Below are 54,733 nucleotides of genomic sequence, written 5' to 3' on the forward strand. Positions count from 1 at the left end.
TACCAGTACGAAAAGCCGTGGGAGAAGGACCATCCCCGCACCAAGCAGCTTCGTCCGTTGATCGACCTCTGGTCCGCCTACCTCACCGGCGAGAATATTCCAGACATAGCAACCCTTGCGAATCCGGCTCAGTCATGACGCGCGTGCTCGTCTCCGGTGGCACCGGTTTCGTCGGCCGCTTCATCGTCGAGCATCTGATGGCCGCCGGGTATGACGTTGTTGCCGGCGGCCGCACTCCGCCCGCTCCCGCCTTCTTCTCGAAGCCTGTCGCTTTCGTTCCGCTCGCTCTCGACCCGGATATCGATCAGAGCGTCGCCTTCCGTGACGTCGACCACTTCGTCCATGCCGCCTTCCAGCATGTCGCCGGGCGTTATCGGGGCGGCGAAGGCGATGACCCGGAAGGGTTCCGCCGCAGCAATCTCGACGGCTCCGTCCGCCTGTTTCGAACCGCCCGCGACCACGGCGTGAAGCGCTGCGTCTTCCTGTCGAGCCGCGCCGTCTATGGCGACCAACTGCCGGGCGTAGAACTGTTTGAAGATACGGCCTGCCATCCCGAAAGCCTCTATGGCAGCCTCAAGCTGGAAGCCGAAAATGCACTGGCCGCACTAGGCACGAACGCATTCAAGGCGGTGAGCCTGCGTGTGACCGGCGTCTACGGACCGTCCGGCACAGGTGCCGCTCACAAATGGCAGCCGCTTTTCGATGACTATCTCGCGGGCCGAGAGATTGCGCCACGCGCCGGCACGGAAGTTCATGGCGATGATGTGGCCGCCGCCGTTCGCCTCACCCTCGAAGCACCGCTCGACGGCCTGACGAGCGGCGTGTTCAACGTCTCCGATGTGCTCGTCGACAACTGTACCATTCTGGCAATGGTTCAGGATATTACCGGCTCCAAGCACGCCCTTCCGCGCCCGGCCACGCTGACCACCTTCAACGCCATGAATAGCGAGAAGATCCGAGCAGTTGACTGGCGGCCGGGCGGGCTGGAGCGATTGCGGGCAACGGTCAGAACGCTGCTTGCCTGACGCCGCAAGCGCATAGGACCAGCGTCCTGCTTGTCTAATTTTAGGACTCGTTTAAAGAGCTTTAATGTACAAATAATTACCTCAGGTTGTCTTCGAATATCTGCGTTAAGGTGGCTGCGCGGGCCGGTTCCGGTCTCGCTCCACAGCTCAACCTCCCGTCGATCGACGGCGCTTCGAAGGAAACAAAACGATGCCTATCGAGACGTTGAATCCTGAAGTCTGGAAGCTTGTCGGCACTTTGAACGGTGAATGGAGAACGAACGGCGGTAAGGATTTTGGATGGGGTACGGTCAAAACCTCATCGCAAACCCTGACCGCGAACGCCTTGCTATCGGTCTACAAGCTGATACACGGCGATCAGAATCTGACGCGCGACTATTATCTCGTTGCCGGCGATGTCTACCACGGCATTCAGGGCTCGCCGTCCAAGCCGTCGTCCAATTGGGTCTCGGTCGGCTTTTATGCCAACCACATGAATCTGCGCATTGAAACGACCTCGGCACAGGCACGTCTCTTGACGTTCGGGCCGAACAGCACGGTCGAGCAGGCAACCATCAGCTTCTCGATCGGCGGCGAACTGAGCGCCGAGTATAGTTCGGAAGGCCCGAAGGCGGGCGCTTCGCTCAGCGCCAACGTCGGCGTCAGCTTCACCGCTTCCGAGGTCTCGTTCGCGGCCCGCCCGGAATCGCGATCAATCGAATGGCACACCAGCTTGCCGCATGTCGGCTGGGTGTCGTCGGGAATGCCGGCAAATCCCGGCCGCCCATCCTATGCCGGCTATATCTGGAACCCAGCCGTGATCATCGAGGTGCCGCAGGGCGCAGTGCCCAATCTCAAAGGTCGCTTCGAAGTGGATTTCGAATACAATTGGACACGCGGCATCCGCAAGCGGTCGTTCACCCCCGGCATCGACCTCGTTTATCAGTCCCACATCAAGACCGGCGCCGACGACGCGCAACAGGAACAACAGCTTCCGACGATACTGGAGACGCTACGCTCTCTCGCGGCGACAACCGGCCGGGACGGCAAGACCGATACCTTCCTGATGGCGCTTGAACGCTCACGCGTCATCGATGCCTTCGGGGACAGCAATCTCGACCAGATCGTCATCGCACCGACCAATATCGCTATTCAGGACTATTTCGACAAACACCCACAAACCGCGCTGGAGGCTGTCTCACCCGCGAACCAAAGCTGGCTTGACGCCTGGATTGCAGAGCGGGTCATCAGCACCCCGCCCAACTCGATCGAGGTTGCCAAGCTCAGCACATCAATCAAAGGGATCGCGGGGATGGCAGGAGATTGGTTCGAGTGCGCGGATGGTTTGCTTTTGGTAACCGACACCTATGAAGTCGTACCCGGCTTGCGTAGCGCTCTACAAAATCTCTTCGGCAAGGCCGCCTGACGCGGTTTGCTCAACACCCATAAACAGAAAGGCCCGGCGTCGCGCTCGACGCCGGGCCTTTCCTTCTGATCACGGGTCAAACCAGACCCCTGATCCCCCAACTCAAGCCACCGACAGCAGGCCCATCATGGGCTCGATCCGCGCTTTCATCGAATTTGCCGGTTTTATCCGCCGTAAGCACGAAGAGAAGGCTGTGCGAGACAACGATCGCGGCGGCAAGCAGCAGGCCATAGGCCATCAGGATCACCGTCATCGGAACGACGAAATTGAGCTGTGGCAATGCGCCGAGCATCAACGGCACGCGCCAGGAGGTTGCCGATATTACACCGGAGACGAGGAAGGTGCTGCGCTGCTTGGTCGACATGCCTTCCGTCAGCGAGCGGCCGATCTGCATCTTCACCTTCGGCAAGATCACCGAGCCCGTTGCTTGAATCGACGCTGTCATTAGCCGATATCGATGGCAACGATTTCCGGAGGCGATCCGATCCGGATCGGCAAATTCGAAAGACCCAATCCACCGGAGACGATCATGTGACGACCGTCCTCGACGACGTGGCCGTAGGCATAGCGGTTGCCGTATCGCGACGGGACAAGCGGCGCATAGCCGAGAATCCTGACCTGCCCGCCATGGGTATGGCCGGCGAGTGTCAACGATACACGCCGGGGCACATCGACAAAGATGTCCGGCTCGTGGGCCATCAGGATGATCGGATCGTCACCATCCATGCCGGCCATCGTGCCGGGCAGGTCATCGAGCCCGGGGATCATGCCTGAGCCGTCGGGAGCCAGGTAGGTTGGCTCGAGTTGATCGGCCAGACCGGCGAGCCAGAAGGATCGTCCGTCCTTTTCGAGCCGCAGCGCACGATTGTCGTAGACCGGGATGCCAACGCCGGCAAGCGCCCTGTGGGCTATTGTCGGACCATGCCCGGCCAGACGGGCGACCGGATCGTTGAGCCAGTCGTGATTGCCTATGATCGCGTGGACCCCGAGAGGCGCTTTCAGCCGCGCCAATGCCTCGGCCCAACGGGCGGGTTCGACGAAACCGGTCAGGCGCAGGCTGCTCATATAGTCGCCGAGAAGGAGGATGATGTCGCCACCAAGCGCACTGGCCTGATCGCAGATGCCGGCAATCCGGTGCACAGGCATCCAGGGTTCGCAGGCGTGGATATCGGCCAGGACGACGACCCTGAGCTTGAGGCCTGGCGGCCAGTTGGCAGGCCGCAAAGCGTAGGACGTCACCAGCGGCCGCTGCAACGGCTCGACCCCCACCGCATAGGCGCTGGTGCCAAACCCAGCCATCACCAGCCCGCCGAGAAGCTTGAAGAACCCGCGCCGCGCCAGCATTCACTCTTCCCTTCAATGGATGGACGCCAAGCCGCCTGCCACCTTCATCGAGGCGATGCAGGTAATGGAAAGCGCTCGTCCAACGTCGACGGCCGGCTCTTTCCCTACTGCATGTTTCCTTAAATCGTATCCGGTTCAAGGAAACATGCAGCAATTCAAAGTGCTACAGCGACCTCTGCGCGTCTCATGAGACGCGTGGCGCTGTCGCGGATCATAGCGAGCCCGCCGCCACGCCGAAATACGCCATTTGGCCGCGCGCCTAAGCCATGCGGCCGGAATCCCCTCAGCCGAGGTCGATGACGACGATCTCCGGCGGCACGCCGAAGCGGACCGGCGCAATCGAGCAGCCGAGCCCGCCGGAAACGATCAGGCTGCGATCCCCCTCGACCATATGACCATAGGCATAACGATCGCCGAAGCGCGAGGGTACGACCGGAGCGTGGCCGAGAAACCGGACCTGCCCGCCATGGGTATGGCCGGAGAGCGTCAAGGCGACACGCGAAGGCACTTTCGGAAAGATGTCCGGCTCATGGGCAAGCAGGATCACCGGCGCGTCGTCTTCTACTTGTGCCAGCGTGCCATCGAGATCGTCGAGGCCCTGCATATGCTTGCGCATCCATTTCTTGCCCGGCACCAACGCGAGTTGGTCTTCGAGGCCGGCGAGCCAGAAGCCGAGGCCATCCTTTTCCAGGCGGATGGCGCGATTGCTGTAGACGTTGATGCCGACGTCGGCGAGCGCCTTGTGACCGAAGGTGAGGCCGCCGCTGTTCTTCTGCGCGGTCCCGTCCTCCCACCAGTCGTGATTGCCCATGATCGCATGCACGCCGAGCGGCGCCTCAAGCGTCGCGAGCGCCTTCGACCATTCGCTGGAATGCACATAACGCGTGACAAGGTTCATGCCGGCGGCATAGTCGCCGAGAAGGACGGTGATATCGCCACCAAGCGCATTGGCCTGCCGGCAGATCGAGGCGATGCGGCTGGCGGACATCCATGGCTCACAGGCGTGGATGTCGGCAAGTGCCACCACCCGCAGCTTCAAGCCCGGCGACCAGCCCGGCGGCGTCAGCGCATAACGCGTCACGCTCAGCCGGGCGAGCGGCTCGATGGCAAAGGCATAGCTGCCAAGCGCCGCCATGCTGGCAATCCCGCCGCCGAGAAACTTCAGAAGCCCACGGCGCGTGATCATTTACTCGTCCTCGAGCGTCAATCGAAACTGGGTCGCCTCGACCTCTTTTGGCGGATTGAGGCCGATATGTTTCCAGGCATTGGCGGTCAATATGCGGCCGCGCGGCGTGCGCTGGATGAAACCCTGCTGGATCAGATAGGGTTCGATGATGTCTTCGATCGCATCGCGCGGTTCGGAAAGCCCCGCGGCAATGGTCTCGATGCCGACAGGCCCGCCAGCGAAATTCTGGGCGATCATGAAGAGATAGCGCCGGTCGAGCTGGTCGAGCCCCATATTGTCGACGAGAAGCCGCGTCAGTGCCTCGTCGGCGATCGTCTTGGTCACCGCCTCGGCCCGCGCCACTTCAGCGAAGTCGCGCACGCGCCTAAGCAGCCGACCGGCAATGCGCGGCGTGCCGCGCGCGCGGCGGGCGATCTCGCGCGCGCCGTCGTCGGTCATGCCGAGCCCCATCAGCCGGGAGCCACGGCGCACGATCGATTCCAGTTCCTCGACCGTGTAGAAATTGAGCCGCACCGGAATGCCGAAGCGGTCGCGCAGCGGCGTCGTCAGCAGGCCGAGACGGGTGGTTGCAGCGACCAGCGTGAACTTCGACAGATCGATCTTCACCGATCGCGCCGCCGGCCCCTCGCCGATGATCAGATCGAGCTGGAAATCTTCCATCGCCGGATAAAGGATTTCCTCGACGGCCGGGTTGAGCCGGTGGATTTCGTCGATGAACAGAACGTCGCGCTCTTCGAGATTGGTCAGAAGCGCTGCCAGATCGCCCGCCTTGGCGATAACAGGCCCGGAGGTCGAGCGGAAGTTGACGCCCAGTTCCTTGGCCATGATCTGCGCCAGCGTCGTCTTGCCCAGACCGGGCGGCCCGACGAACAGCACGTGATCGAGCGCTTCGCCGCGGTTCTTCGCCGCCTCGATGAAGATCTTCAGGTTGGCGCGGGCTTCCGCCTGGCCGGTGAATTCGTCCAGCGACTGCGGACGCATGGTCGCATCGAGATCTTCGCCGCGCTTTTCCGGCGTTATCAGACGTGCGGCTTCAGTCATCCATCCGTTCCAATCGATCGGGCATGCTTGCGCGTGGTGTCAAAGAGAATGCCCGTTTTGCATCGGCCGGCACGACAACGCAAGGATTCATCGCGCCAGTTCCTTGAGACCCAGCCGGATCAGCTTGGCACTGTCGGCATCCTCGCCGCCGTTCTTCAGCGCCGCGGCAACCGCATTTGCAGCCTGGTCGCGGGAATAGCCGAGGTTGGTCAACGCCGACACCGCGTCTGAAACCGGCGCCGAGGCAACACCCTCGCCAAGCTCCTGCTTGAGGCCGATCGTGCCGGACATTTCGCCGGCAAACGCCGGCGCCTTGTTCTTCAATTCGGTGACGATGCGCACCGCCACCTTCGGGCCGACGCCCGGCGCCCGCGATACCGAGGTCTTGTCCTGCAGCGCAATCGCGTTTGCAAGCTCGCCCGGCGTCAGCGTCGACAAGAGGGCGAGCGCAACCTTGGAGCCCACCCCCTGGACGCTCTGCAACAGCCGGAACCACTCACGCTCCAGCGCCGTCAGGAAGCCGAACAGCTTCAACTGGTCCTCGCGCACATAGGTCTCGATAAACAGCACCGCCGCCTCCCCCGCCGAACCCAGCTTCGACAATGTGCGCGCCGAACAATGGGCGACATAGCCGACGCCATGCACGTCGAGAACGACATGATCCTCGCCGATTTCGTCGATAGTACCCTTCAATTTGCCGATCATGTGGCGTCGTCTCTCATGGATGGATTGCGGGATGATCGGACCGACCATCGGAAATTAACGGCAGCAGCGCAACTACCCCATCAGGGCCGCAAGCCGGCTGGTCACCGACAGGCGGTTGTGCGCGTGGCAAATGGCGATCGCGAGCGCGTCGGCAGCATCGTTGCCCTTGAACTCGGCCTTCGGCATCAGAACCTTCAGCATCATGTGGATCTGCTGCTTTTCACCGTGACCGACACCGATGACGGCCTTCTTGACCGCGTTCGGCGCGTATTCGGCAACCCTCAAGCCCGCGCGCGCCGGCACCAGCATGGCGATGCCGCGCGCCTGCCCGAGCTTCAGCGTCGCCGTTGCATCCTTGTTGACGAAGGTCTGCTCCACCGCAGCCTCGTCCGGCTGATAGCTGTGCACGACTTCCGCCAGGCCATCATGCAGCTGGCAGAGCCGCGAAGCGAGATCCATGTCGCCATCCGAGGTCACGGTGCCGGAGGCAACGAACCGCAGCGAATTGCCAAGCGTTTCGATGATACCCCAGCCGGTACGGCGGAGGCCCGGATCGATGCCGATGATGCGAATCGTGGTCTGCATGAATTTCACCCTATGCTGCGTGTCCGGACGCTGCCAGCAAAAAGTGAACAAAACAAAAACATCCACATAAGGCAAACGCGGCTGCCGGAAATCTCGAGCACTACCCTTGGATTGAGGAATTTTGACCTTACATAGCCATTCAATCAATTTCGCTCAATAAAGGGCCTTGCTCATGGCGTCTTTCTCCGTCCTCGATCTCTCCCCGATCACCGAAGGCGGCAGCGTCGCCCAATCGCTCGAAAACTCGCGGCTCTTGGCGCAGGCGGCCGAAGAAAACGGCTACAAGCGGTTCTGGCTGGCCGAACACCACGGCATGAAGGGCATTGCCAGCGCTGCGACCTCGATTGTCATCTCCCATGTCGCAGCGGGAACGAAGACGATCCGCGTCGGCTCCGGCGGTATCATGTTGCCGAACCATTCGCCGCTGGTGATTGCCGAGCAGTTCGGCACACTTGCCGCCCTTTATCCCGGCCGGATCGATCTCGGGCTTGGGCGGGCGCCGGGCACCGACATGCGCACCGCCCAGGCGCTCCGCCGCAATATGGAGGCGAGCGCCAACAACTTCCCCAATGACGTCGTCGAACTGCAGGCACTGCTCGGCCCCATCGCCGAGGATCAGAAGATCATCGCGGTTCCGGGTTCCGACACCAATGTGCCGATCTGGCTGCTCGGATCGAGCCACTACAGCGCCCATCTCGCCGGCATGCTCGGTTTGCCCTTTGCCTTTGCCTCGCATTTCGCGCCCGACATGCTGCTGTCGGCGCTCGAGATCTATCGCGAGCGCTTCACGCCCTCGGAGACGCTGGACAAGCCGCACGTGATGGTCGGCGTCATGGGCGTGGCAGCTGCCACCGACGAGGAGGCGAACTACCTCTTCACGTCGATGCAGCAATCCTTTGTCGCCCTGCGGCGCAACGCCCGCGGCCGGTTCCCGGCACCGGTCGCATCCATGGACGGGCTATGGAGTTCGGACGAGAAGATCTTTGTCGATCATGCGATGTCCTATGCCATCGTCGGCGGGCCGGAGACGATCCGCAGAAAGATCGAAACGTTCCTCGACCAGACCAAGGCCGACGAACTGATCATCTCCATGCCGATCTTCGACATGGATGCCCGGCTCAAGTCGCTTCGGCTTTTCGCCGAAGCGCAGCAGGAGCTTGCCAAGGCGGCCTGACTGATCAGCCGTTCGCGCCCCGAAAGGCCGGCAGGATCTCGTCGATGCGATCGAAGAAACGATCCGGCCCGAGCGATTTCAGAAACGCGGGATCGGCGTAACCCCAGCCGACGGCGCCCGCCGCAATGCGTACTTTGCGGGCTGCCTCGATGTCGCGAGCCTCGTCGCCGATCGCAAGCATCCGCGAAGGATCGATACCAGCAAACTTGACGACCCTCTTGAAATGCTGCGCCTTGCCGAACAGCGTGGCGCCGCATTCGAACAGGTCGATAGCGCCAGCGGTCTCGCCTAGCGCCTTGCGAACGGCCGCTTCGCCATTCGAACTGACGACCGCGATGCCGATGCCAGCCGACTTCAGCGCCGTCAGCATGCCCGAAACGCCGGGGAAAAGCTGGATGGCCCGAGCCTGGGCGGCCATTTCCTGCCGCATGAAAGTGGCGATCTGCGGCAGTTTCCACATCGGTACGCCGAGATGCGCGATGATCTCGCGACTGCCCATGGCGCGCAGCCCCTTGAACTCCTCGACCGTGAGCTGGCGAAACCCGAAGCGCGCGGCAGCAAGGTTGCTCGCCGCCATGAACAGCTCCGCCGTATCGGCGAGTGTACCGTCGAAGTCGAAGATCGCGAACTCATACGCCATCGGTCACATCCCATCGGTGACGCCCAAAGAAAAACCCGTGCCCTTTAGGACACGGGTAGATCAAGACGTCTACAGCGCGGTGCGTCCGATTGGACGCGCAAGGGTCGCTGTAGCACTTTGAATTGCTGCATGTTTTTGTCCCTAAATCGGATGGGACTTAAGGAGACATGCAGTAGGCCTGAAAAAATCGGATCAGGCCGAAAGCTTCGCCATGACCTCATCGGACACTTCGAAGTTCGAATAGACGTTCTGCACGTCGTCGTCGTCTTCAAGAATGTCGATGAGCTTCATCAGCGACTGCGCCTTCTCCTCGTCAACAGGCACGGTGTTCTGGGCTTTCCAGATCGCATTGACGGTCTCGGCTTCGCCGAGCGTGTCTTCCAGAGCCTTGGAGACTTCGCCGATCGCTTCGAAACCGCAGATGATCGTGTGGCCGTCCTCGTCGGTGGTCACGTCGTCGGCACCGGCTTCGATCGCCGCTTCCATCACCTTGTCGGCGTCGCCGACCGAAAGCTTGTAGGTGATCTCGCCGACACGGTCGAAGGAGAAGGAAACCGAACCGGTTTCACCAAGCGCGCCACCCGCCTTGGTGAAGGTCGAGCGGACGTTGGAGGCGGTTCGGTTGCGGTTGTCGGTCAACGCCTCGACGATAACAGCGACGCCGCCCGGGCCATAACCTTCGTAACGGACTTCTTCGTAGTTCTCCGCGTCGCCGCCGGAGGCCTTCTTGATCGCCCGTTCGATGTTGTCCTTTGGCATCGATTGCGCCTTGGCGTTCTGGATCGCCAGACGCAGGCGCGCGTTCATCGACGGATCGGGCATGCCGGTCTTCGCCGCAACCGTGATTTCGCGCGCGAGCTTGGAAAACATTTTCGAGCGCACCGCATCCTGACGGCCCTTGCGGTGCATGATGTTCTTGAACTGTGAATGGCCAGCCATGGCACCCTCTGCATGCATGAATTTGAATGGAATGGGGCGCCTTATAGTTTTATTGCCGCTTTCCGTCCAGCAGGGGGCGTTTCTTTTCAGTTGGCGGAGATGCGCCCGCGACTGAGAACGAAGGCATGGCCGTCGTCGCGGCGGCAGGAAAGGCCCGTTCGTTCCGAGATGCAGGAAAAGGGCCCGCCCTGCCATGTCACCCCATATTCGAGGATCGGCCCGGCCGAACAGCAGCTCGGATCTCCGACCTCGCGATTGATCGTTGCCGCGCCGGCCCGTCCGAGCGTTGCCCTGACGTAACGCGGCGCGATGATATCGCAGGAAAGTTCCGGCCCGCCGTCGGCAGGCTGATAGGTCGGCGTGCCGCCCGCGGGCGTGTAGATGCAGCCGATATTGCCCGATGGCATCACGAACTCTTCCTGCTCGGCAACGGGCGCGACAGTCGCCTGGGGAACAGCTTGCGGGTGCTGGGTGTCGGGAGGCGGCATGCGCGGTGCAGGCGCGCCTCCGGCCAGAGCTGCCGTTGCCAAAACCATTGTTGAAAAGGACAGAAACGCAACGACGCCGGCTGCAAACATTCTCATTGGGCAATCCCGATCAGACTCCCTGGAGGATATAAATCAGCGGTTTGCTTGGCAAGGAACGCAGCGAGACTTTGACGCTCGCTCCAGTCGCGAAGCTCTTGTCGAAATCGTCGCCGAACATGTCGAGGAAGGCGTCGATCGGGGGACCGCGTCGATGCATCGGCAAGATCAGCGCCGCGCGCAGCCGCGAAACGACGCGACTCATGCTTTCGGCCCCCATCGTCAGCCCGCCATCGACCGGTACCATCAGCACGTCGAGCCTGCCGATCTGCCGGTAGTGGCTGTCATCGAGCTCGTGGTGCAGATGGCCGAGATGGCCAATGCACAGACCCGCCACCTCGAAGATGAAGATGGAATTGCCATCATGCTCCATCGTCATGGCGCCGGAGCGGATGTCCGTGGTGACATTGCGGATATAGGCATCGCCGACGACGAGGTCGTGTCGCGCCGGCTCGCCGTCTTCACCCCAACCATGCAGCACCGTGCGGATCGCCGGATCCGGCGTCAAAGTGTAGTGGCTGGAATGCGCCTTGTTCATCGTCACCACGGTCGGCGGCGCCGACGGACGGAACCAGCCATTATAGTCCGTGGCGATCGAAACACCGCCCGGTGTCTCGATCAAAAAGGTCGAGTGGCCGAGATAGGTGATCGTCACTTCGCCAGCGACCATCTGCCCCTTCGTTGCGGCGGCCGGTGTGAAACTGGCGAAAGTGGCCTGCGGCAACGCCTCGGCGATCGCCTGGCATTGGCTCACTTGTGCGGGCGCTGCCTGTGCATGCGCGGCCGACGGCCAGAAGGCATGCAGAAGCCAGATCGCGGCAAAAGTGTAGGCAAGGTAGCGGAGCATCATCCATCACCTTTCACACCGCGCGCGCATGACCTGTGCTCAAGCACGTCAGACTTGGGTACAGGTCATGCGGCCGTTGACAGTATCGGCAGTGAACGCGTCAGTTCGAGAAACGCTGCCGTCACGGGCGAAAGGAGGATTGTTCAAGCGCGCCGTAACGTCCAGCGACAAAGCTGCATCAAGCACTCACGTTTGCGTCATTGTGCTGGCATTGCGAACAGCGGCGCGCGTCCTGTTCACAGCAAAACGCCCCGGCGCTGCCACCGGGGCGTTGGATCACAAGCAACAGCGCTCGTGTTACTCGGCCGGCGTCGCCATCGGCTCGCTCGCCGCAACCGGCTTGCGCCGGCGGAACGAGCGCAGCGTAACGTAGAAGACCGGCGTCAGGAACAGGCCAAGGAAGGTCACGCCGAGCATGCCGGAGAACACCGCCGTTCCGAGCGACTGGCGCATTTCGGCACCGGGTCCCGTGGCGATCATCAGCGGCACGACGCCGAGGATGAAGGCGAAGGCAGTCATCAGGATCGGCCGCAGACGCAACTGGCTGGCCTCGACCGCCGCTTCGATCGGTGTTTTCCCCTCATCCTCGCCCTGGCGGGCGAACTCGACAATCAGGATCGCGTTCTTCGCAGCAAGCCCGATCAGCACGATCAACCCGATCTGGGTCAGCACGTTGTTGTCGAGCCCCCGTAGGAAAACGCCGATGAGTGCCGAGAGCACACCGAGCGGCACGATCAGGATGATCGCCAGCGGCAGGACCCAGCTTTCATACTGCGCTGCCAGCGCCAGGAACACAAAGACGACCGACAGCGCGAAGATGAAGACCGCGGTGTTGCCCGTCTGGCGCTCCTGGAAGGCGAGTTCCGTCCACTCGAACGATGTGCCTTGTGGCAGCATCTGGGCCGCAAGCGCCTCCATCTTGTCGAGGCTCGTGCCGGTCGAGACACCCGGCGCCGGGTTGCCCTGCAACGGTACCGAGACATACATATTGTATCGCTGCACCAAGGCGGGACCCGCAGTGTCGCGAATCTCGACCAGTGTGCCCATGGGCACCAGTGCGCCGGTGGCAGAGCGGACCTTCAGCGCCAGGATGTCGTCGCGCTCCAGACGGTACTGCTGGTCGGCCTGTGCCCGCACCTGATAGACGCGGCCAAAGGCATTGAAGTCGTTGACATAGGATGTGCCGAGATTGATCGACAGTGCCTCGAAGATGTTCGGGATTGGCACGTTCAAGGTCCTCGCCTTGTCGCGATCGATCGCCAGGAAGTATTGCGGGCTCGACGCCGAGAACGTCGTGAAGACGCCGGTCAGCCCCTCGGTCTGGTTGGCAGCACCCATCATCTGGTAGGCCAGCCCCAGCACGCGGCGCATGTCGGCACTCTGCCGGTCGACAATCTGCATTTTGAAGCCGCCGGAGTTGCCGATGCCACGCACCGACGGCGGGGGAACGGCGATGATGAAGGCCTCCTGGATACTTTGCAGGCTGCCATAGAGTTGGCCGATGATCTGGTTGGCGCTCTCGCCGTGCTTGAGCCGCTCCTCGAAGCTCTCGAAGGACGCGAAGATGACACCGGCATTGGACGCATTGGTGAAGGTCGCGCCGTTGAAACCGGCGAAGGCGACGGCGTTTTTCACGCCGGGCACTTCCTGGATGATCTTCGAAGCGCGCTTGACCACCGCATCGGTCCGATCGAGCGACGCGCCGTCGGGAAGCTGGATGACGACGATGGCATAACCCTGGTCCATGGTCGGTACGAAGCCGCTCGGCACGATCTGCGCCATGTACCAGGTGGCGCCAAGCAGGCCGACGAAGACGATGAGCGCCGCAGCGAGCGCCGTTTTTGTCGAAATCAGCTTGCGCACGATCCAGGCGTAGCCTTCAGCCATGCGGTCGAAACCGTTGTTGAAGCCGTTTGCCAGCGACCGACCAAACCGGGTGAGCGGGTTGCCGCTTTCGTGGTGATTGTTCTCGTGCGGTTTCAACAGGATTGCCGCGAGCGCCGGCGACAGCGTCAGCGAATTGAAGGCGGAAATCACCGTCGCCACTGATATCGTGACGGCGAACTGCAGATAGAACTGGCCGGCAATACCGGGGATGAAGGCCGTCGGAATGAAGACGGCGGTCAGCACCAGCGAGATCGCGATGACCGCTGCCCCCACTTCGTCCATGGTCACGTGCGACGCCTCGCGCGGGGTCATGCCGCGCGCCAGGTTTCGTTCGACGTTCTCGACCACGACGATGGCATCGTCGACGACGATGCCGATCGCCAGCACCAGGCCGAACAATGTCAGCATATTGAGCGAGAAGCCGAAGGCGTAGAGGAAAGCGAAGGTGCCGACCAGCGACACCGGGATCGCCACGATCGGGATGATCGCTGTGCGCCAGGATTGCAGGAAGATGAGAACCACGAGCGCCACCAGAATGGCGGCTTCGCCGATCGTCTTGTAGACCTCGTTGATCGATTCGGAGATGAACTCGGTCGGGTTGTAGACGATCCGGTATTCGAGGCCCTCCGGAAAGTCCTTCGAAACGTCCGTCATCACCTTCTGGATCGCGTCGGCCGCGTCGAGCGCGTTGGTACCCGGCCGCGAGAAGATGCCGAGCGCCACGGCCGGGCTGCCGTCCAGATAGCTGTTGTTGACGTATTCGCGGGCGCCGAGTTCGATGCGCGCCACGTCCTGCAGCTGCACCAGCCGTCCGCTCTCCGTCGCCTTGACGATGACGTAGCGGAACTGGCGGGCATCGCTGAAGCGGCCGTCGGTGGTAACAGTATATTGGAACGCGCTGTCGCCCGGTGTCGGCGGCGCGCCGATCGAACCGCCCGAGACCTGCACGTTCTGCTCGCGCAACGCCTGCACGACGTCGCCTGCCGTCATTCCGTAGGCCGAGAGCTTTTCCGGATCGAGCCAGACGCGCAGCGCATATTCACGCTCGCCGAACAGGATGACGTCACCGACGCCGTCGAGACGGACCAGCAGGTCGCGGATGCGGGTGCGGGCATAGTTCGAGACGTAGAGCTGGTCGTAACGTTCGTTCGGCGACAGCAGATGCACGACCATCATCAGGTCGGGTGAACTTTTCGCCGTAGTGATGCCGATGCGCCGGACATCTTCGGGCAGGCGCGGTTCGGCGATGGACACGCGGTTCTGCACCAGAACCTGGGCCTGATCGAGGTCCGTTCCAAGCTTGAAGGTGATGGTCAGCGCCATCGAACCGTCGGCGGTCGAATAGGAGGACATGTAGAGCATGTTCTCGACGCCGTTGATTTCCTGTTCCAGCGGCGTCGCCACCGTGTTGGCGATGGTTTCGGCATCGGCGCCCGGATAGGCCGCGCGAACGACGATGGTCGGCGGTGCGATTTCCGGATACTGCGCCACAGGCAGCTGGAAGTAGGCGATGCTGCCGACGATCAGCAACACGATCGAAAGCACCGATGCGAAGATCGGCCGGTCTACGAAGAAATGGGCAAACCTCATTGAGCGCTCCCCGTCGCTTGAGCTTCAGGAGGCAGTTCAACGATCTCGGGCTTCACCTTCGTGCCCGGACGTGCCCGCATCAGGCCGTTGACCACGATGGTTTCGTCGCCGGTCATACCGCTGCGGATGACACGATAGCCATGAAGCTTCGGACCGAGCCGCACCGGCTTGGTCGCAACGGTGCCGTCTTCGCGCACCTCATAAACGATGCGTTCGTTCTGGTCGGCGCCGATCGCTTCATCGGGAATGAGCACAGCCTTGTAGGTGTTCGAGCCCTCGAGTTCGGCGCGACCGAAGAGACCCGGCTGTAGCACGTAGTTGGGATTGTCGAAGCGCGCACGCACCCGCATCGTGCCGCTTGCCTGGTCCAGCCGGTTCTCGGCGAAATCGAGCTTGCCCTTGAACGGCGCCTCGTTGGAATCAGCGATGGTGACCATGACATCGAGCGCGCCGCCGCCCTCCTGAAGTGCGCTGCCGCGTTCGCGAGCAACACGCGCATAGGAAAGCAGGCGACGCTCATCGACGTCGAAATAGAAGTCGATCGGATCGAGCGAAACGATCGTCGTCAGCACGGTCTGGTCCGCTTGAACGAGGTTGCCGGTCGAGATCAGGCGGCGATCGACGCGGCCGGTCAGCGGTGCGATGATCGTCGTATAGTCGAGATCGAGCTTGGCGCGCTCGGCCGCGGCTTCCGCTCCGCGCACGGCGGCTTGCGCCGAAAGCAATTCCCGGCGGTGGTCATCGAGCGTCGAGACGGAGAGCGTGCCGGTTCCAGTCAGGGATTCCGTGCGCTTGAACTGTGTCTCGGCAAAGGCGAGAGACGAACGCGTCGACTCGAGCGTCGCCTCCGCCTGCGACAGCGCGGTGCGATAGGGGCGTTGGTCAATGACGAAGAGCTTGTCGCCCTTCTTCACCAGGGCACCGTCGGTGAAGTTGACCTCGTCGAGATAGCCCCCGACGCGGGCGCGGACGGAAACTTCATCGACTGCCTCGAAGCGACCGATGAACTCGTCGCTGTCGATCACATCGCGAACGACCGGCTTGGCGGCAGTGACGGTGGGAAGCTGCGCATCCTGCGCGACGACGTTGGCTGCAGAGAAAAGGGAAATCGAAACGCCGAAAATCATCGGCAAATGCCATCTTGAATACATGCACGCTCTCCGAATGCACCGACAGCGCCGCGCGTCATAGATGAAGCGCAAAAGGACGCTGTCACGCTTGAAACTCGCCGCATAATTTGCTCCTCAAATCGACGCCGATCCAAGGAATTATGCAGTAAAATCGAGAACGCCCGGCACGGGACATTGGTCGTCCGAGTACCTGCGGCGACATTTCGAACCCGCAATCCTGTGCTGCGGATGGTACTCAGTATGGAAGACTTGCGAGCGTCAACCGTGTCCGAACGGCGCTGACGTGGCGTTACCCTGCCATCATTTCGCCGGCTTGTCACCTTGAAAAAAATCAATTCCGGGAAGGTGATACGTGTGCAAACCCGCGCCTTGGTCAGGCGCGGGCGAGACGATCAGGCGACCGAAAATCATCAATCTGAGGATGGCTCAGGCCCAGAAATCCGGGATCGTTTCGGTCAATCTCGGACCGAGGCGCAGCGGCGCGATCTTTTCGGCAAGGCCGGTGCGGTCGGAAATCTCAACGCCGAGGCCGCAGATGGTCGCCGGCCCCGATGCCGCCTCGAAACGCCCCTTCGGCATCTTCGAAATAAACCGGTTCAGCGGTTCTTCCTTGTCCATGCCGAGCGAGGAATCATAGTCGCCGCACATGCCGGCGTCACTCATATAGGCGGTGCCGCCGTTGAGGATCTGATGATCGGCCGTCGGTACATGGGTGTGGGTGCCGACGACGAGGCTTGCCCGTCCGTCGACGAAGTGGCCGAAACACTGCTTCTCGCTCGTCGCCTCGGCATGAAAGTCGAAGACGATGGCGTCCGCCTGCTCGCCGAGCGGGCAGGCATCGAGGATCGCTTCGGCCGATTTGAAGGGGTCGTCGAGTTCGGGGTGCATGAAGACGCGACCCATGACATTGGCAACCAGCACGCGTGCGCCGTTGCGGGCAAAGAACAGGTTCGATCCGCGCCCGGGCGTGCCCGCCGGATAGTTGGCCGGCCGTAAAAACTGGTCATGCCGCTCGCAGAAGACGACCGCCTCCTTCTGGTCCCAGACATGGTTGCCTGTGGTGACGACATCGGCACCGGCATTGATCGTCTCGAGAAAGATATCTTCGGTGATGCCGAAGCCGCCGGCGGCGTTCTCGCCGTTGACGATGACGAAGTCCAGCATGAGGTCACCGACCAGCCCCGGAAGACGCTCCCAGACCGCCGTGCGGCCCGTCTTGCCAACCATATCTCCCAGAAACAAAAGCCTCATGCCCGTTCAATCCCACCAGAGCAGTTCCAGGAGGTTTTGCGTCCGGAACTGCGTAAAACAACAAAGAGATAGAGCGTTTCCAGGAATCCGTAGATTGCCTGAAACCCTCTAGAAATGTCGAAATCCGCTCTCCGTGAGGACGGCGTCCAGCGCGACGTCGTGCGGTTCAGCGGGCACTGATGCCACTTCCTGGCAGTCAAATGCAATCCCGATCAGCTTCGGCAGATGCCCTTTGTTGCGCAGTTTGTCGATGGCGCGGTCGTAATATCCGGCGCCGTAGCCGATGCGATGACCGGTCGCATCGAAGGCCGACAGTGGCACGAGCATGATATCGGGGTCGAGTTCCGGCGCATCCGGGCCAGGCCCCGTCGTGCCGAAACCGGTCTCGATGACGGAAGCGCCATTGAGCAATTCGCGGAACACGATCGTCTTCTTGTCGATGATGACGGGCAGGCAGAGCCGCGCGCCGCGATCCCGAAGGCGCGCCATCAGCGGCCGGATGTCCATCTCGGAACGGATCGGCCAAAAGCCGGCAACGATATGGCCGCGATCGAGCGCAATGACGTCGCCAGCGTGATCGGCCATGGTCAGGCTTGCCTCGATGCGGCTCTCCGGCGCCATCGCGTCGCGAAGCGCCAGCTTCTCCTTGCGCAGAGCGGCCTTCAGATCCTTTGGTGACATCATTCCCCTCCGACAGACTGCGCGCAAATATTCGACCGCCCGCACATTCTTTTCCCAAAATGAAACAGAACGTCGTGGACCGATCGATTTCCCGCCTCCGCGCTTGCGATCTAACGCATTGCAGCCTTTAGCTCGAACCACGTCACCGCCGGTTTTGCAACAGTTTGCGACAGTCGAACAGCGCATTCCCGCAACGGCACAGAGTTAGCGTTCCGTTCATCATGGACAACGGTTCCGCTTTCGCATGAGTGGGGCCGCGTGCAAATACAGTCGTGATTTCAAATAATTAGCAGGAACTAATGCCCGCGTTCGATGTATGGACGCGCTCCTGCAGGCAGCAGTGGAAAAGCCGACGTCCATGAAGGACCAGATGAACGAACTCGATCCGTTGGAATTGCGTTGCCTGACGCTGGCCGCCCGCGGCCGCACCCGTCAGGACATGATGCGCGAGACCGACATTCCCCTCGACCGCATCGACAGGGCCTTGCAGGACGCCATGCGCAAGCTGCAGGCGGGCAATCTTGCAGAAGCGATTTTCCGCGCCGCCCGTCTCGATATTATTTCATAACATCCAGAGCGACCGATAGACCGCATCCCTGCCCAAACCCTCCCGCCAGCGGTCGTCGAACCGCAGCTCACGGCGCCCTGCATCGTGCAGCAGATGCGGCTTGTCGCGTGGGATCGCAGGCGGCGGCTCCACGGAAGCGGCTATTAGCATCCAGCGACTTGATGACACGAGCCGGGCACGGATGGTGGTGTGAAGATCGGAGAAGAAGACAAGAGCAAGAACGCTCATCGGGACAGCCTTGATGTCTATAGGACCGGCTAATTGTCCTCGCCTCGTTGACATCTGACAAACGAATTGCAAGCATGACTACCATCAGAAACTCTGATGGTAGAGACAATGTCCGTCCCCCTCGACAGCGATCTGCTCAGAACCTTTCTCGCCGTTGCCGACGCCGGCAATCTGACACGCGCCGCCGACAGCATCGGCCGCACACAGTCCGCCGTCAGCATGCAACTCAAGAAACTCGAGGACATGCTCGGCGACCCGCTGTTCGAGCGTCATTCGCGCGGCGTGGTGCCGACGGCGCAGGGCTTGCGTCTCGTCGACAACGCCCGGCGGATCGTGGCTCTGCTCGACGATACCGCGGCATCGATGCGCCTGCCGGCGCTCGATGGAACGGTCAGGATCGGCATCTCCGAGGAATACATCAACTCCACGCTTCCGAAAGCTTTGGGCGCCTTTGCTGCCGTTCATCCCGGCGTGGAAGTGACGGTGCAGCAGGGTGTGTCGATGTCGAACGTCAACGCCCTTGCTGCCGGCGAAATCGACATCGCCGTGGTTTTCGAGCCTGGCGGACCGACGAAAAACGAAGTCCTCATGATCGACCCCACAGTCTGGGTGACCTCGGACCAGCACGCGGCCCATGAACGCCGGCCCCTGCCGATCGCCACCTATACCTATCTGGCAGGAGGGTGGTGCGATGACCTTGCGATGAAGAGCCTGAGGAAGCGTGGGCTCGAAAGCCGCGTCGCCTATGCGAGCCGGACCAGCAACGGCCTGATCGCCGCCGTGATCTCGGGGCTTGCCATTGCGCCCTTGTCGCGCAGCGCCATACCGGTCGGTTGCCGCGAACTGACCGAAGAAGACGGCTTCAGCGTCATCGATTTTTCCAACGTCGTGCTGCGCACCCGACCCGGCAAGCGCTCGCAGACCGTCGACGCGATGGCCGACGCCATCCGCAGCGCTTTTGCCGCCGGTTAAGACTGATGGAGAAGAGGGAAGAGGTGCGATCCACCCAACCGATGGATATTTTACGATCCCGGGTGCCTACAAAGTAGGTGGGCGCCATATGTCCGAGCCCACAAGCCCGGCCAGGGACAGCTCCCTTGAGATCGAGTAAGGCCCCGGGGATTGTGGATCCTGTCGGGAAGCGCAGACCGCATCCGACATATAGAGCCTATCCCTGCTTCGCGCCAGTGGCAGCCCGACGAAAGAGCTCAGTTTGTCGAAGACGTTGCCCGGCCATTGAGCTTGGCGGCAATGGTGTGGATTTGCGAGGTGACTTCGCTCAGCGCCGAGGCCAGGAGCTCCTCGCTTCTTGCCTGGTCGGTGAGGGTACTGTCGCGCCCCCGCTTGAGGGTGTCGACTTCCGCTTCGAGCGCCTTCAGCCGGCGGTTCACTTCGCTGAGTTCGTCCATGACCATGATGCCGGCCATGACCGTCAGCCTGAGGTCGCCGATCTCGCCGAACTGCGTCTTCAAATGACCGACATACTGATCGAAGTTGGTGGCCAGTTCGATCAGATGATCTTCCTGTCCCTCTTCGCAGGCCATGCGATAGGCCTTGCCGTCGATCGATACTGTCACCTGCGCCATGTCGCTTAAACCTCAGCGGTCGAGCACCGCTCGAATGGTTTCCATCGCCGTCACGAGGCGTCGGGAAACCTCGCGGTTGACCTCTTCAAGTCGGTTTGCCCGGAATTGGGATTGGTCGAGTTCCTGTGCCAGTCGCGACCGGTCCGAATTGACCCGCCGGACCTCGCCCTCGAACTCGCCGAGATCGCGTTCCCTGTCAAAACGGCTGTCGATCGCGTTTTCCAGGGACTGAACCGCGTTCTTCAGTTCGTCGATCGCCGCTTTGACCGTCTTTGCCGGCATGTTTTTCGATACCTCGCATGTGAGGCCGAATCGCCAGCATCCCGTCCGCCGCTTCGGCTCACTCCTTTTTAAACCTATTACGCAAATCTCAACAATGCCAACTGTAGCAAAGCATTACGGAAGCTGTGGATGGTTTGTATAGCCGGCTCATCCGGCCGCAGCGCAAAAACTCTGCTGCGACGCGATATCACCCCTTGAAAACCATGCTGCCAATGGCCGCAAAAGGCCTGTATTTGTTGACTCGCGCGGCGCAGATGCTATTTGTCTGCCGCTTCTTGCACGGTCTTTGGAGGATAGAGACCGTCCCCTGACCACCGAACTCAAAACGGAACAGTCATGATCTCTCGCGAAAAACACGACCGGATGGCGAATGCGATCCGTTTCCTCTCCATGGACGCCGTCGAGAAGGCAAATTCAGGTCACCCCGGCCTGCCCATGGGTGCGGCTGACATAGCGACAGTCCTCTTCACGCGCTTCCTCAGCTTCGATCCCAAAAACCCCTCCTGGCCGAACCGCGACCGCTTCGTGCTGTCGGCCGGTCACGGCTCGATGCTGCTTTATTCGCTGCTCTATTTGACGGGCTACGAAGACATCTCCATCGAAGAGATCAAGAATTTCCGCCAACTCGGCGCCCGCACCGCCGGTCACCCGGAATATGGCCACGCCGCCGGCATCGAGACGACCACCGGTCCGCTCGGCCAGGGCATTGCCAATGCCGTCGGCATGGCGATCGCCGAGCGCAAGCTGCGCGACGAGTTCGGCGCCGACCTGATGGAGCACTACACCTATGCGCTCGCGGGCGACGGCTGCCTCATGGAAGGCATCAGCCAGGAAGCGATTTCGCTTGCCGGCCACCTCAAGCTCAACAAGCTGATCGTCTTCTGGGACGACAACAACATTTCGATCGACGGCCCGATCTCGATCGCCGACTCGACCGACCAGCACGCCCGCTTCCGCGCCTCGAACTGGAACACCATCGCCGTCGACGGCCATGATCCGGAAGCCATTGCCGCTGCGATCGAACAGGCGCAGAAGTCCGACAAGCCGACCATGATCGCGTGCAAGACGACGATCGGTTTCGGCGCGCCGAACAAGGCCGGCACCCACAAGGTTCACGGCTCGCCGCTCGGCGCCGAGGAGATCGCCGCCACCCGCAAGGCGCTGAACTGGGAATCCGAAGCCTTCGTCGTTCCGTCCGACGTGCTCGACGCCTGGCGCCTGGCCGGCCTGCGTTCGACCAAGACCCGCAAGGACTGGGAAGAGCGCCTCGACAAGAGCGACGCCGAGAAGAAGGCACAGTTCGTTCGCCGCTTCTCCGGCGAACTCGAAGGCCGCCTGTCGTCGGCCATCGACGACTACAAGCGCAAGCTGGCCGAGACCAAGCCGTCGCCGGCAACCCGCAAGGCTTCCGAAGACGCGCTCGAAGTCATCAACGGCGTCCTGGCCGAAACGATCGGCGGCTCGGCCGACCTGACCGGCTCCAACAACACCAAGACCAGCCAGACCAAGTCGATCACCCCGGACGATTTCTCCGGCCGCTACATCCACTACGGCGTGCGCGAGCATGGCATGGCGGCTGCGATGAACGGCATGGCGCTGCATGGCGGCGTCATCCCCTACTCCGGCGGCTTCCTGATCTTCTCGGACTACTGCCGTCCGTCGATCCGCCTCGCCGCTCTGATGGGCATCCGCGTCATCCACGTGCTGACGCATGATTCCATCGGCCTTGGCGAAGACGGCCCGACGCATCAGCCGGTCGAGCACATGGCGGCGCTGCGCGCCATCCCGAACCTCCTGATGTTCCGCCCGGCCGACGCCACGGAGACGGCCGAGTGCTGGCAGCTGGCGCTTGAAAGCCACAACCGCCCGTCCGGCATCGCGCTGACCCGCCAGAACCTGATGGCCGTGCGCACCGAGTATGAGGAAGAAAACCTCTGCGCTCGCGGCGCCTACGACCTGATCTCGGCAAGCGACGCCAAGGTGACGATCTTCGCCACCGGCTCGGAAGTCGAAATCGCCGTCAAGGCCTGCCAGGCGCTGACCGCCAAGGGCATCTCGACCCGCGTCGTCTCGGTCCCCTGCTTCGAACTCTTTGCCGAGCAGAGCGAAGACTACCAGCAGGCGATCATCGGCAACTCGCCGGTCAAGATCGCCGTCGAAGCCGGCATCCGCCAGGGTTGGGATCATTTCATCGGCAGCGACGGTGCCTTCATCGGCATGTCGTCCTTCGGTGCTTCCGGTCCCTACAAGGAACTCTACAAGCACTTCGGCATCACGCCTGAGGCGGTCGTCGCCGCTGCGGAAGCCAAGCTTTCCTGATCAAGCCGCGGGGCGCGCGTGAAAGCGCGCCCCGCTTTTTTCCGACCATGCCATTCAGACAGGGAGAGACCCGATATGACAGTGAAAGTCGCCATTAACGGTTTTGGCCGCATCGGCCGCAACGTGCTGCGCGCCATCGTTGAATCCGGCCGCAAGGATATTGAAGTCGTTGCCATCAACGACCTCGGCCCGGTCGAGACCAACGCACACCTGCTGCGTTTCGATTCCATCCACGGCCGTTTCCCGGCTGATGTGAAGGTCGAAGGCGATGCGATCATCATCAACGGCGGCAAGCCGATCAAGGTCACCGCGATCCGCAACCCGGCCGAACTGCCGCACAAGGAACTCGGCGTCGACGTCGCGATGGAATGCACCGGCATCTTCACCGCCCGCGACAAGGCAGCCGCACACCTGGAAGCCGGCGCCAAGCGCGTCATCGTTTCGGCTCCGGCCGAGGGCGCCGATCTCACCGTCGTTTACGGCGTCAACCACGACAAGCTGACGAAGGATCACCTCGTCATCTCCAACGCATCGTGCACGACCAACTGCCTTGCACCGGTCGCCAAGGTCCTGAACGACGTCATCGGCATCGACCACGGCATGATGACGACGATCCACTCCTACACCAACGACCAGCCGTCGCTCGACCAGATGCACAAGGATCTGTACCGCGCTCGCGCTGCAGCCCTGTCGATGATCCCGACCTCGACCGGTGCTGCCAAGGCCGTTGGCCTCGTTCTGCCGGAACTGAAGGGCAAGCTCGACGGCTTCGCCATGCGCGTTCCGACCCCGAACGTCTCGGTCGTCGACCTCAAGTTCGTCGCCAAGCGCGAAACCACCAAGGAAGAGATCAACGCTGCGATCAAGGCAGCTGCTGACGGCCCGCTCAAGGGCATCCTCGGCTACACGCTCGCTCCGAACGTCTCGATCGACTTTAACCACGACCCGCATTCCTCGGTCTTCCACATGGACCAGACCAAGGTGATGGAAGGCAGGTTCGTGTCGATCCTGACCTGGTACGACAACGAGTGGGGCTTCTCCAACCGCATGTCCGACACTGCGGTTGCGCTCAGCAAGCTCATCTAACTCCGATGTTTCGCGCCCTTTCCCAAACGACGGTCCGCTGGCGTCCGCTGGAGGGGGAAGGGCTCGAACATCTGACGCTGACGCAAACCGACACAACCAACGGCGCGGTCATCCGCGCCGTTGGCGTTCTGATCGGCAACCGCGGCGGCACGCCCTACGGTGTGCGCTACGGGATCGATTGCGATGCCGGATGGCTGGTTCGAAAGCTCATGGTCGATACGACCGATGGCCGGAGCCTTCATCCGCGCTCGGATGCTCCGGGCCAATGGGCGACGTCGGGAGGCACGGCGCTGCCCGAATTCGACGGCTGCGTCGACATCGACCTCGCCGGAACGCCCTTTACCAACACGCTGCCGATCCGCCGCCTCGGCCTTGATTGCAAGGCCGGCAAGGCGCGGCTGAAAATGCTGTACGTGCCGTTCGACACCTTTGAACCGGTGGTCGACCGCCAGCACTATACCTGCCTCGATGATGGCAGGCTCTATCGCTACGAGGCCGAGGACCGCAGCTTTGCCGCAGACCTGCCCGTGGACGAGGACGGCCTCGTCATCGACTACCCCACCCTTTTCCAGAGACTATCACCGGAGACGATCTGATGACTTTCAAGACCCTCGACGACCTGACCGACATTGCCGGCAAGCGCGTGCTTGTGCGTGTCGACCTCAACGTGCCGGTCAAGGACGGCGTGGTCACCGACGCAACCCGCATCGAACGCGTCGCGCCGACTATCCGCGAACTGTCGGAAAAGGGCGCCAAGGTCATTCTGCTGGCGCATTTCGGCCGCCCGAAGGGTGAGCCGGTCGCCGAAATGTCGCTGAAGACCATTGCGCCGGCAGTGGAAGACATCCTCGACCAGCGCGTTCACTTTGCCGCCGACTGCATCGGCGACAAGGCTGCAAATGCCATCGCCGAGATGAATGACGGCGACGTGCTGCTGGTCGAAAACACCCGCTTCCACAAGGGTGAAGAGAAGAACGAGCCGGACTTCGTCAAGGCACTTGCCGCCAACGGCGACATCTATGTCAACGATGCCTTTTCGGCCGCGCACCGCGCCCACGCCTCGACCGAGGGCCTTGCCCACCACCTGCCGGCCTATGCCGGCCGCACCATGCAGGCCGAGCTCGAGGCACTTGAAAAGGGTCTCGGCCAGCCGAAGCGCCCGGTCGTTGCCATCGTCGGCGGCGCCAAGGTCTCGACCAAGATCGATCTGCTGCAGAACCTCGTGAAGAAGGTCGACGCCCTCGTCATCGGTGGCGGCATGGCCAATACCTTCATCGCCGCAAAGGGCGCCAATGTCGGCAAGTCGCTCTGCGAGCACGATCTCGCCGATACCGCCAAGGCGATCATCACTGCAGCGGCTGAAGCCGGTTGCGCCATCGTCCTGCCGGAAGACGGCGTCGTCGCCCGCGAATTCAAGGCCGGCGCCGACAATGAAGTGGTGGAGATCAACGCCATTCCGGCGGATGCGATGATGCTGGACGTCGGTCCGAAGTCGATCGCTGCGGTCAACGACTGGATCTCCAAGGCCGAGACGCTGGTCTGGAACGGTCCGCTCGGCGCCTTCGAAATCGCCCCCTTCGACAAGGCGACGGTCGCCGTTGCCAAGCATGCGGCTGCTCGCACCCGCCAGGGATCGCTCGTGTCGGTCGCCGGCGGCGGCGATACGGTTGCAGCCCTCAACCACGCCGAAGTCACGGACGATTTCAGCTATGTCTCGACCGCCGGCGGCGCCTTCCTCGAGTGGATGGAAGGCAAGCCGCTGCCGGGCGTCGACATCCTCAAGCAGCAGAAATAAGTCAGGCGCTCAGGCGCGCGGCTTACCCGCGCGCCTGAGACGCAGAAAAAACCAAGATAATTCAAACGATTAAAATTATTTAAATCGTTTCAGTCGCTTTTCCTGCCTTTTTCCCGGACAATTTCCCCTGTTACTCACGCCCTGTTTGGGGGCGTGGCGGTCACGTGCGCACCGACGGCCCCGAAACGGTTTCAGTGGTTGCCTGATCCTTGCTGATCGGCGCTGAGCGGGATGAGGAAAACGCCTGCTTTTTCCGTCCGTATCCCGCTCTACTTATTGGGAACGATCACGGTTATGATTTGGCCCGGCCCGGCCCAAATCATCGTGACCTAGGGAGAAAAACATGAGCGAAAGACTGGAAGACATCGCAGTTGCCATGGTCGCAAACGGCCGGGGTCTGCTTGCCGCCGACGAGTCCACGGCGACGATCAAGAAGCGCTTCGACGGCATCGGTCTGGAATCGACCGAGACATCGCGGCGCGACTATCGCGAAATGCTCGTTCGCGCCGACGAGGCGATGCGCAAGTACATTTCCGGCGTCATTCTCTACGAAGAGACCCTGTTCCAGAAGGCGGCCGACGGCACGCCGCTGGTGGACGTCATCCGCGCCGCCGGCTCGATCCCGGGCATCAAGGTCGATGCCGGGGCCAAACCGATGACCAATTTTCCGGCGGAGACCATCACCGAAGGTCTCGACGGGCTCGCACAACGCCTGACGAAATATTACGAGGCCGGTGCCCGCTTTGCCAAATGGCGTGGCGTGATTGCCATTTCGGACAACCTGCCGAGCCCAGGTGCCGTCAGGGCGAACGCACATGCGCTCGCGCGCTACGCCGCCCTTTGCCAGGAAGCCGGCATCGTTCCGATCGTCGAGCCGGAGGTGCTGATGGATGGCGCGCCGGGCGATCACTCGATCGACCGGTCGCAGGAGGTCACCGAATGGACGCTGCGCGTCACTTTCGAGGCGCTCGCCGAGATGCGTGTAAAGCTCGAAAGCATGATCCTGAAGCCGAGCATGGTCATCGATGGCAAGAAGGCGCGCAAGGCGTCCGTCGCCGAAGTCGCCGAACGCACGATCAAGGTGCTGCGACGCACGGTGCCATCAGCCGTTCCCGGCATCGCCTTCCTTTCCGGTGGCCAGACGACCGAGGAGGCGACGGCCCATCTCTCGGCCATGAATGCGACCCACAATCTGCCCTGGAAGCTCACCTTCTCCTACGGCCGCGCCCTGCAGCAGGAAGCGCTGTCCGCCTGGAACGGCAAGGCGGAGAATGTCGCCGCCGGCCAGCGGGCCTTCTCGCACCGCGCCGAAATGTGCAGCCTGGCCGCCAAAGGCAGCTGGAAGAAGGACCTGGAGAAGGCCGCCTGAGCGGCGCTGTCAGCCAAGTCGAAGACAACGCAAGGGGCCATTTATTGGCACCTTTTCGTGCGGCGCCCGTATGGTTTGCCGCTCGCCGTAGAGCGTAAATGCCGATCTTGTCACCAAGACAAGTTGGTGTCTTTGCCGGTTTCGCCGCCTGCCTTAGGCCTTTCAATCCAGGCCACCAGGCGGCGCTGATCGCCGCCGCATCCAGCGGAAGCGAGCGTTCATGACTTCTTTTGCCCCCGTGCACTCCGTCGATTACATCACCGTCGACGTCTTCACTGAAGATCGTTTCGCCGGTAACCAGCTTGCCGTCATCCCGGACGCACGGGGTTTAAGCGATGCGCAGATGCAGGCGATCGCAACCGAGTTCGGCTATTCCGAAGTCACCTTCGTGCTGCCGCCGGAGGATCCTGCCAACAGCGCGCGGGTGCGCATTTTCACGCCGACGATGGAGATCCCCTTCGCCGGACATCCGAATGTCGGCACCGCCTTCGTGCTTGGCCAGCAGGCGGAGATTTTCGGCCGGGCGCCCGGCGATCACCTGCGGTTTGAAGAGCTCGCCGGGCTGGTCGAGGTCGCCCTGTCGCGCGCCGATGGCGCGGTGAAGGAAGCGCGTATCGTCGTGCCGCGCGCCTTGAGCATTGGACCCAGCATCGATGTCGAGACGATCGCCGCCTGCGCCATGGTCGCACCCGATGCCGTCAGCACCGCCAACCATGCGCCGGTGCGCGTTTCCGTCGGCCTGCCCTTCGCGGTCGCGGAACTGAAAGACGTAGCCGCGCTGTCGGCGGCGCGTCCCAACGTCACCGCCTTCGAGGCCGCCAATCGGCGCTACAAGCCGGATGAGGACAGCTTCAGCCTGTTCCTCTATGCCCGCTCGGCCGAAAAGCCATGGCAGCTGCGCGCCCGCATGTTTGCACCGCTCGACAACGTCATTGAGGACCCGGCGACCGGCAGCGCCTCGGCTGCGCTTGGCGCCTATCTCGTTTCGCTTCTGCCTGAAGAGACCATCGACGTCGATCTGACGATCGAGCAAGGCGTCGAGATGGGGCGCCGAAGCATCATCGAGGTCAGCGTCAGCAAGCAAGGCGGCACCGTAGGCAAAACCAGCATTGCCGGCGCCTGCGTGACTGCGATGCGCGGTTCCATCGCGCTCTAAACACCCGCAAGACGCTGACCGGCGGCGCGAGCGAACCCGCATGCGTGCCTTCGGCGAACCCATTGACTCTTAATTAGGCGCCATACTATATGGCGCCTGATGGATATGCTTGAGCAAAAGCACCTCGCCCTGATCACCGAAGCCGAACAGCGCGGACACTTACCAACCGCCAACCTGCGTCTGTGCTTCGAAGTCATGGCACTTGCCGCCGCCATCGATCGCGACTGCGCTACGCGGCTCGCGCCACACAATCTCTCAGAGGGAAAGTTCGTTCTGCTTTTCCTGCTGCACCAGCTGCCGCAGGGATTGTCGCCATATGAGCTTGCCGATCGGGCCGGCGTCACACGCGCAACCGTTACCGGACTTCTGGACGGGCTGGAGCGGGACGGCTTTCTCGCGAGGCAGCAGAGCAAGGACGATCGCCGAAAGGTGCTGGTGCAGTTGTCGCCGAAGGGCGAGAATGCAGCGCGCGAGCTGTTCGACACGCACACGCGCTGGATTGCATCGCTGTTTGCCGGTTTCGACGAGCGCGACCGACAGACGCTAAGTACGCTCATCCAGCGCGCGTGGCGCAACACCGACGCCGGCCGAAAGGCCGTATTGACGACGGCTGGAAACGAGATCGAGCCATGAGCCCTGCCCCACGACGCGTGCAGGATATCGACCCGCAACGGCTCGCGCTGTTGAATGCGGGAGCGGCGCAAACCTCGACGCTGACCGAATGCCTCGCGGTCGATTTCGCGGCGCTGATGCGGTCGGCCGTACCGGAAGTCGGCGACGATGCACTCGCCAGCATCGGCGCCATAGCCGGCACCGGCATTTCCAAACGCATGGCGCTCGCAGCAGGATTGATCCGCGGCCGGCTTGGCGATGGCGCAGTGACAAGGCTGCAGCAACACCAGTCCGACACGGTCAGGGGCTGGGCGTGCTTCGTGATCGGCGCAAATCCAGCGCTCACGCTTGAACAACGCCTCGAAGCGATCCGGCCGCTTGCCGACGACCCGCACTTCGGCGTGCGTGAATGGGCCTGGATGGCCGTGCGGCCGCATCTCGCCGCCGATCTCAAAGCGGCGATAACGCTTCTTGGCCGCTGGACCGCCTCCCCCTCCGACCGTCTGCGCCGGTTTGCAAGCGAAGCGACGCGCCCCCGTGGGGTCTGGTGCAGCCATATCCCGACGCTCAAAGACAATCCGGAAATGGCACTAATCATCCTCGAACCGTTGAACGCCGACCCCTCGCGCTACGTTCAGGACTCCGTCGGCAACTGGCTGAACGACGCGGCCAAGGACCGGCCCGACTGGGTTCGCGATCTCTGCGCCTCCTGGCAACGCAAGCAAGACAGCGCCGCCACCGCCCGGATCTGCAAGCGCGCACTTCGATCCATCGATTGATCCTGAAAAGAGAATGCATGCCCCACTATCTGAGCGAACTCTATACCTCGAAGCGAACATGGCTGTCGCTTGACGCCGTCGCGCGGCAGCAGTTTTTCGAGACCGTCGGCCATGGCATGGCCAAGTTATCGGATCTCGGGGTCGAGCCTATCGCCTTTGGCGAGGTGGATGCCGGCAAGCTTCATGCCGCATCGCAGTCCTATTTCGCCATCTGGCGCGTCCCCGATGAAGCAGCGCTTGATGCCCTGGTCTCGGGCATCGCGGCGGCCGGCTGGCACGACTATTTCGAAACGATCAACGCCGCCGGTCGCGGGACCGACCTGCCCGGCCACCTTGCCCAACTGGCGGCAGCCCGTAGCTGACGCCACGCGAGGGGGAGAGGGCCGTTCAACTCCGGCCGGCGCGCTCGACCACCTGCTCGATAAACTGCGTCTTGGCCGCGGTATAGCCGTCGCCATCGAAGGCAAATGTCGCGGCAAGGCTTCGCTTCAGCGCTGCGTAGGCGTCGACCGTCTCGCGGCTTTGACGAAGCTGATCACGAAAGATCAGGCGACGGCGATGGGTGTCGTTGTGTGGCGAACAGAGATAGACGCGCCGCCCCGGCGATCCCTGCTTGGCGAATGCCCAGACGCCATCGTCATATCTGTTCCCCCGTGACATAAAGCCGTCGGCGACGAGCGCCGCGCCGCCGGCGGCAATTGCTTCCGGCCTGCACAGCGTCACATCGATATCGATGATCGGCTTGGCGATGAGCCCGGGAACTGCAGTGCTGCCGATATGGTCGATTGCGACCGTGGCGGAGCCAAGCAGGCTCGCCAGATGCTTCGACATCTCCGCAAATGCTTGCGGCCACGCATCGTCGTAGGCGATGACTTCGACCCGCGCTGCTGCTGATCGTTGTCGATATGACCGTGCTTTACACGGCGCTGCCCCGGCTGACCCACGATCTTGGCGCGTCCGCGTCGGAAAAGCTCTGGATCGTCAATGCCTATGCGCTGGTCGTTGCCGGCCTACTGCCGGGGCTCGGCACGCTCGGCGACCGGCTCGGCCACAAGCGGCCGTTCATTGCCGGTCTTGCCGTCTTCGGCCTCGCTTCGCTGCTGGCGGCCTATGCCTCGAACCCGTCGATCCTGATTACCGGCCGCGTGCTTCTTGCCGTCGGCGCCGCGCTGATGATGCCGGCAACGCTTTCGATCATCCGGCTGACCTTCACCGACGAGCGTGAGCGGGCGCTGGCGATCGGCGTCTGGGCTGCCATCGCCTCGGGTGGCGCGGCGATCGGCCCGGTGCTCGGCGGGTTCCTGCTCGAATACTTCTGGTGGGGCTCGGTCTTCCTCATCAATGTGCCGATCGTCGCCGTGGCCTTGCTGCTCGGCGTTGTCGTGCTTCCCGACAGCAAGGGCAACAAGGATCACCCGTGGGATCCGCTCGGCTCCGTCCAGATCATGGTCGGCCTGGTCGGGCTTGCCTATGCCATCAAGGAGATGAGCAAGCGCGAACCCTCGGCTGAAGCCGGGCTCATCGCCGCCGCCATCGGCGTCGTAGCGCTTCTCCTCTTCGTGCGCAGGCAGAGGCGCAGCCCGCACCCGATGATCGACTTCGGCCTGTTCCGCAACGCCGCCTTCTCCTCGGGCGTCGCCGCAGCCCTTGTCGCATCCGCGGCCATCGTCGGCGTCGAGCTCGTGCTCAGCCAGCGGCTGCAGCTTGTCGCCGGGTATTCGCCGCTTGAGGCCGGCATTTTCATCCTGCCGATCCCGCTTGCGGCCTTCGTCGCCGGTCCGCTTACCGGCATGATGCTGCCGCGCCTCGGCGCCGAGATGGTGCTGCGCACCGGCCTTATCACCGCAGCTGCCGGCCTCGGTGCGTTTCTTGCCGTGCACGAAGCCGGCGTGCTCGCTCAGATCGTCAGCCTGGTCGTGCTCGGCCTTGGCATTGGCGCTTCGATGACGGCAGCCTCCAGCGCCATCATGTCCAACGCCGCGCCGGAACGCGCCGGCATGGCCGCCTCCATCGAGGAGGTTTCCTTCGAACTTGGCGGCGCCATCGGCATCGCCGTGCTCGGCAGCGTGATGTCGGCTGTCTACACCGCCTTCGTCATGCTGCCGGAAGGGGCGGGCATATCGGCGATCGCACGCGACAGCCTGGACGAGGCGTTGATATTGGCGGAAAAACTGTCGTCGAATGATGCCGAAAATCTAGTGGCACTCGCCAAAGCGGCCTTCGAGAAGGCGTTCGTCGCCGTCGTCCTTTTGGCAACAGGCCTCCTGTTTGCCACCGGCGCCGGCATCTGGTGGTTTACGCGCGGCAATCGCCTACAACGCCGCGCGTCTTATTAGACGCGCAAAAGTCGCCGTAGCACTTTGAATTGCTGCATGTCTTTATCCTTAAATCGAATGCGATTTCAGGAAACGTGCAGTCGCGCCGGTCGGGTCCTACCGGGCGCACTGATTTCAGGTGGTCAGTGCTTTGCTGCCTCGCACTGGGCGATCGCTGCCACCAACGCCTCGAAACGCACATGGTGGCGAACGGCGTCCAGGTCGGAGTCCTGCTTGAACCAAAGCAGCTGGTAACAGGAACTTTGCGGCAACAGGCTCTCGAGCATGTCGAGCGCCGTGTCGACATCGCCGAGGATCGAATGGACGCAGGCCGTGTTGTAGCGTGCAACAACATCATCCGGATCGATGGCGATCGCGCACGCCGCCCATTCACGCGCGCGCTCTGCTTCGCCCATATGGGCCAGCGCCAGGGCGCCGCGATGGGCCGGACCGGAATTCTCCGGATGCAGCTCCAGCGCCCGCTCGGCCCGGGAAATACCAATCTTCGCCCAGTGTCCCCGCTCGGTTTCCTGGCCCAGCGACTTGTAGGCGCTCATCAGGTGGATCGGCGAGAGATAGTCATCCGGGCTGATTTCCGCGGCCCGCTTGAAGAACTGGATCGCCGTCTCGAACTCGCCGCGCATGAAGAGAAAGCGGCCATAGTGAAAGTTTGCCTCGTAGAGCTGCGGATCAAGCGTCAAGGCGCGCTCAAACTCGGCAACGGCCTCTTCGCTTTGCCCGTCCTGGTGCAGGACCAATCCCCGGGAAGCGTGCGCTTCCGCCAGGTTCGGATCGAGCGCCAGCGCCCGCTCGCTCGTGCTCAGAATGCTCTCGAGCGGGAATTCGTGCTCGTGCCAGTCGCGAAGAGCGGATTCGCAATCGGCGATGCCGGCATAGGCGCGGGCAAAATTCGGGTCGAGCTCGACGGCCTTCAGGAACATCCGCCGGGCGAGCAGCAGATAGTAACGGGTCCAGGCGTGCGAGAATCGCCGCCCGCGTAGATAGTAAGTGTAGGCCTCGACGCTCGTCGTCGGATCGCTCTCGATCGCCTTCTTCTCCTCAGGCAACAGCTTGATGCGCAATTGGTCGACGATGGCGTGAGTGATCTCGTCCTGGATGGCGAAGATATCGGTGAGATCGCGGTCGTAGCGGTCGGCCCAAAGATGCGTGCCTGTCAGCGCATCGATCAGCTGCCCGGTGATGCGCACCCGCGCGCCGGCCTTGCGCACACTGCCTTCGAGGATGAACCGAACGCCCAGTTCCTGCGCCACGGTTTTGACCCGGACAGACCGTCCCTTGTAGGTAAAGACCGTGTTGCGGGCGACCACGTGCAACTGCGAGATCTTCGACAGGTCGGTGATGATGTCTTCGGTGATGCCGTCGGAGAAATATTCCTGCTCCGGGTCATGGCTCATATTGGTGAAGGGCAGCACGGCGACGGAAAGCCCGTAACCATCGTCCACCGTTACCGTATGGGACCCATTCAACACCTTGGCGATCTTGGTCGGCGCCCCCAGCGCCACCGAATAGACATGCACACCCGCTGCGATGTTCTTCAGCGCGTGCTGTCCCTTGTCGACGAAGCCGACATCCAGCCTCGAGCCGACATGGTCGCGAACGGAGGCGGAGACGGCAATGCCGGAGGGCTCGGCCAGGCCTTCGAGCCGGGCTGCGACATTGACGCCGTCGCCGAAGATATCGCCGTCCTCGACGATCACGTCGCCCAGATGCACGCCGATGCGCAGTTCGATACGCTTCAACTGCGGCACGTCTTCGTTGCGGATAAGCATGCCGCGCTGAATGTCGACGGCACAAGCAACCGCGTTCACGACACTCGCGAACTCGACCAGAATGCCGTCGCCGGTCAGTTTGACAATCCGACCCTTGTGTCGGCTGACCTTGGGATCGACCAGCTCGTTCTTGTGCCGCTTCATGGCGGCCAGCGTGCCGGTCTCATCAGCGCCTATGAGGCGGCTGTAGCCCACGACATCGGCAGCAAGGATGGCAGCAAGGCGGCGTTCCAAGTAACCCCCGATTTCATCTCCTGGGTGAAGTATACAATCTAGCGCGTTCTTCATCATCTGTCCTGCGCACTTTTCTGGGTACGACGAATGACCGAAGAACCGGATAACACACTAGGCCAGATGGCGAAGTTTCCAAGGAAACCACCATCCTAACACTATGGGATTACTTCGTTCGCCGTATCACGGTCGAATGAGAACCGTGATCATCATCATGACGATCGCAAACACTGCGATCTTCCAGAAATCGCGACGCTGCCTCAGACCGGGCAGGCCGATCGGCCAGATCAGCTGGATGGCCATCGCCAGAAGCAGAATGAGCGCCAGCGCCTTCGACATATCCAGCCTATCCCCGGGTAAATTCCCGCAACTCGGCGGAACTGTCACGCCGCCGTCACCTTGTCGTCGTAGCAGCGCAGGCCGTCAGCACGCGCAACTGCTTATGATCCCGAAATTCGATATCGATTCTTGGGATGATGCATTAGAGGGCTATTGTTTCCGCCGCCGATTTGCAATGACCGGCCGGACAGAATCCGGCTGGCAATTCCGGGCACACCGCCCTAACTTGCTGACGGCAGAACGATTTTCGGATGGATGATGAGAAAAAACCTGCTCCCCGTCGCCTCGCTCCTGCTGGGCACGCTGTTTCTCTTCCTGGGCAACGGCCTGCAGGGCCTGCTTTTGCCGGTCAGAGGCACGGCCGAGGGCTATCCCACCACCATCCTTGGCCTGATCGGCACGTCCTGGGCGGCCGGCTTCGTGCTTGGCTGCTTCTTTGCACCTAATGTCGTCAAGCGCATCGGCCATGTGCGCGCCTTCAGCGTCTTTACCTCGATGATTGCCATCGTCGCGTTGATGACCGGCATCCTGATCGACCCGACCTGGTGGCTGATCCTGCGTGCGCTGACCGGTTTTTCCACTGCCGGCACCTCGATGATCATCGAAAGCTGGCTCAACGAGCGCGCCACCAATGAGAGCCGCGGCGTCATCTTTTCCCTCTATATCGCCATCACGCTCTTCGGCGTCGTCGGCGGCCAGATGATGATCCCGTTCGGCGATACCTCCACCAGCACCCTCTTCATGATCTGCGGTATTCTCTATTGCGTCGCTATGCTGCCGACCCTGCTCTCGAAGGCCGCCTCGCCGCAGCCGCTGAAGCAGGTCCAGCTCGACCTGCGCGGGCTCTATCGCAATTCCCCGGTCTCGTTCCTCGGCATCCTGCTCGTCGGCATCGCCAACGGCGCTTTCGGCACGCTCGGCGCCGTCTTCGGCCGCCAGGCGGGCCTCTCCGACAGCACTGTCGCGGCGATGATGAGCGTGGCGATCTTTGCCGGCGCGGTGATGCAGCTGCCGGCCGGGCGCCTGTCCGATCGCATCGATCGACGCTACGTGCTTGCCGCCCTTGCCGGTGTCGGTGCGCTGGCGGGGCTCCTGATCTTCCTAGTCGAACCAAGCCAGGTCTGGATCGTGCTCACCCTGATTGCGATCTATGGCGCAGCCGCCAACGCGCTCTACCCGATCGCCGTTTCGCATGCCAACGACTTTGCGACAGCCGAGGATTTCGTTAAGGTTTCCGGCGGATTGCTGCTGCTCTACGGCATCGGCACCATTATCGGCCCGACCATCGGCGGCCCGGTGATGACTGCGACCGGCCCCTACGGGCTGTTCATGATCACCGCCTGCGCCCACATCCTCATCACCGCCTACGCCATCATCCGCAGCCGCATGCGCGCGCCGGTTCCCGTCGCCGAGCGCGATGCCTTCTCGCCGATCAATGCCGGAACGGCAATGACGCCCGAGAGCCTGCAGCTCTCGCCGCGCGCAGCACCGTTCGATGAAACACATGATGACGACGACGGCGATATCGACCCCGAACAGGAGGAGAAGTCGAATGGGCCTGTTTGACGAAGACCAACCCAAGAAGAAGCTGGCGCATGAGATCGGCAGCGACCTGTCGCTGCTGTCCGTCGACGAGCTCACACAGCGCATCGCGCTGCTGAAGGAGGAAATCGCCCGGCTCGAGGCGGAGCGCGAGCGCAAATCCGCAAGCCGATCTGCGGCCGAGGGCCTGTTCCGCTGACGATCGCACAAGGACAAACGGCCCGAAACGGCGCTTTCTTAACGGTATATTAAGCATTCTCTGCGATTGTCTGTTTATCCGGAGCTTTCCGGACTCAGACAATTTCTCCGACTGGCGAATGGGTCTGATTTTTCTCCCTGTTTTACCTTGAGAGCCGCTTTCCGCGGCTCTTTTTTTGTTTTGATATATGTCGCTGCAAAGAATTGTGGAGATTAACCCTTTCTTAAGAATGCTCTTGCGCGAAATGCGCTATGGCATCATTCTTCAGGCATAGAGGCGGCAAGGAAACTTTTCCCAAAACCGCCCGTTACCCGACTGTCGTGATGCGTTTGAACCAGGGAAAACAGGTCATGTCCGAAAGAGGATTGAATACCGTCAGTTTCGCGGGACACGCGGCGGCGTCGGCGCAGTTCAAGGCGCTCTATTCGGAAGGCATGGGTCTGGTCGAAGAAACCGCGAGCTATCTCGACGGCCCCGGTCGCCTTGCCTCCAAGGTCCTCCCGCGCATGGCATCGGTCCTCTATGCAGCAGAATCCATGCGTCTGACCACGCGTCTCATGCAGATGGCATCCTGGCTCCTGCTTCAACGCGCTGTCAACAACGGTGAGATGAGCCGCGACCAGGTGCTGTCGGAAAAGAGCAAGGTTCGCCTCGACAGCTTCAACGTCGACCGCAGCGCGCCCGGCTGGAGTGAGCTGCCGGAAGCATTCCGCGACCTCATCGAGCGCTCGCTGCGCCTGCAGAACCGCGTCGCCTTGCTCGATCGCGAGATCTACCGTCCGCAGGAAGCCTCGACCTTCGTTCCTGATAACCAGAACGGCGTCAAGGCGCAGATCAAGCTCTTGCAGACGGCCTTCGGCACCAACTGATTTCAAAATATTCGGCAGTTCGCTGCCAACGAAACGAACCCGGCCTTGAGCCGGGTTTTTTCATGCGCGGCTTGAGCCGGCTCGCACGATCTCAATCATCAAAGATCGGCCTTAAGTCGGGACGGAAATCCGCACAACAAAAAGCCCGGCAGAGCCGGGCTTCGAAAACGCGCCAAGAGAGCGTGCGATTAGAGGCCGAGGCCTTCGAAACGCTTCTTGAACTTGGAGACGCGGCCGCCGCGGTCCATGAGCTGCTGGTTGCCGCCCGTCCAAGCCGGGTGCGACTTCGGGTCGATTTCCAGGTTCATGGTGGCGCCTGCCGAACCCCAGGTCGAGCGGGTTTCGTATTCGGTGCCGTCAGTCATGACCACCTTGATCAGGTGATAGTCGGGATGGATGTCTGCCTTCATAACGATCTTCCTAGAGTTCCAGGGTCCAATTGTCGCAAGGCATTGCGACTTCGAGACCGAACACGTAAATGAAGCCGCGGACCGGCTGATGGGCCACGGCTTCCCAATTCGATGCCGTGCCTATACATCAAGGTCCGCGGGATAACAAGTGCCGCGCGGAAGACTCATGGGCAAACCCGCCCCCTCCGTGATTGGCGAACGGGGGTCATGTGTCCGAACGAGCAAACCAGTCACCAGCGCGTAAATCCATTCGCCCTCTCGCCACGCTGCTGCCCTACCTCAAGCGCTACCGCCATCTGGTCATCGGCGCCGGGATTTCGCTCGTTATCGCTGCGGTGACGACGCTGACGCTGCCGCTCGCCGTCAGGCGCATGGTCGACAACGGCTTCTCCAATTCCGACAGCGGCTTCATCAATACCTATTTCTCGATGCTGATGATGCTCGCCATCATCCTGGCTTTGGCCAGTGCGGCCCGCTACTATTTCGTCATCACCCTTGGCGAGCGCATTGTCGCCGATCTCCGGCGCAACGTCTTCCAGCACGTCACCCGCCTTTCCGCGTCGTTCTTCGACGTGAACCAGTCGGGCGAGATCGTCTCGCGGCTGACCGCCGATACCACGCAGCTGAAGTCCGCCGTCGGCGCGACGGCATCGGTAGCACTTCGCAACCTGATCCTGTGTCTCGGCGCCATCGGCATGATGGTTTATACCAGCCCGAAGCTGTCGAGCCTGGTGCTGGCGGCAATCCCGGTGATCGTCTTCCCGCTGGTCGGCTTCGGCCGCTCCGTCCGCCGCCGCTCGCGCGAGGCACAGGACACCCTGGCGATGGCATCGGCCTATGCCGGCGAGGCGATCGCCGCCTCCCGCACCGTTCAGGCCTTCAACAGCGAGGACATCGCCAACAACCGCTTCGGCAACGCCGTCGAGGATGCCTTCGGCGCGGCACGCGCGGCCATCAAGGCCCGCTCGGTGCTGACGGCCTTCGCCATCACCATGGTGTTCGGTAGCGTTGTCGCCGTCCTGTGGTTCGGCGCGCGCGACGTGCTGGCGGGCAATCTCTCGGCCGGAACCCTCAGCCAGTTCCTGCTTTATTCGGTCTTCGCCGCCGGCAGCCTCGGCTCGCTATCGGAGGTCTGGGGCGAGCTCTCGCAGGCAGCCGGTGCCGCGGAGCGGTTGAACGAGCTCTTGACCGAAGTCCCGGAAATCGAGGCGCCCGCAAACCCCGTCGCCATGCCGGCGCCGGCGCTCGGCGCCATCAGCTTCGACGAAGTCTATTTCGCCTACCCCGCGCGCCCTGATTACAAGAGCCTGAACGGCCTGAGCTTTGCGATCAAACCGGGTGAAACCGTCGCCATTGTCGGCCCATCCGGCGCGGGCAAGAGCACCGTCTTTTCGATGCTGCTGCGGTTCTACGATCCGGCAAAGGGTGCCATCACGGTCGATGGCGTCGATATCCGCACCGTGGACCCGAAGGATCTGCGCGACCGCCTGGCGATCGTGCCGCAGGACGTCACCATCTTCGCCTCCTCCGTCCACGACAACATTGCCTTCGGCCTGCCGGGTGCAAGCCGTGAAGCCGTGCGCGCCGCTGCCGTCGCCGCTCAGGCCGACGAATTCATCGGCCGGATGGAGAAGGGCTACGACACGCTTGTCGGCGAGCGTGGCATCACGCTCTCGGGCGGCCAGCGCCAGCGCATCGCCATTGCCCGCGCCATCCTGCGCAACGCGCCGATCCTTTTGCTCGACGAGGCGACCTCGGCGCTCGACGCCGAAAGCGAGACACTGGTGCAGAAGGCGCTCGAGGGCTTGCTGCATGAACGCACGACTGTTGTCATCGCCCACCGGCTCGCAACCGTCTTGAAGGCCGACCGCATCCTCGTGATGGAACACGGCCGGATCGTCGAAGAGGGAACCCATGCCTCGCTGATCCGGCAGGACGGGCTCTATGCCAAGCTGGCCCGTTTGCAGTTCAACCACGGAGCCCAGGAGCTGTTCCTGAACGCTGGGAAGTAAGACGACCACTACCATAGTCGCATGCCGGCATGTCCGGCATGCCATTGCAGCTGGAAAGCCGGACCCTATTCTATAGGTGCCGGCTTTTTTCGGCCGCCACGACCGATGTGGATTGTTCAGGGAGGAACCTAATGACATTTTCGAAGTTGACCCGCCGGGCGGCGCTTGCCCTCGGCTTCACCGCACTCACCGTTCTCGGCTCCGGCATCCAGGCGAATGCCCAGGACTTTCCGGATCGCGCAATCACCCTTGTCGTTCCCTTTGCCGCCGGCGGCTCGACCGACGTGGTCGCGCGGATCGTGGCGCAGAAGATGTCGGAGGATCTCGGCCAGCAGGTCATCGTCCAGAATGTCGCCGGCGCCGGTGGCAACCTCGGTGCCGACAATGTCGCGCGCGCCGACCCGGACGGCTATACGATCCTCATGGGCACGGTGGCGACGCACGCCCTCAACCCGCTGATCCTCAAGACCAAGCCCTATGACCCGGAAAAGGACTTCGCTCCGATCTCGCTTCTGGTCGTCGTTCCGAACGTGCTGGTGGTCAATCCGGAGCTGCCGGCCAAGACCGTCGAGGAGCTTCTGGCACTGCTCAAGGCCAAGCCCGATGAATATGCCTACGCTTCTTCCGGCAATGGCACGCCGCTGCACCTCTCCGGCGAGCTCTTCAAGAAGATGGCCGGCGTCAACATGCAGCATATCCCCTACAAGGGCGCCGGACCGGCGCTCAACGACGTCATCGGCAACCAGGTGCCGATCATGTTCGACAACCTGCCGTCCTCCTCCAGCCACATCAAGGCCGGCACCTTGCGGGCGCTTGCGGTAACGACCGCCGAACGCGCGCCATCCTTCCCCGACGTTCCGACGGTCGCGGAGGCAGGCATTCCGGGCTACGAAACCTATACCTGGAACGCGCTGTTTGCACCGGCCAACACGCCCGAGCCAGTTGTCGCCCGCCTGAACGAAGCCGCCAACAAAGCGCTTGCGGATCCGGCCGTGGTCGAGCGGATGAAGGAATTCAGCGCAACCATCGTCGGCTCGACGCCGCAGGAGCTTGCCGCGCATGTGAAGGCCGAGCTCGCAAAATGGACCCCTGTCGTTCGCGACGCCAACATCCAGATGGATTGATCGGAGTTACTTGACCCCATCTGCCGGATCGGCCCCTCATCCGGCTGCCGCCACCTTCTCCCCGCCTGCGGGGAGAAGGGATATGTGGCACGCTGGCGCAGGACTTGACCTCAACAAGCACCGGACCGGAAACGCTATGCGTCCCCTCTCCCCGCTTGCGGGGAGAGGGCTAGGGTGAGGGGCCCGACACGCGGACAACGATAGCCGATTCAGCCCGCTTAGACCGCACCCGCATGCCTCCCGGCGACACGGCCGGAATAGATGCAGCCGCCGAGAAACGTGCCTTCCAGCGCGTTGTAGCCATGCATGCCGCCGCCGCCGAAGCCTGCGACTTCACCTGCAGCGTAAAGGCCCGGCACCGGTTCGCCCGACTGCTCCAGCACCTGGCCGGCCAGGTTGGTCTGCAGGCCGCCGAGCGTCTTGCGCGTCAGGATATGCAGCCTGACGGCAATCAGCGGCCCGGCCTTGGGGTCGAGCAGGCGGTGCGGTTTGGCGGTACGCAGCAGCCGGTCACCGCGGTAGGACCGTGCCCCGCGGATCGCCGTCACCTGCGCATCCTTCGAGAAGGGATTGGTGATCTCGCGGTCACGCGCCTCGATCTGCTCGAGCAGGTGATCGACCGACAGGCGGTTCTCAGCCGTCAGCGCATTCATCGCCGGCACGAGATCGTCGAGCCGGTCGCGAACGATGAAATCTTCTCCCCTATCCATGAAGGCCTGCACCGGTCCGGGCGGGTTCTTGCCCAGCCGCTTGAGCAGGAGCGAGATGCTCTTGCCGGTCAGATCAGGGTTCTGTTCGGAACCGGAAAGGGCAAATTCCTTCTTGATAATCGCCCGCGTCAGGATGAACCAGCTGTAGTCGTGGCCGCTGTGGCGGATGGCCTGCAAGGTGCCGAGCGTATCGAAGCCGGGCATGGCGGGTGCTGAAAAGCGATTGCCGTCAGCATCGCACCAGAAGGACGACGGACCGGGCAGGATGCGGATGCCGTGATCCGGCCAGATCGGATCGAAATTCTTCAGGCCTTCGGTGTAATGCCACATGCGATCGGAATTGATGACCGAGCCGCGGGCGCGGCAGACAATCTCCAGCATGCGGCCATCGACATGATGCGGCACGCCGCAGACCATCGTCGCCGGCGGCTGGCCCAGCCGCTTGCGTGGCCAGTTGCGCCGTACCAGCTCATGGTTGCCGCCGATGCCGCCCGATGTCACGATCACCGCGCCCGCCGAAATCTCGAAATCACCGGCGACATCACGCGAGCTGCGCTGGCCGCGGCCGACCGGATCGGCCTTGAGCACCGAACCGCGCGCGCCGGTGACCGCCCCATCCGTCGTCACCAGTTCGTCGACGCGGTGGCGGAAGCGAAAACGCACGAGGCCGCGGCTTTCCGCCTCGCGCGTCAGCCGCACGAACGGCTCGATAACAGCCGGGCCGGTGCCCCAGGTGACGTGGAAGCGCGGAACAGAATTGCCATGCCCATGCGCAAGGCCGCCACCGCGCTCGGCCCAGCCGACGACGGGGAACCAGCGCATGCCGAGCGAATGCAGCCAGCTGCGCTTCTCGCCGGCAGCGAAATCGAGATAGGCATCGGCCCACAATCGCGGCCAGTGGTCCTCGGGACGATCGAATTGCGACGAGCCCATCCAGTCCTGGCGGGCGAGCTGGCGACTGTCCTTGATACCCATGCGCCGCTGCTCGGGACTCTCGACGAAAAAGAGACCGCCTAGCGACCAGAAGGCCTGACCGCCGAGGTTCTGCTCCCCCTCCTGATCGAGAACGATCACCTTGCGGCCAAGCGCTGCTGCCTCAGACGCGGCCACAAGACCGGCAAGCCCAGCACCGACGACCAGTACATCGCAATCCATTAACGGCGCCCTCCCCTGCATCCGCCAAGATGCAAGCTTCCCCCTGCATGTTGTGGATGCAAGTGTTACGCGCACGTCAAGGTCAATTCAAGGGCGTCGGACCGAGGGCTATCCTTGAGCCTATTTCTCGGTCAGCTTCAGCTCGATACGACGGTTCTGCGACCGCGCTTCGACGCTCTCGCCCTCGGCGATCGGCTGATACTCGCCGAAACCGGCGGCGACCAGCCTGTCGGCCGGCACGCCCTTGGAGATCAGGAACTTGACGACGGATGTGGCACGGGCGGACGAAAGCTCCCAGTTGTCGGCAAAACGGCCGGTGCCTGAAAGCTGTACATTGTCCGTGTGCCCGTCGACGCGCAGCACCCAGTTGATCTCCGCCGGAATTTCCTTGGCAAGGTCGAGCAGCGCCGAGGCGAGCTTGGCCATTTCAGTCTGGCCCTCAGGATTGAGTTCGTTGCCGCCGGAGGGGAAAAGCACTTCCGACTGGAAGACGAAGCGGTCGCCGACGATGCGGATGTTTTCGCGATCGGACAGGATTTCGCGCAGCCGTCCGAAGAAATCGGAACGATAGCGGTTTAGTTCCTGCACCCGCTGCGCCAGCGCGACATTCAGTCGGCGACCGAGATCGGCGATCTTCGTCTGCGAAGACTGGTCCTTGGCTTCCGACGCCTGCAAGGCCTCTTCGATCGCCGCGATCTGGCTGCGCAGCGCCGCGATCTGCTGGTTGAGAAGCTCGATCTGGCTCATGGCACGGGCGCTGGTCTGGCGTTCGGCGTCAAGCTCGGCACCGACACGCCCCAGCTTCTCGTTGGCGGCATCCGTGCTGCCGGCGCCCTGGTCAAGCAAGGCTTTCAGGCGAGAGCGCTCGCCTTCCGACTGGGAGAGGGAGGCCTGGAGATTGGCGAGCGAATCCTCCAGATCCTGCTTGCCACTTTTCTCCAGCGCCAGCAGCTGCGTCAGCTCGTTGATCTGGCTGTTCAGCCGGGTCAGAACCTCGTCCTTGCCGCTGATTTCGCGGCTGAGCAGGAACTGCGCCAGCACGAAGACGCTGAGCAGGAACATGATCGACAGGAGCAGGGTCGACAATGCGTCGACGAAACCGGGCCAGTAGTCGATCGTGCGCTGTGAACGGCCTTTTCGGGCAAGCGCCATGGGTCATTCCCCTCCGGTATCGTCCGCATGGCTGAGCTTGGCCTGCGATCCGGACTTCTCGCTGTTCACTGAAATGCGCTCGGAGTGGCCGATGCGCGTCGTCAGCTTGTCCAGCGTCTTGCGCATCGCCTTCGCCTCTTCCTGCTGCGCCTCTATCCAGTCGCGCAGCATCTGCTGCTCGCCGCGCATGTTCTTGACCAGACCCTGAATACCTTCAGCCAGGCTCGCCATCGCCGCCGTCGTGCGCTGGTTGGAACCGCCTTCATGGTTGAGGCGGACGAGCTGGTCCGTCAGGCGCTTCAGCTCCTCAACAGGCGCGCCGGTCGACAGGTCGCCGGCAATCGAGAGTTCCGATCCGACATCGGTGACGGAGGAGAGCCAGTTTTCAAGCTCGGTATAGAACCGGTTCTGCGCCCGACCCGCCTGCAGATCGAGAAAGCCGAGGATCAGCGAACCGGAAAGGCCGAAGAGCGACGTCGAGAACGCCGTTCCCATGCCGGTCAGCGGCGCCGACAGGCCGTTCTTGAGAGCGCCCAGCACGTCCTCGGTGCTGCCGGAACCGGCATCCAGTGACTGGATGACGGTGTTGATGGAGCCGATCGTGCCGAGCAGACCCCAGAAGGTGCCGAGCAGGCCGAGGAAGACGAGCAGACCGGTCAGATACCGCGTCGTGTCGCGCGATTCATCCAGCCGTGTTGCAATCGAATCCAGGATCGACCGCAGCGCCGTCGTCGAGATCGCCGTCTGGCGGCCACCGATCAGCGCGCGCATCGGCGACAGCAGGACCGGATCCCGCCCGACCTTGTCGGCGCTGCCGGCGGCGCGGAAAGAATTGAACCAGCGCACCTCTGGACGAAGCCCGAGCACATGGTTGAACGCCAGCAGGATGCCGATCAGCAGCACCCCGAGGATCAGGCCGTTCAGGCCGGGATTGGCGAGGAAGGCATTGTGTGCCTGCCGAAAGAGGATCGCGCCGACGAAACCGACGATGATCAGGAAAATCACCATGGTCCAGAAAAAATGCATGGGGCTCGAAAGCTTATGCGGATTGTAGTCTGCTTCCACCCCTTCCCGACCGTCCCACCCGGACAGATGCAGTTTCGTCATGGGTATACCATTCTCCCGGTTGCATTTGGCGGAACGGTGCCGCGACGCGTCGGAGCCTACTGCATAATTCCTCAAATCGGAATCGATTTAAGAGAAAGTTATGCAGCAAGTTAACGCGCTGCAGCATCCATCGCGCGTCCTGTTTAACGTGTGGCGCTGTAGTGGAGCTTTGCGCCGAATTGAAGGAAAAAACAAAAAGCCTCCGACACATGGAGCGCCGGAGGCTTGGCAAGCAGGAAACGGACGGGCCGTCGATTATTTCGACGGGATCGGACGGTGAACGACGTCGCGCAGCGCCTTGGTGATGTATTCGTTGCCGCAAACGATCGAACCCTCGTTGACCGGCTTGGCGCCGCCATCGATATCCGTCGACCAGCCACCGGCTTCGCGGATCAGAAGCACGCCGGCCGCAATGTCCCAGGCGGCCAGGTCGCGCTCCCAGTAGCCGTCGAAACGGCCGGCTGCAACATAGGCGAGATCGAGTGCCGCCGAGCCCATGCGGCGGATGCCGGCGACTTCGCCCATCACGTGGCGCAGTTCGATCAGGTATTTGCCGTGATTGCCACGACCGAGATGCGGCGTGCCGGTGGCGATCACCGCATCCGACAAGGCCTTGCGCGCAGCGACGCGCAGGCGACGGTCATTGAGGAAAGCGCCGCCGCCACGCTCGGCGGTATACAGTTCGTCGGTTGCCGGGTTGAACACGACAGCGCCGACGATCTCGCCCTGGCGCTCAAGCGCGATCGAGACAGCAAAATGTGGAATGCCGTGCAGAAAATTGGTGGTGCCGTCGAGCGGATCGACGATCCAGCGATGGGCGCCATCGGTGCCGATGATCTCCTCGCCTTCCTCGCCGAGGAAGCCATAGGTCGGACGCGCCTTCAGCAGTTCTTCGCGGATGAGCTTTTCGGCCTTGCGGTCGGCCTGGGACACGTAGTCGCCCGGTCCCTTGAGCGAGACCTGCAGGTTCTGGACTTCACCGAAATCGCGCGCCAGCGACTTGCCGGCCTTGAAGGCGGCCTGAACCATGACATTGAGGAGAGCTGAACGGGCCATCTGGCGATCCTTGTGAAGCGAAGGCCGATCGAGCCTTCTCGATCGGACATTGAACCTGTGTGACGGAACACGGGGATAGCACCTGCCGATCGGGCAAGGCCTGTCATCGAGTTCCATCGTCAAAAAACCGAGTGAAGATCACTCCGCCCGGGACGTGCCGGAAAACCATGGCGCCAGGGGCAAAAACCGGGGCTTCAAGACCACAAAAACCCCGGAAGTTCAAGAGAAATAGCGCCTGGCTCGGCCGAACAGCCGAGATTCAGGCGCCTACAGCGCCGCGCGTCTTATTAGACGCGCAAAGGTCGCTGTAGCACTTTGATTTTTGCTGCATGTTTTTATCCTTAAATCGAATAGGATTTAAGGAAACATGCAGTGGAATCCCGGTCAGCTCGAGCGGAACTTGTTGGCTGCGCTGAGTGCCGCCTTCTGCTGCTGCTCGTTGAGACCGAGGTAGAAGTCTTCCAGCGCATCGTCCTTGAGGCCGGCGCGGCGCGACAGCACATACCACTTCGCCGCCTCGACCGGATTGGGCCGGGTGCCGATGGCGTTGACATAGAGATGGGACAGCCGGTTCTGCGCCACGACATTGCCGCCTTCCGCCGCCCGCTTCATCCAGCCGAAACCGTCCTCCAGGTTGCGATCGCCGGCAATGCCTTCGATCATCCAGATGGCGATGTCGAGCTGCGCCGTGTCGTAACCAGCATGGGCCGCCCGAAGCAGCCATTCCCTGGCCCGCGCCCGCTTGCCTTCGTCAATGCCATCGACGTTGAGATAGATCTGCGACAGCGCATATTGCGCGTCGGCGATCCCCTGCTCGGCCGATTTTTCGTAGTAGGGCATAGCGGCCTTCAGACCCTTCGGTCCGGGGCTGTCGGCCACGAGCGTCTGGCCATAGTTGAACTGGGCCGACCCATTGCCGAGATCGGCCGCCTTCTTCATCAGTTCTTCGGACTTCTTGCGGTCGCGCTTGACGTAGCGCCCTTCCATCAGGATCAGCGCGTATTTGAACATGGCGGCCGGGTCGCCGTTTTCAGCCGCCTGTCCGTACCAGAACGCCGCCTGCTTGGCATTGCGCACCACGCCGAGGCCCTGCTGCAGGATTTCGGCAACAAGCGTTTGCGCGGCAGGATCGCCGAGCTGCGCGCGCGGAAGTGCGAGATCCATCGCCGTCAGATAATAGCCGCGCTGGAAAGCGCCGTAGGCGTCGTCGACCTTGCCGGCGAATGGCTTTTCCGCAGGTAGTGCCGGCAGTTCGGCGCCCATGCGGTCAAAGACATTGACGCCCTGCGAAGGCACCGTGCCATCACCAGCCTTCTTCTTGTCCGCCGGGTCAGCCGGCTTGGCCACAGGCTTGCCCGTGCCTTCTTCAGGCATCGCTGCGCCATTGAAGGGGGTGATGCGGCCGCGCTTTGCAGCGCCACTATCATCGGCGTTGACGCCCAGCTCCTGCACTGGAGCCGGCTTTTCCTGCGCACGCACCGGCGTCGCCACGGCGGCGGTGGCGGCAAGGAGGGCAACGCCCCAACTGAGCTTTGAAGACAGGCGGTTCAACATCGACACGTCTTAAGCTTCAAACCGTGGCGCTTTTTCGTCAAGAAGCGCGTTGACGGCGGCGACCACCGACGGCGCCTGCTCGGGCTCGCCGAAGACGGCCAGGCGAAGCGCCACGAATTCGGCGCCGGTCTCGGCCGCCGCCAATGCGGACTGCGGATCCGTGCCGCCCATGACGATGCAGGGAATCTCGATCATCGAGGCCCACCATTCGGCGAGCGCCAGGTTCTTCGGATGCGCATCCGGCTTGATGTCGCCGTCCGTCTTGCCGAAGAACACGTAGTCCGGACGCACTTCGCCGATTTGAAGCGCGTGATGGCGGTCGGCCGCGTTGCCGCCGCCGACGATAAGCTTCGGCGTGTGCTTCTCGACCGCCTCGCCAAGTGCTTCGGCATTGCCGGAAATATGCAGGCCGTCGGCCCTGGCGCGTCCGGCGACCCGGGAATCGCCCTCGATCAGCGCAGCGGCTCCAGCCTCCTGGATGATCGGCACGAGGCGCTCGGCGTGTTTCTGGAACTCGGCGTCATCGAGGCCATATTGCGGCACGATCACCGAAGCGACGTCGCCGCCCTTCAAGGCGTCGGCAAGCACCTTGGCGCGATCCGCCGGATCAGCGATATCCGGCGCAATCAGCACCAGGCGGCAGCGTTCTATTGTCTTGCTCATGACATCCATTTCTAGCTGTGCCCGCATGTCGACGGAAACCAGCGCTCGATTTCGTTTGGGAAAACCGATAGACGGAGACGTCAAAAGGATCAACCGCCACCGATGCTTCCCGACCTGGACTTCTATCTCGTCGCCATCCCGGCGGTTCTTCTCGTTGGCCTCAGCAAGGGCGGTATGGGCGAGGCCCTTTCGTTGATGGGCGTGCCGATCCTGTCGATGGCCGTCTCGCCGGTTCAGGCGGCCGCGCTGCTCTTACCGATCCTGATCGCGATGGACCTCGTCTCGCTCTGGATGTGGCGCAAGCACGGCGATCGCAAAACCCTGTTCATGCTCCTGCCCGGCGCCATCGCCGGCATTCTCATCGGCTGGGCGACGTCGGCCTATGTCTCGCGCGACTATCTGCGCCTGATCATCGGCCTCATCACCGTGCTGTTCGTCCTGCGCTATGTCTACAATGTCTGGCGCATGCGCAACGGAATAACGATCACGCCCAAGCAGCAACGGGCTGGCCCCGCAACGCTCTGGGGCTCGTTTGCCGGCTATGGCAGCTTTGTCGCCCACGCCGGCGGCCCGCCTTTTCAGATCTACGCCCTGCCGCTTCAGCTCGATCCGCGCGAATACACCGGCACGATCGTGCGCTTCTTCGCCATCCTCAATGCCGTCAAGCTCATCCCCTATTTCGCGCTCGGCCAGCTCGACATGAGCAATCTCAAGATCTCTGCGACACTGTTTCCGCTGGCGATCGTTGCCACCGTCTGCGGCGCCTTCATCGTTCGCCGCATGAAGCCGCAGATCTTCTATCCCTTCATGTATAGCATGGCTTTCATCGCCGGGCTGAAGCTGCTGTGGGACAGCCTCAACAGCCTGCTGGCCGGCGCCTGACTGCATCCAAGCGATCGATCATATTGCAAAGCAAAACGAAAATGCCGCAGCGCACAAATTTCTTGCCGCCCGCGGTGATTTCGCTTAACGTCCGGTCATGACCATTGCGGACCCTTTCGATGCCATCGCGGATCCCAACCGGCGTTACCTGCTGGAGGAACTGCGGCGCGCGCCGAAAACGGTCAACGAACTGGCCGAAGGATTGCCGATCAGCCGGCCCGCGGTATCACAGCACCTGAAGGCCCTGCTCGACTGCAATCTGGTTTCGGTTTCGGCCAACGGTACGCGGCGGATATATGCGATCAACCGCCCTGGCTTCGACAGGCTCAACCTGTGGTTGGATCAATTCTGGGCCTGATGACCGGACGGGAGCGTAACCGCGGCCTGACACAAATCGACCGGGTCTCAAACCCGGTCGAGCGATCCGTATCTTCCGTTGAGGGGATTGGTTGTGAACCTTGTTGCGTCGTCTCCGCGGAGAGGACACCTCCCGTTGTTACTGGGAAATACCGTTTATAATCAGTGAGTCGAGGAGCGAAGCCTTTCGATTTCGTCCCTGATGCGCAGCTTCCTTCGCTTGATGTCGCTGATCATTTCGTCCTCGATGGACGGCTGGTTCATTGCTGCATGGAGCTCCTGCTCCAGTGCGCCATGTTTTTTCTCAAGCGTTGCAAGATGAGCCTCAATGGTCATTGGCAGTCCCTTCCTTTTGCTTGCATCCGGCTGGTAAATGCCGGATGTTCCATGGTTGTAACCTTACTACTGTGCCATGCCATTTTTCATTTGTCGAAGGCGAAATGATGACGACGGATAACTTCCCGTTACCGCCCAAGATGTGATAGAGCGGCGCATGAAATTCCGGTTCGAGGAGGACTTCGCAACCGGGCTGATGGGGATCGCTTTGCATGCCGGACCAGGACCAGGCCGAACTCAGATTGACCGCCGCGCGGCTGAGGCAGGAACATGAAGATTATGATGCTGCCATCAACGCCATGATTCAGACCGGCTGCGATGCGCTGAGAATTCAGCGCATGAAGAAGAAGAAGTTGGTCATCAAGGACAAGATCACCAAGCTCGAAGACCAGATCATCCCCGACATCATCGCCTGAAGCGGAACTTTAAAGACGTGCTCGACACCACTACCCCACCCGTCGCCATCATCATGGGAAGCCAGTCCGACTGGGAGACGATGAAGAACGCCGCCGATACGCTCGACGCGCTCGACATTGCCTATGAGGCTCGCATCGTTTCTGCACACCGCACACCTGATCGGCTGGTAAGCTTCGCCAAGGGCGCGCGCGACGAAGGCTTCAAGGTCATCATCGCCGGTGCCGGCGGTGCCGCCCATCTGCCGGGCATGTGCGCCTCGATGACGCCGTTGCCGGTCTTCGGCGTGCCGGTGCAATCGAAGGCACTGTCCGGGCAGGACAGCCTGCTGTCGATCGTCCAGATGCCGGCCGGCATTCCCGTCGGAACGCTGGCGATCGGACGCGCCGGCGCGGTCAACGCGGCACTACTCGCCGCAGCCGTACTGGCGCTCAGCGACAACGACCTTGCCGACCGTCTCGACGACTGGCGCGAGCAGCAGACCGTCGCCGTCGCCGAGTATCCGGTGGACGACGCATGACAACCATTGGCATCATTGGCGGCGGCCAGCTCGGCCGCATGCTGGCCATGTCTGCTGCACGGCTGAACTTCCGCGCCATCATCCTCGAGCCGCAGCCCGACTGTCCGGCAGCGCAGGTGGCAAACGAACAGATCGTTGCCGCCTATGACGATGAACGCGCGCTCGATGCGCTGGCGGCCGCCTGCGACATCGTCACCTACGAATTCGAGAATGTGCCGGTTGCGGCCGCCGAGAGGCTCGCCCGTGCCCGGCCTGTCTTCCCGCCGCCGAAGGCACTGGAAGCCGCCCAGGACCGCCTGGTCGAAAAACGCTTCCTCAACGACAGCGGCATCGTCACCGCCCGCTTCCATGCGGTCGACAGCCAGGCCGATCTTGAGGCGGCACTTGCCGATTTCGGCGGTTCCGGCGTCCTGAAGACCCGCCGCCTCGGCTATGATGGCAAGGGACAACGCGTGTTCCGCTCCGGGCAGGACAGCCCGCAAGGCGCCTTCGCGGCGCTCGGCTCCGTGCCGCTGATCCTCGAAAGCTTCGTGCCGTTCGAGCGCGAAATCTCCATCATCGCTGCCCGCTCGGTAGATGGCGCCGTCGCCTGTTACGATCCGGCGGAGAACGTTCACCGCAACGGCATCCTGCATACATCCACCGTACCCGCGGCCATTGGCCCTGCCACCGCCGAGACCGCGCGCACTGCGGCCAAGGCGATCCTCGATGCGCTCGGCTATGTCGGCGTCATCGGTGTGGAGTTCTTCGTGCTTGCCGACGGTAGCCTCGTCGCCAATGAAATGGCGCCGCGCGTGCATAATTCCGGCCACTGGACGGAGGCGGCCTGCATCGTCTCGCAATTCGAGCAGCACATTCGCGCCGTGGCCGGCCTGCCGCTCGGCAATCCCGTTCGCCACTCCGACTGCGTGATGCAGAACCTGATCGGCGACGACATCGACGATGTGCCGGCCTGGCTTGCCAAGGACAACGTTTTCGTCCATCTCTACGGCAAGACGCAAGCCCGACCGGGCCGCAAGATGGGTCACATCACCCGCTTGACGTGAGCCTCAAAGCCACAGAAATGCGGGGCAAGGCGCCAAAATCCGGTGTCTTGCGGTTGACACAACAGGGGTGACACGGTATTTGCCATCCCACCTTATGGAGCGCGCTGAATGGCGCGCTTTTGATTGTTAGAAATACCGGGCGAATTTTGTTTCCCCGAAACCTGCGGATCAGGAAAATGAAGATCAAGAATTCGCTCAAGTCGCTGAAGACCCGCCATCGCGAAAACCGTCTGGTTCGTCGCAAGGGCCGTATCTACATCATCAATAAGCAGAACCCGCGCTTCAAGGCACGTCAGGGCTGAGGCCCAGACTGGTTTCTGTTTGGCGTCTCGCTTCGGCGATGTCCCAAAATTGATTTTGATCTTATTCCGTGGCGAGCTAACATGCTCGCCATGCGAGTTTTTGTACCCTTGATTCTGGCGTGTTCCGCCCTTCTCGCCGCCTCAGTTGGAGCCGGCACCCTGACTTTCGCCGCAGAGACGGCACCGGAAACCGAGGCCGCCAGCCTCACCACCCCAAAGCAACGCCTCGACGCCCTGTTCTCCGACCTCAAGAAGGAACGGGACGCCGACAAGGCGCGCGAACTCGCCAACCAGATCCGCCTGGAATGGCAGGATTCCGGCAGCGCGACGGTCAACCTGCTGATGCAGTGGGCCGACAAGTCCATCACCGACAATAAGCCGGCGGCAGCCCTCGATATCCTCGACCAGGTGATCACGCTGGCCCCGAGCTACGTCGAAGGCTGGAACCGCCGCGCGACCCTGCACTACACGATGGGTAACTATCGCAAGTCGATGTCGGACATCAATCATGTCCTGTCGCTCGAGCCTCGGCATTTCGGCGCGCTCGCCGGCATGGCCGCAATCCTCGGCTCCGCCGGCAAGGACGAGCTGGCGCTCAGGGCCTGGGAGCAGTTCCTGGCAATCTATCCAGCCGATCGCAAGGCACAGGAGCAACTGGGCGAGCTGACCGAAAAGCTCGCGGGCAGCAAGACGTAAACCGGACGGATGCCGAAGCAAGCGCAGGCCCCGCGATGACGCCTCCCACGGAACTGGCCGCTATCCGCAACCTTGCCACGGCAGCGCACCTGTTCGTGGAGCCGATCTGGCTGGAATGGAATAGCGCCTGGAACGGCGATGCGCCGGTCACGCCCTCTCAATGGACATGCGGGCGCACAAGTCTGTTTCTGTCGCGTGCCCTGGCGGCTGAAGGTTTCGAGGCTTCATGGGCAAGCGGCACGCCCCGCCTGTCATCTTCCGGGCCGGAATTGGGCGATTTCGGCTTCCTCAGTGACGCCGGCTGGCAAAGCCACGCCTGGGTCGAGTGCGGCAACGTTATCGTCGATATTACGGCCGACCAGTTCGGCGCTCCTCCCGTGCACATCGTCGATCGCTACGATCGCCGCTATAGCAAGGGCGACCGCGACACGGCATTGCCGGAGTTCATTCGGGCCCGTCAGCGCGCGGTGGACGAAATCTGGCCACGATGGCGCTGCAATAGCAGAAAACCATCGACCCTTATCCCTGAGATGTTTGCGTACACTGCAGAGTAAGAGGAGCCGCCGAGACAATGGTTCTAGCCGCCCTGTTCATCGTTGCCCTCACCCTCGCAGGCATCGCCTACAGCCAGCGTAGCGCACGAAACATCAGCGCGCGGTTCCCGAATACGGGCGAGCTGATCGACATCGGCGGCTTCCGCATGAACAGCGTCCACCTGCCGGCGACTTCGGAGGCTGACCTGGTCCCGCTCGTCTTCATTCACGGTGCGAGCGGCAACCTGCTCGATCAGATGCATGCCTTTGCTCCGGCCTTCGAGGGCCGCGCGGAGATGCTTTTCGTCGACCGGCCGGGCCACGGCTACTCCGAGCGCGGCGGGCGGGCGAATGATCGCCCCGATGGCCAGGCGGATGCGATCGCAAAGCTGATGGACATGCGAGGCATGCCTCGGGCGATCATCGTCGGCCACTCCTTCGGCGGGGCGATCGCCGCGAGCTTTGCCCTTCGCCATCCGGAAAGGACGACAGGCCTTATCCTGCTGGCGCCCGCGACCCATCCCTGGCCGGGCGGCATCGACTGGTACTACCGGCTGACGGCACTGCCCTATGTCGGCTGGCTGTTTGCCCATACGCTGGCTGCGCCGATCGGCCTCCGGCGGATCGATAGTGGCACGCGGTCGGTCTTTTCGCCCAATCCGCGACCCGCCGACTACATCGACAAGACGGCGCCGCACCTCGTGCTGCGCCCCCTCGCCTTCCGCAACAACGCCGTCGATGTCGCCAATCTGCACGCCTACGTCACCGAGGTCGCCCCACGATATCAGGAGATCGCCGCACCCACGATCATCGTCAGCGGCGACAGCGACGACATCGTGCTGGCCGATATTCACTCGCGCAGCCTGGCGCGCGACATTGCCGGATCGGAACTGCTGTGGATCGGCAACCTCGGCCACAAGCCCGATTATGTCGTCACCGACGTGGTTGTCGCCGCAGTGGAGAAACTGGTGGGCAAACCCGGCGATCTCCGCGCAGCGGTGAAGCTCGCCGAAGAGAGGCTCACCGACGGCAAGGCGCATTGATAGGAGCGGAAGTTTTATCTCAACCGATCCGAGGCCTGAGCCGTCGACCTTCCCAGCGTCTCGACGAGATAATCGATGAACACGCGAACCTCGGGCGAAAGGTGACGTCGGCTGAGGTAGACGGCATAGAGGTTGAGCGCGCTCATATGCCAGCTTTCCAGCAAGGGGACCAACCGACCGGAGGCGATATCGTCTCCGACGATGAAGTCCGGCTGTACGATGACCCCGCCGCCGGCGAGTGCCAGCGCGCGCAGCAGATCGCCATTGGTGGCATGCACGACCGGATCAATCCGAACCTGCGTCTCGCGCCCCTCGACATCGGAAAACATCCAGCTATCCCCGAGCGAGAGATAGGAATAGCTAAACGTTTCATGGCCGCCGAGATCGGACGGTTGCTGCGGCGTGCCGCTGCGAGCGAGGTAATCTGGCGAAGCACAAACGATCATCCGCACCGGTGCGATTTCACGCGCGATAAGGCTGGCGCTGGGCGCGCGGGCAATGCGCAAGGCGACATCGACACCGGAATAGGCGAGATCGACGAGCATGTCGGTCAAATCGATGTCGAGACGCAAGCCGGACCAG

Annotated in this window: 59 protein-coding genes and 1 other RNA gene (1 of these 60 only partly in view); 30 read left to right on the top strand and 30 right to left on the bottom strand. The window is 62.3% G+C overall.

Annotation, left to right across the window (positions count from 1 at the left end):
- The 3 genes from ASD52_RS34135 to ASD52_RS34145 form a co-directional block, all read left to right on the top strand.
- Window positions 1-138, top strand: the 3' portion of a protein-coding gene (locus tag ASD52_RS34135; protein WP_057206609.1) for a glycosyltransferase. 726 nt of this gene lie to the left of the window's left edge; 138 of the gene's 864 nt are visible here — the last part of the coding sequence; its start codon lies off the left edge, out of view; its stop codon occupies window positions 136-138.
- A complete protein-coding gene (locus tag ASD52_RS34140) occupies window positions 135-1,025 on the top strand; it encodes an NAD(P)-dependent oxidoreductase (RefSeq protein WP_057221567.1) in 891 nt (296 codons plus the stop codon). Before ASD52_RS34135 ends, ASD52_RS34140 begins: the two co-directional genes overlap by 4 nt.
- 190 nt (window positions 1,026-1,215) lie before the next feature.
- A complete protein-coding gene (locus ASD52_RS34145; protein WP_057226562.1) occupies window positions 1,216-2,430 on the top strand; it encodes a hypothetical protein in 1,215 nt (404 codons plus the stop codon).
- A gap of 76 nt (window positions 2,431-2,506) precedes the next feature.
- Here ASD52_RS34145 and ASD52_RS34150 read toward each other — a convergent pair whose 3' ends face one another.
- The 6 genes from ASD52_RS34150 to ruvC all read right to left on the bottom strand — a co-directional run bounded on the left by ASD52_RS34150 (window position 2,507) and on the right by ruvC (window position 7,291).
- Window positions 2,507-2,875, bottom strand: coding sequence for a hypothetical protein (locus ASD52_RS34150; protein ID WP_025424738.1), 369 nt, complete (start codon window positions 2,873-2,875; stop codon window positions 2,507-2,509).
- The gene (locus ASD52_RS34155; RefSeq protein ID WP_025424739.1) at window positions 2,875-3,774 is read right to left on the bottom strand and encodes a metallophosphoesterase; all 900 of its coding nucleotides are present in this window, start codon (window positions 3,772-3,774) and stop codon (window positions 2,875-2,877) included. The genes ASD52_RS34150 and ASD52_RS34155 overlap by 1 nt, the downstream gene beginning before the upstream one ends.
- A gap of 283 nt (window positions 3,775-4,057) precedes the next feature.
- A complete protein-coding gene (locus ASD52_RS34160; protein WP_057226565.1) occupies window positions 4,058-4,960 on the bottom strand; it encodes a metallophosphoesterase in 903 nt (300 codons plus the stop codon).
- Entirely contained in the window at window positions 4,961-6,001 is a 1,041-nt protein-coding gene (gene ruvB / locus ASD52_RS34165) for a Holliday junction branch migration DNA helicase RuvB (protein WP_025424741.1), read from the bottom strand.
- Between the two features lie 87 nt (window positions 6,002-6,088).
- Window positions 6,089-6,706 carry a Holliday junction branch migration protein RuvA gene (gene ruvA, locus ASD52_RS34170; RefSeq protein ID WP_025424742.1) on the bottom strand — a complete coding sequence of 206 codons (618 nt, stop codon included), beginning with the start codon at window positions 6,704-6,706 and terminating at the stop codon, window positions 6,089-6,091.
- 72 nt (window positions 6,707-6,778) lie between these two features.
- Window positions 6,779-7,291, bottom strand: a complete 513-nt coding sequence (gene ruvC, locus ASD52_RS34175; RefSeq protein WP_025424743.1) for a crossover junction endodeoxyribonuclease RuvC — start codon at window positions 7,289-7,291, stop codon at window positions 6,779-6,781.
- Between the two features lie 172 nt (window positions 7,292-7,463).
- On the opposite strand from ruvC, the gene ASD52_RS34180 reads away from it, so the two are divergent.
- Window positions 7,464-8,465: an LLM class flavin-dependent oxidoreductase gene (locus tag ASD52_RS34180; protein ID WP_025424744.1), complete on the top strand. Its 1,002-nt coding sequence runs from the start codon at window positions 7,464-7,466 to the stop codon at window positions 8,463-8,465.
- Between the two features lie 4 nt (window positions 8,466-8,469).
- On the opposite strand, the gene ASD52_RS34185 is transcribed toward ASD52_RS34180, so the two are convergent.
- The 8 genes from ASD52_RS34185 to ASD52_RS34220 form a co-directional block, all read right to left on the bottom strand.
- The gene (locus ASD52_RS34185; protein ID WP_025424745.1) at window positions 8,470-9,105 is read right to left on the bottom strand and encodes an HAD hydrolase-like protein; all 636 of its coding nucleotides are present in this window, start codon (window positions 9,103-9,105) and stop codon (window positions 8,470-8,472) included.
- A gap of 192 nt (window positions 9,106-9,297) precedes the next feature.
- On the bottom strand, window positions 9,298-10,044 hold the full coding sequence (locus ASD52_RS34190) for a YebC/PmpR family DNA-binding transcriptional regulator (protein WP_025424746.1): 747 nt from the start codon (window positions 10,042-10,044) through the stop codon (window positions 9,298-9,300).
- Window positions 10,045-10,130: 86 nt separating this feature from the next.
- Window positions 10,131-10,628, bottom strand: coding sequence for a DUF6636 domain-containing protein (locus tag ASD52_RS34195; protein WP_128090376.1), 498 nt, complete (start codon window positions 10,626-10,628; stop codon window positions 10,131-10,133).
- Between the two features lie 13 nt (window positions 10,629-10,641).
- The gene (locus tag ASD52_RS34200) at window positions 10,642-11,478 is read right to left on the bottom strand and encodes an MBL fold metallo-hydrolase (protein WP_025424748.1); all 837 of its coding nucleotides are present in this window, start codon (window positions 11,476-11,478) and stop codon (window positions 10,642-10,644) included.
- Between the two features lie 294 nt (window positions 11,479-11,772).
- Window positions 11,773-14,952, bottom strand: coding sequence for a multidrug efflux RND transporter permease subunit (locus ASD52_RS34205; RefSeq protein ID WP_025424749.1), 3,180 nt, complete (start codon window positions 14,950-14,952; stop codon window positions 11,773-11,775).
- Window positions 14,949-16,103: an efflux RND transporter periplasmic adaptor subunit gene (locus tag ASD52_RS34210; protein WP_025424750.1), complete on the bottom strand. Its 1,155-nt coding sequence runs from the start codon at window positions 16,101-16,103 to the stop codon at window positions 14,949-14,951. Before ASD52_RS34210 ends, ASD52_RS34205 begins: the two co-directional genes overlap by 4 nt.
- A gap of 405 nt (window positions 16,104-16,508) precedes the next feature.
- The gene (locus ASD52_RS34215; RefSeq protein WP_025424751.1) at window positions 16,509-17,333 is read right to left on the bottom strand and encodes a YmdB family metallophosphoesterase; all 825 of its coding nucleotides are present in this window, start codon (window positions 17,331-17,333) and stop codon (window positions 16,509-16,511) included.
- 108 nt (window positions 17,334-17,441) lie between these two features.
- Window positions 17,442-18,014, bottom strand: a complete 573-nt coding sequence (locus ASD52_RS34220) for a 5-formyltetrahydrofolate cyclo-ligase (protein WP_025424752.1) — start codon at window positions 18,012-18,014, stop codon at window positions 17,442-17,444.
- A 370-nt stretch (window positions 18,015-18,384) separates the two neighbouring features.
- On the opposite strand from ASD52_RS34220, the gene ASD52_RS34225 reads away from it, so the two are divergent.
- A complete protein-coding gene (locus tag ASD52_RS34225) occupies window positions 18,385-18,582 on the top strand; it encodes a transcriptional regulator (RefSeq protein WP_225906339.1) in 198 nt (65 codons plus the stop codon).
- Here the strand turns inward: ASD52_RS34225 and ASD52_RS34230 are convergent.
- A complete protein-coding gene (locus tag ASD52_RS34230) occupies window positions 18,577-18,810 on the bottom strand; it encodes a hypothetical protein (protein WP_057221569.1) in 234 nt (77 codons plus the stop codon). The genes ASD52_RS34225 and ASD52_RS34230 overlap by 6 nt on opposite strands.
- 108 nt (window positions 18,811-18,918) lie before the next feature.
- On the opposite strand from ASD52_RS34230, the gene ASD52_RS34235 reads away from it, so the two are divergent.
- The gene (locus tag ASD52_RS34235) at window positions 18,919-19,782 is read left to right on the top strand and encodes a LysR family transcriptional regulator (protein WP_038575685.1); all 864 of its coding nucleotides are present in this window, start codon (window positions 18,919-18,921) and stop codon (window positions 19,780-19,782) included.
- Window positions 19,783-19,805: 23 nt separating this feature from the next.
- Here the strand turns inward: ASD52_RS34235 and ssrS are convergent.
- The 3 genes from ssrS to ASD52_RS34245 form a co-directional block, all read right to left on the bottom strand.
- Window positions 19,806-19,963, bottom strand: a non-coding RNA gene (ssrS, locus tag ASD52_RS36655) — 6S RNA.
- Between the two features lie 55 nt (window positions 19,964-20,018).
- On the bottom strand, window positions 20,019-20,396 hold the full coding sequence (locus ASD52_RS34240; RefSeq protein WP_025424755.1) for a cell division protein ZapA: 378 nt from the start codon (window positions 20,394-20,396) through the stop codon (window positions 20,019-20,021).
- A 12-nt stretch (window positions 20,397-20,408) separates the two neighbouring features.
- Window positions 20,409-20,678: a DUF4164 domain-containing protein gene (locus ASD52_RS34245; protein WP_025424756.1), complete on the bottom strand. Its 270-nt coding sequence runs from the start codon at window positions 20,676-20,678 to the stop codon at window positions 20,409-20,411.
- Between the two features lie 336 nt (window positions 20,679-21,014).
- Here ASD52_RS34245 and tkt point away from each other — a divergent pair, with 336 nt between their 5' ends.
- The 9 genes from tkt (at window position 21,015) to ASD52_RS34290 (ending at window position 30,156) form a co-directional block, all read left to right on the top strand.
- Window positions 21,015-22,997 carry a transketolase gene (tkt, locus tag ASD52_RS34250; RefSeq protein ID WP_025424757.1) on the top strand — a complete coding sequence of 661 codons (1,983 nt, stop codon included), beginning with the start codon at window positions 21,015-21,017 and terminating at the stop codon, window positions 22,995-22,997.
- A gap of 75 nt (window positions 22,998-23,072) precedes the next feature.
- Window positions 23,073-24,083: a type I glyceraldehyde-3-phosphate dehydrogenase gene (gap, locus tag ASD52_RS34255; RefSeq protein ID WP_025424758.1), complete on the top strand. Its 1,011-nt coding sequence runs from the start codon at window positions 23,073-23,075 to the stop codon at window positions 24,081-24,083.
- Window positions 24,084-24,088: 5 nt separating this feature from the next.
- Window positions 24,089-24,679, top strand: coding sequence for a putative glycolipid-binding domain-containing protein (locus ASD52_RS34260; protein WP_025424759.1), 591 nt, complete (start codon window positions 24,089-24,091; stop codon window positions 24,677-24,679).
- Window positions 24,679-25,878, top strand: a complete 1,200-nt coding sequence (locus tag ASD52_RS34265) for a phosphoglycerate kinase (protein ID WP_057226567.1) — start codon at window positions 24,679-24,681, stop codon at window positions 25,876-25,878. Before ASD52_RS34260 ends, ASD52_RS34265 begins: the two co-directional genes overlap by 1 nt.
- 343 nt (window positions 25,879-26,221) lie before the next feature.
- Window positions 26,222-27,247, top strand: coding sequence for a class I fructose-bisphosphate aldolase (locus ASD52_RS34270; RefSeq protein WP_057221571.1), 1,026 nt, complete (start codon window positions 26,222-26,224; stop codon window positions 27,245-27,247).
- Between the two features lie 238 nt (window positions 27,248-27,485).
- Window positions 27,486-28,403: a PhzF family phenazine biosynthesis protein gene (locus tag ASD52_RS34275; RefSeq protein ID WP_025424762.1), complete on the top strand. Its 918-nt coding sequence runs from the start codon at window positions 27,486-27,488 to the stop codon at window positions 28,401-28,403.
- A gap of 99 nt (window positions 28,404-28,502) precedes the next feature.
- Window positions 28,503-29,036, top strand: coding sequence for a MarR family transcriptional regulator (locus tag ASD52_RS34280; protein WP_025424763.1), 534 nt, complete (start codon window positions 28,503-28,505; stop codon window positions 29,034-29,036).
- Window positions 29,033-29,794, top strand: a complete 762-nt coding sequence (locus ASD52_RS34285) for a DNA alkylation repair protein (RefSeq protein ID WP_025424764.1) — start codon at window positions 29,033-29,035, stop codon at window positions 29,792-29,794. Before ASD52_RS34280 ends, ASD52_RS34285 begins: the two co-directional genes overlap by 4 nt.
- A 17-nt stretch (window positions 29,795-29,811) precedes the next feature.
- Window positions 29,812-30,156, top strand: coding sequence for a DUF6616 family protein (locus tag ASD52_RS34290; protein ID WP_025424765.1), 345 nt, complete (start codon window positions 29,812-29,814; stop codon window positions 30,154-30,156).
- A 25-nt stretch (window positions 30,157-30,181) separates the two neighbouring features.
- On the opposite strand, the gene ASD52_RS34295 is transcribed toward ASD52_RS34290, so the two are convergent.
- A complete protein-coding gene (locus ASD52_RS34295; RefSeq protein ID WP_057226569.1) occupies window positions 30,182-30,664 on the bottom strand; it encodes a GrpB family protein in 483 nt (160 codons plus the stop codon).
- A 35-nt stretch (window positions 30,665-30,699) separates the two neighbouring features.
- Between ASD52_RS34295 and ASD52_RS34300 the strand changes: the two genes are divergently transcribed.
- A complete protein-coding gene (locus ASD52_RS34300) occupies window positions 30,700-32,130 on the top strand; it encodes an MFS transporter (protein WP_082571917.1) in 1,431 nt (476 codons plus the stop codon).
- A 122-nt stretch (window positions 32,131-32,252) separates the two neighbouring features.
- Here the strand turns inward: ASD52_RS34300 and ASD52_RS34305 are convergent, their stop codons facing one another.
- The gene (locus ASD52_RS34305; RefSeq protein ID WP_128090377.1) at window positions 32,253-34,187 is read right to left on the bottom strand and encodes a tetratricopeptide repeat protein; all 1,935 of its coding nucleotides are present in this window, start codon (window positions 34,185-34,187) and stop codon (window positions 32,253-32,255) included.
- A 126-nt stretch (window positions 34,188-34,313) separates the two neighbouring features.
- Window positions 34,314-34,469 (bottom strand): hypothetical protein, encoded by a 156-nt coding sequence (locus ASD52_RS39510; RefSeq protein ID WP_107027707.1) that lies wholly within the window; start codon window positions 34,467-34,469, stop codon window positions 34,314-34,316.
- A gap of 258 nt (window positions 34,470-34,727) precedes the next feature.
- On the opposite strand from ASD52_RS39510, the gene ASD52_RS34310 reads away from it, so the two are divergent.
- From ASD52_RS34310 to ASD52_RS34320, 3 genes are all read left to right on the top strand, one after another.
- A complete protein-coding gene (locus ASD52_RS34310; protein ID WP_025424770.1) occupies window positions 34,728-36,035 on the top strand; it encodes an MFS transporter in 1,308 nt (435 codons plus the stop codon).
- Window positions 36,022-36,210 carry a DUF1192 domain-containing protein gene (locus ASD52_RS34315; protein ID WP_057205668.1) on the top strand — a complete coding sequence of 63 codons (189 nt, stop codon included), beginning with the start codon at window positions 36,022-36,024 and terminating at the stop codon, window positions 36,208-36,210. The genes ASD52_RS34310 and ASD52_RS34315 overlap by 14 nt, the downstream gene beginning before the upstream one ends.
- Before the next feature lie 350 nt (window positions 36,211-36,560).
- A complete protein-coding gene (locus tag ASD52_RS34320; RefSeq protein WP_025424772.1) occupies window positions 36,561-37,079 on the top strand; it encodes a DUF1465 family protein in 519 nt (172 codons plus the stop codon).
- A 188-nt stretch (window positions 37,080-37,267) separates the two neighbouring features.
- On the opposite strand, the gene rpmE is transcribed toward ASD52_RS34320, so the two are convergent.
- The gene (rpmE, locus tag ASD52_RS34325) at window positions 37,268-37,489 is read right to left on the bottom strand and encodes a 50S ribosomal protein L31 (RefSeq protein WP_025424773.1); all 222 of its coding nucleotides are present in this window, start codon (window positions 37,487-37,489) and stop codon (window positions 37,268-37,270) included.
- A 209-nt stretch (window positions 37,490-37,698) separates the two neighbouring features.
- Here rpmE and ASD52_RS34330 point away from each other — a divergent pair, with 209 nt between their 5' ends.
- Window positions 37,699-39,501, top strand: a complete 1,803-nt coding sequence (locus ASD52_RS34330) for an ABC transporter transmembrane domain-containing protein (protein WP_038575689.1) — start codon at window positions 37,699-37,701, stop codon at window positions 39,499-39,501.
- Window positions 39,502-39,632: 131 nt separating this feature from the next.
- Entirely contained in the window at window positions 39,633-40,625 is a 993-nt protein-coding gene (locus ASD52_RS34335; protein WP_025424775.1) for a tripartite tricarboxylate transporter substrate binding protein, read from the top strand.
- A 218-nt stretch (window positions 40,626-40,843) separates the two neighbouring features.
- On the opposite strand, the gene ASD52_RS34340 is transcribed toward ASD52_RS34335, so the two are convergent.
- From ASD52_RS34340 to ASD52_RS34365, 6 genes are all read right to left on the bottom strand, one after another.
- A complete protein-coding gene (locus ASD52_RS34340; protein WP_057226575.1) occupies window positions 40,844-42,490 on the bottom strand; it encodes an FAD-binding dehydrogenase in 1,647 nt (548 codons plus the stop codon).
- 120 nt (window positions 42,491-42,610) lie between these two features.
- The gene (locus tag ASD52_RS34345) at window positions 42,611-43,642 is read right to left on the bottom strand and encodes a peptidoglycan -binding protein (protein ID WP_057205664.1); all 1,032 of its coding nucleotides are present in this window, start codon (window positions 43,640-43,642) and stop codon (window positions 42,611-42,613) included.
- A 3-nt stretch (window positions 43,643-43,645) separates the two neighbouring features.
- A complete protein-coding gene (locus ASD52_RS34350; protein WP_025424778.1) occupies window positions 43,646-44,749 on the bottom strand; it encodes a MotA/TolQ/ExbB proton channel family protein in 1,104 nt (367 codons plus the stop codon).
- Between the two features lie 255 nt (window positions 44,750-45,004).
- Entirely contained in the window at window positions 45,005-45,805 is an 801-nt protein-coding gene (locus ASD52_RS34355) for an inositol monophosphatase family protein (RefSeq protein WP_025424779.1), read from the bottom strand.
- Window positions 45,806-46,189: 384 nt separating this feature from the next.
- Window positions 46,190-47,359: a tetratricopeptide repeat protein gene (locus ASD52_RS34360; protein ID WP_025424780.1), complete on the bottom strand. Its 1,170-nt coding sequence runs from the start codon at window positions 47,357-47,359 to the stop codon at window positions 46,190-46,192.
- A gap of 9 nt (window positions 47,360-47,368) precedes the next feature.
- Complete coding sequence (locus tag ASD52_RS34365) at window positions 47,369-48,022, bottom strand: thiamine phosphate synthase (protein WP_025424781.1); 654 nt, start codon at window positions 48,020-48,022, stop codon at window positions 47,369-47,371.
- A gap of 102 nt (window positions 48,023-48,124) precedes the next feature.
- Here ASD52_RS34365 and ASD52_RS34370 point away from each other — a divergent pair, with 102 nt between their 5' ends.
- On the top strand, window positions 48,125-48,904 hold the full coding sequence (locus ASD52_RS34370; RefSeq protein WP_025424782.1) for a sulfite exporter TauE/SafE family protein: 780 nt from the start codon (window positions 48,125-48,127) through the stop codon (window positions 48,902-48,904).
- A gap of 97 nt (window positions 48,905-49,001) precedes the next feature.
- A complete protein-coding gene (locus tag ASD52_RS34375; RefSeq protein ID WP_025424783.1) occupies window positions 49,002-49,262 on the top strand; it encodes a metalloregulator ArsR/SmtB family transcription factor in 261 nt (86 codons plus the stop codon).
- 161 nt (window positions 49,263-49,423) lie between these two features.
- On the opposite strand, the gene ASD52_RS38050 is transcribed toward ASD52_RS34375, so the two are convergent.
- Window positions 49,424-49,597 carry a DUF465 domain-containing protein gene (locus ASD52_RS38050; protein ID WP_038575691.1) on the bottom strand — a complete coding sequence of 58 codons (174 nt, stop codon included), beginning with the start codon at window positions 49,595-49,597 and terminating at the stop codon, window positions 49,424-49,426.
- A 212-nt stretch (window positions 49,598-49,809) separates the two neighbouring features.
- Here ASD52_RS38050 and ASD52_RS34380 point away from each other — a divergent pair, with 212 nt between their 5' ends.
- The 7 genes from ASD52_RS34380 (at window position 49,810) to ASD52_RS34410 (ending at window position 54,151) form a co-directional block, all read left to right on the top strand.
- Window positions 49,810-50,013, top strand: a complete 204-nt coding sequence (locus ASD52_RS34380) for a YdcH family protein (protein ID WP_025424784.1) — start codon at window positions 49,810-49,812, stop codon at window positions 50,011-50,013.
- A 53-nt stretch (window positions 50,014-50,066) separates the two neighbouring features.
- The gene (purE, locus tag ASD52_RS34385; protein ID WP_038576471.1) at window positions 50,067-50,531 is read left to right on the top strand and encodes a 5-(carboxyamino)imidazole ribonucleotide mutase; all 465 of its coding nucleotides are present in this window, start codon (window positions 50,067-50,069) and stop codon (window positions 50,529-50,531) included.
- Entirely contained in the window at window positions 50,528-51,577 is a 1,050-nt protein-coding gene (locus ASD52_RS34390; RefSeq protein WP_025424786.1) for a 5-(carboxyamino)imidazole ribonucleotide synthase, read from the top strand. Before purE ends, ASD52_RS34390 begins: the two co-directional genes overlap by 4 nt.
- A 176-nt stretch (window positions 51,578-51,753) precedes the next feature.
- Entirely contained in the window at window positions 51,754-51,879 is a 126-nt protein-coding gene (gene ykgO / locus ASD52_RS34395) for a type B 50S ribosomal protein L36 (protein ID WP_025424787.1), read from the top strand.
- An 81-nt stretch (window positions 51,880-51,960) separates the two neighbouring features.
- Complete coding sequence (locus tag ASD52_RS34400; protein WP_025424788.1) at window positions 51,961-52,575, top strand: hypothetical protein; 615 nt, start codon at window positions 51,961-51,963, stop codon at window positions 52,573-52,575.
- Window positions 52,576-52,610: 35 nt separating this feature from the next.
- Window positions 52,611-53,129 carry a hypothetical protein gene (locus ASD52_RS34405; protein ID WP_025424789.1) on the top strand — a complete coding sequence of 173 codons (519 nt, stop codon included), beginning with the start codon at window positions 52,611-52,613 and terminating at the stop codon, window positions 53,127-53,129.
- Between the two features lie 17 nt (window positions 53,130-53,146).
- Window positions 53,147-54,151 (top strand): alpha/beta hydrolase, encoded by a 1,005-nt coding sequence (locus ASD52_RS34410; RefSeq protein WP_025424790.1) that lies wholly within the window; start codon window positions 53,147-53,149, stop codon window positions 54,149-54,151.
- Between the two features lie 14 nt (window positions 54,152-54,165).
- Here the strand turns inward: ASD52_RS34410 and ASD52_RS34415 are convergent, their stop codons facing one another.
- On the bottom strand, window positions 54,166-54,723 hold the full coding sequence (locus ASD52_RS34415) for a substrate binding domain-containing protein (protein ID WP_057226578.1): 558 nt from the start codon (window positions 54,721-54,723) through the stop codon (window positions 54,166-54,168).
- Between the last annotated feature and the right edge of the window lie 10 nt (window positions 54,724-54,733).

Origin of the sequence: Ensifer sp. Root142 (assembly GCF_001426785.1) — a bacterium.
Classification (GTDB): Bacteria; Pseudomonadota; Alphaproteobacteria; order Rhizobiales; family Rhizobiaceae; genus Ensifer; species Ensifer canadensis.

Excerpts from the sequence above, each read along its gene's own strand:
- ASD52_RS38050 (WP_038575691.1), bottom strand. The coding sequence starts at position 49,597 with ATGACCATTGAGGCTCATCTTGCAACGCTTGAGAAAAAACATGGCGCA.
- ASD52_RS34190 (WP_025424746.1), bottom strand. The coding sequence starts at position 10,044 with ATGGCTGGCCATTCACAGTTCAAGAACATCATGCACCGCAAGGGCCGT.
- ASD52_RS34195 (WP_128090376.1), bottom strand. The coding sequence starts at position 10,628 with ATGAGAATGTTTGCAGCCGGCGTCGTTGCGTTTCTGTCCTTTTCAACA.
- ASD52_RS34315 (WP_057205668.1), top strand. The coding sequence starts at position 36,022 with ATGGGCCTGTTTGACGAAGACCAACCCAAGAAGAAGCTGGCGCATGAG.
- purE (WP_038576471.1), top strand. The coding sequence starts at position 50,067 with ATGGGAAGCCAGTCCGACTGGGAGACGATGAAGAACGCCGCCGATACG.
- ASD52_RS34300 (WP_082571917.1), top strand. The coding sequence starts at position 30,700 with ATGACCGTGCTTTACACGGCGCTGCCCCGGCTGACCCACGATCTTGGC.
- ASD52_RS34380 (WP_025424784.1), top strand. The coding sequence starts at position 49,810 with ATGCCGGACCAGGACCAGGCCGAACTCAGATTGACCGCCGCGCGGCTG.
- ASD52_RS34235 (WP_038575685.1), top strand. The coding sequence starts at position 18,919 with ATGTCCGTCCCCCTCGACAGCGATCTGCTCAGAACCTTTCTCGCCGTT.
- ASD52_RS34155 (WP_025424739.1), bottom strand. The coding sequence starts at position 3,774 with ATGCTGGCGCGGCGCGGGTTCTTCAAGCTTCTCGGCGGGCTGGTGATG.
- ASD52_RS34310 (WP_025424770.1), top strand. The coding sequence starts at position 34,728 with ATGAGAAAAAACCTGCTCCCCGTCGCCTCGCTCCTGCTGGGCACGCTG.
- ASD52_RS34150 (WP_025424738.1), bottom strand. The coding sequence starts at position 2,875 with ATGACAGCGTCGATTCAAGCAACGGGCTCGGTGATCTTGCCGAAGGTG.
- ASD52_RS34140 (WP_057221567.1), top strand. The coding sequence starts at position 135 with ATGACGCGCGTGCTCGTCTCCGGTGGCACCGGTTTCGTCGGCCGCTTC.
- ASD52_RS34260 (WP_025424759.1), top strand. The coding sequence starts at position 24,089 with ATGTTTCGCGCCCTTTCCCAAACGACGGTCCGCTGGCGTCCGCTGGAG.
- ASD52_RS34405 (WP_025424789.1), top strand. The coding sequence starts at position 52,611 with ATGACGCCTCCCACGGAACTGGCCGCTATCCGCAACCTTGCCACGGCA.
- ASD52_RS34400 (WP_025424788.1), top strand. The coding sequence starts at position 51,961 with ATGCTCGCCATGCGAGTTTTTGTACCCTTGATTCTGGCGTGTTCCGCC.
- ASD52_RS34290 (WP_025424765.1), top strand. The coding sequence starts at position 29,812 with ATGCCCCACTATCTGAGCGAACTCTATACCTCGAAGCGAACATGGCTG.
- ykgO (WP_025424787.1), top strand. The coding sequence starts at position 51,754 with ATGAAGATCAAGAATTCGCTCAAGTCGCTGAAGACCCGCCATCGCGAA.
- ASD52_RS34180 (WP_025424744.1), top strand. The coding sequence starts at position 7,464 with ATGGCGTCTTTCTCCGTCCTCGATCTCTCCCCGATCACCGAAGGCGGC.
- ASD52_RS34210 (WP_025424750.1), bottom strand. The coding sequence starts at position 16,103 with ATGTATTCAAGATGGCATTTGCCGATGATTTTCGGCGTTTCGATTTCC.
- ASD52_RS34185 (WP_025424745.1), bottom strand. The coding sequence starts at position 9,105 with ATGGCGTATGAGTTCGCGATCTTCGACTTCGACGGTACACTCGCCGAT.
- ruvA (WP_025424742.1), bottom strand. The coding sequence starts at position 6,706 with ATGATCGGCAAATTGAAGGGTACTATCGACGAAATCGGCGAGGATCAT.
- ASD52_RS34390 (WP_025424786.1), top strand. The coding sequence starts at position 50,528 with ATGACAACCATTGGCATCATTGGCGGCGGCCAGCTCGGCCGCATGCTG.
- ruvB (WP_025424741.1), bottom strand. The coding sequence starts at position 6,001 with ATGACTGAAGCCGCACGTCTGATAACGCCGGAAAAGCGCGGCGAAGAT.
- ASD52_RS34245 (WP_025424756.1), bottom strand. The coding sequence starts at position 20,678 with ATGCCGGCAAAGACGGTCAAAGCGGCGATCGACGAACTGAAGAACGCG.
- ASD52_RS34360 (WP_025424780.1), bottom strand. The coding sequence starts at position 47,359 with ATGTTGAACCGCCTGTCTTCAAAGCTCAGTTGGGGCGTTGCCCTCCTT.
- ASD52_RS34355 (WP_025424779.1), bottom strand. The coding sequence starts at position 45,805 with ATGGCCCGTTCAGCTCTCCTCAATGTCATGGTTCAGGCCGCCTTCAAG.
- ASD52_RS34375 (WP_025424783.1), top strand. The coding sequence starts at position 49,002 with ATGACCATTGCGGACCCTTTCGATGCCATCGCGGATCCCAACCGGCGT.
- gap (WP_025424758.1), top strand. The coding sequence starts at position 23,073 with ATGACAGTGAAAGTCGCCATTAACGGTTTTGGCCGCATCGGCCGCAAC.
- ASD52_RS34305 (WP_128090377.1), bottom strand. The coding sequence starts at position 34,187 with ATGAAGAACGCGCTAGATTGTATACTTCACCCAGGAGATGAAATCGGG.
- ASD52_RS34215 (WP_025424751.1), bottom strand. The coding sequence starts at position 17,333 with ATGAGGCTTTTGTTTCTGGGAGATATGGTTGGCAAGACGGGCCGCACG.
- ASD52_RS34200 (WP_025424748.1), bottom strand. The coding sequence starts at position 11,478 with ATGATGCTCCGCTACCTTGCCTACACTTTTGCCGCGATCTGGCTTCTG.
- ASD52_RS34205 (WP_025424749.1), bottom strand. The coding sequence starts at position 14,952 with ATGAGGTTTGCCCATTTCTTCGTAGACCGGCCGATCTTCGCATCGGTG.
- ASD52_RS34345 (WP_057205664.1), bottom strand. The coding sequence starts at position 43,642 with ATGGCGCTTGCCCGAAAAGGCCGTTCACAGCGCACGATCGACTACTGG.
- tkt (WP_025424757.1), top strand. The coding sequence starts at position 21,015 with ATGATCTCTCGCGAAAAACACGACCGGATGGCGAATGCGATCCGTTTC.
- ASD52_RS34160 (WP_057226565.1), bottom strand. The coding sequence starts at position 4,960 with ATGATCACGCGCCGTGGGCTTCTGAAGTTTCTCGGCGGCGGGATTGCC.
- ASD52_RS34240 (WP_025424755.1), bottom strand. The coding sequence starts at position 20,396 with ATGGCGCAGGTGACAGTATCGATCGACGGCAAGGCCTATCGCATGGCC.
- ASD52_RS34265 (WP_057226567.1), top strand. The coding sequence starts at position 24,679 with ATGACTTTCAAGACCCTCGACGACCTGACCGACATTGCCGGCAAGCGC.
- ASD52_RS39510 (WP_107027707.1), bottom strand. The coding sequence starts at position 34,469 with ATGTCGAAGGCGCTGGCGCTCATTCTGCTTCTGGCGATGGCCATCCAG.
- ASD52_RS34335 (WP_025424775.1), top strand. The coding sequence starts at position 39,633 with ATGACATTTTCGAAGTTGACCCGCCGGGCGGCGCTTGCCCTCGGCTTC.
- ASD52_RS34270 (WP_057221571.1), top strand. The coding sequence starts at position 26,222 with ATGAGCGAAAGACTGGAAGACATCGCAGTTGCCATGGTCGCAAACGGC.
- ASD52_RS34365 (WP_025424781.1), bottom strand. The coding sequence starts at position 48,022 with ATGAGCAAGACAATAGAACGCTGCCGCCTGGTGCTGATTGCGCCGGAT.
- ASD52_RS34370 (WP_025424782.1), top strand. The coding sequence starts at position 48,125 with ATGCTTCCCGACCTGGACTTCTATCTCGTCGCCATCCCGGCGGTTCTT.
- ASD52_RS34145 (WP_057226562.1), top strand. The coding sequence starts at position 1,216 with ATGCCTATCGAGACGTTGAATCCTGAAGTCTGGAAGCTTGTCGGCACT.
- ASD52_RS34340 (WP_057226575.1), bottom strand. The coding sequence starts at position 42,490 with ATGGATTGCGATGTACTGGTCGTCGGTGCTGGGCTTGCCGGTCTTGTG.
- rpmE (WP_025424773.1), bottom strand. The coding sequence starts at position 37,489 with ATGAAGGCAGACATCCATCCCGACTATCACCTGATCAAGGTGGTCATG.
- ASD52_RS34230 (WP_057221569.1), bottom strand. The coding sequence starts at position 18,810 with ATGAGCGTTCTTGCTCTTGTCTTCTTCTCCGATCTTCACACCACCATC.
- ASD52_RS34220 (WP_025424752.1), bottom strand. The coding sequence starts at position 18,014 with ATGTCACCAAAGGATCTGAAGGCCGCTCTGCGCAAGGAGAAGCTGGCG.
- ASD52_RS34280 (WP_025424763.1), top strand. The coding sequence starts at position 28,503 with ATGGATATGCTTGAGCAAAAGCACCTCGCCCTGATCACCGAAGCCGAA.
- ASD52_RS34350 (WP_025424778.1), bottom strand. The coding sequence starts at position 44,749 with ATGACGAAACTGCATCTGTCCGGGTGGGACGGTCGGGAAGGGGTGGAA.
- ASD52_RS34410 (WP_025424790.1), top strand. The coding sequence starts at position 53,147 with ATGGTTCTAGCCGCCCTGTTCATCGTTGCCCTCACCCTCGCAGGCATC.
- ASD52_RS34320 (WP_025424772.1), top strand. The coding sequence starts at position 36,561 with ATGTCCGAAAGAGGATTGAATACCGTCAGTTTCGCGGGACACGCGGCG.
- ASD52_RS34225 (WP_225906339.1), top strand. The coding sequence starts at position 18,385 with ATGAACGAACTCGATCCGTTGGAATTGCGTTGCCTGACGCTGGCCGCC.
- ASD52_RS34285 (WP_025424764.1), top strand. The coding sequence starts at position 29,033 with ATGAGCCCTGCCCCACGACGCGTGCAGGATATCGACCCGCAACGGCTC.
- ruvC (WP_025424743.1), bottom strand. The coding sequence starts at position 7,291 with ATGCAGACCACGATTCGCATCATCGGCATCGATCCGGGCCTCCGCCGT.